The 55861-nt window shown below is 49.8% G+C and carries 62 protein-coding genes (1 of these 62 cut by a window edge); 21 read left to right on the top strand and 41 right to left on the bottom strand.

The window, feature by feature from the left end; translation table 11 throughout:
- The first annotated feature begins 88 nt into the window (after window positions 1–88).
- The 3 genes from EVJ21_RS13945 to EVJ21_RS13935 all read left to right on the top strand — a co-directional run bounded on the left by EVJ21_RS13945 (window position 89) and on the right by EVJ21_RS13935 (window position 2593).
- A complete protein-coding gene (locus EVJ21_RS13945) occupies window positions 89–766 on the top strand; it encodes a hypothetical protein (protein ID WP_131490741.1) in 678 nt (225 codons plus the stop codon).
- A gap of 62 nt (window positions 767–828) precedes the next feature.
- Complete coding sequence (locus tag EVJ21_RS13940; protein ID WP_131466572.1) at window positions 829–1032, top strand: hypothetical protein; 204 nt, start codon at window positions 829–831, stop codon at window positions 1030–1032.
- Window positions 1033–1264: 232 nt separating this feature from the next.
- Window positions 1265–2593 (top strand): N-acetylmuramoyl-L-alanine amidase family protein, encoded by a 1329-nt coding sequence (locus tag EVJ21_RS13935; protein ID WP_236633571.1) that lies wholly within the window; start codon window positions 1265–1267, stop codon window positions 2591–2593.
- Between the two features lie 35 nt (window positions 2594–2628).
- Here the strand turns inward: EVJ21_RS13935 and EVJ21_RS13930 are convergent, their stop codons facing one another.
- On the bottom strand, window positions 2629–3159 hold the full coding sequence (locus tag EVJ21_RS13930; RefSeq protein ID WP_236633537.1) for a GNAT family N-acetyltransferase: 531 nt from the start codon (window positions 3157–3159) through the stop codon (window positions 2629–2631).
- Window positions 3160–3175: 16 nt separating this feature from the next.
- Complete coding sequence (locus EVJ21_RS13925; protein ID WP_131490739.1) at window positions 3176–4027, bottom strand: CPBP family intramembrane glutamic endopeptidase; 852 nt, start codon at window positions 4025–4027, stop codon at window positions 3176–3178.
- Window positions 4028–4189: 162 nt separating this feature from the next.
- Here EVJ21_RS13925 and EVJ21_RS13920 point away from each other — a divergent pair, with 162 nt between their 5' ends.
- Window positions 4190–6544, top strand: a complete 2355-nt coding sequence (locus EVJ21_RS13920) for a bifunctional diguanylate cyclase/phosphodiesterase (RefSeq protein WP_236633538.1) — start codon at window positions 4190–4192, stop codon at window positions 6542–6544.
- Between the two features lie 248 nt (window positions 6545–6792).
- Here EVJ21_RS13920 and EVJ21_RS13915 read toward each other — a convergent pair whose 3' ends face one another.
- A complete protein-coding gene (locus EVJ21_RS13915) occupies window positions 6793–7284 on the bottom strand; it encodes a DUF2798 domain-containing protein (protein WP_070329097.1) in 492 nt (163 codons plus the stop codon).
- Window positions 7285–7638: 354 nt separating this feature from the next.
- Between EVJ21_RS13915 and EVJ21_RS13910 the strand changes: the two genes are divergently transcribed.
- On the top strand, window positions 7639–7974 hold the full coding sequence (locus EVJ21_RS13910) for a hypothetical protein (protein WP_131490738.1): 336 nt from the start codon (window positions 7639–7641) through the stop codon (window positions 7972–7974).
- Window positions 7975–8009: 35 nt separating this feature from the next.
- Here the strand turns inward: EVJ21_RS13910 and EVJ21_RS13905 are convergent, their stop codons facing one another.
- Genes EVJ21_RS13905 through EVJ21_RS13875 form a run of 7 tightly spaced genes read right to left on the bottom strand, consistent with a single transcriptional unit; the run spans window position 8010 to window position 11625 of the window.
- On the bottom strand, window positions 8010–8768 hold the full coding sequence (locus EVJ21_RS13905; protein ID WP_131490737.1) for an endonuclease/exonuclease/phosphatase family protein: 759 nt from the start codon (window positions 8766–8768) through the stop codon (window positions 8010–8012).
- Window positions 8765–9310: a P-loop nucleotide/nucleoside kinase family protein gene (locus EVJ21_RS13900; protein ID WP_131490736.1), complete on the bottom strand. Its 546-nt coding sequence runs from the start codon at window positions 9308–9310 to the stop codon at window positions 8765–8767. Before EVJ21_RS13900 ends, EVJ21_RS13905 begins: the two co-directional genes overlap by 4 nt.
- A gap of 35 nt (window positions 9311–9345) precedes the next feature.
- A complete protein-coding gene (locus tag EVJ21_RS13895; protein ID WP_131490735.1) occupies window positions 9346–9816 on the bottom strand; it encodes a hypothetical protein in 471 nt (156 codons plus the stop codon).
- Complete coding sequence (locus tag EVJ21_RS13890; protein ID WP_131490734.1) at window positions 9809–10318, bottom strand: hypothetical protein; 510 nt, start codon at window positions 10316–10318, stop codon at window positions 9809–9811. The genes EVJ21_RS13895 and EVJ21_RS13890 overlap by 8 nt, the downstream gene beginning before the upstream one ends.
- Window positions 10318–10764 carry a hypothetical protein gene (locus EVJ21_RS13885; RefSeq protein WP_131490733.1) on the bottom strand — a complete coding sequence of 149 codons (447 nt, stop codon included), beginning with the start codon at window positions 10762–10764 and terminating at the stop codon, window positions 10318–10320. Before EVJ21_RS13885 ends, EVJ21_RS13890 begins: the two co-directional genes overlap by 1 nt.
- A gap of 4 nt (window positions 10765–10768) precedes the next feature.
- A complete protein-coding gene (locus EVJ21_RS13880; RefSeq protein WP_131490732.1) occupies window positions 10769–11197 on the bottom strand; it encodes a hypothetical protein in 429 nt (142 codons plus the stop codon).
- Window positions 11194–11625, bottom strand: a complete 432-nt coding sequence (locus EVJ21_RS13875) for a hypothetical protein (protein WP_131490731.1) — start codon at window positions 11623–11625, stop codon at window positions 11194–11196. The genes EVJ21_RS13880 and EVJ21_RS13875 overlap by 4 nt, the downstream gene beginning before the upstream one ends.
- A 194-nt stretch (window positions 11626–11819) precedes the next feature.
- Between EVJ21_RS13875 and EVJ21_RS13870 the strand changes: the two genes are divergently transcribed.
- The 8 genes from EVJ21_RS13870 to EVJ21_RS13835 all read left to right on the top strand — a co-directional run bounded on the left by EVJ21_RS13870 (window position 11820) and on the right by EVJ21_RS13835 (window position 18470).
- A complete protein-coding gene (locus EVJ21_RS13870; RefSeq protein WP_070329090.1) occupies window positions 11820–12530 on the top strand; it encodes a GntR family transcriptional regulator in 711 nt (236 codons plus the stop codon).
- A gap of 152 nt (window positions 12531–12682) precedes the next feature.
- The gene (locus EVJ21_RS13865; RefSeq protein WP_016510548.1) at window positions 12683–13030 is read left to right on the top strand and encodes a PTS lactose/cellobiose transporter subunit IIA; all 348 of its coding nucleotides are present in this window, start codon (window positions 12683–12685) and stop codon (window positions 13028–13030) included.
- Complete coding sequence (locus EVJ21_RS13860; protein WP_070329088.1) at window positions 13027–13335, top strand: PTS sugar transporter subunit IIB; 309 nt, start codon at window positions 13027–13029, stop codon at window positions 13333–13335. The genes EVJ21_RS13865 and EVJ21_RS13860 overlap by 4 nt, the downstream gene beginning before the upstream one ends.
- Before the next feature lie 15 nt (window positions 13336–13350).
- Window positions 13351–14757: a GH1 family beta-glucosidase gene (locus EVJ21_RS13855; RefSeq protein WP_070329087.1), complete on the top strand. Its 1407-nt coding sequence runs from the start codon at window positions 13351–13353 to the stop codon at window positions 14755–14757.
- Between the two features lie 11 nt (window positions 14758–14768).
- The gene (locus EVJ21_RS13850) at window positions 14769–16097 is read left to right on the top strand and encodes a PTS sugar transporter subunit IIC (RefSeq protein WP_131466240.1); all 1329 of its coding nucleotides are present in this window, start codon (window positions 14769–14771) and stop codon (window positions 16095–16097) included.
- A gap of 615 nt (window positions 16098–16712) precedes the next feature.
- Complete coding sequence (locus tag EVJ21_RS13845) at window positions 16713–17351, top strand: hypothetical protein (protein WP_131466242.1); 639 nt, start codon at window positions 16713–16715, stop codon at window positions 17349–17351.
- A gap of 253 nt (window positions 17352–17604) precedes the next feature.
- Entirely contained in the window at window positions 17605–17925 is a 321-nt protein-coding gene (locus tag EVJ21_RS13840) for a hypothetical protein (RefSeq protein WP_071398938.1), read from the top strand.
- Window positions 17922–18470: a hypothetical protein gene (locus tag EVJ21_RS13835; protein ID WP_071398939.1), complete on the top strand. Its 549-nt coding sequence runs from the start codon at window positions 17922–17924 to the stop codon at window positions 18468–18470. Before EVJ21_RS13840 ends, EVJ21_RS13835 begins: the two co-directional genes overlap by 4 nt.
- A gap of 107 nt (window positions 18471–18577) precedes the next feature.
- Here the strand turns inward: EVJ21_RS13835 and EVJ21_RS13830 are convergent, their stop codons facing one another.
- From EVJ21_RS13830 to EVJ21_RS13795, 8 genes are all read right to left on the bottom strand, one after another.
- Window positions 18578–19033 (bottom strand): WapI family immunity protein, encoded by a 456-nt coding sequence (locus tag EVJ21_RS13830; RefSeq protein WP_071398940.1) that lies wholly within the window; start codon window positions 19031–19033, stop codon window positions 18578–18580.
- A gap of 2 nt (window positions 19034–19035) precedes the next feature.
- Window positions 19036–19296, bottom strand: a complete 261-nt coding sequence (locus EVJ21_RS13825; protein ID WP_071398941.1) for a hypothetical protein — start codon at window positions 19294–19296, stop codon at window positions 19036–19038.
- A gap of 91 nt (window positions 19297–19387) precedes the next feature.
- The gene (locus tag EVJ21_RS13820) at window positions 19388–20740 is read right to left on the bottom strand and encodes a GH1 family beta-glucosidase (RefSeq protein ID WP_131490730.1); all 1353 of its coding nucleotides are present in this window, start codon (window positions 20738–20740) and stop codon (window positions 19388–19390) included.
- 24 nt (window positions 20741–20764) lie between these two features.
- Window positions 20765–21691 carry a carbohydrate ABC transporter permease gene (locus tag EVJ21_RS13815; protein WP_173647386.1) on the bottom strand — a complete coding sequence of 309 codons (927 nt, stop codon included), beginning with the start codon at window positions 21689–21691 and terminating at the stop codon, window positions 20765–20767.
- A 3-nt stretch (window positions 21692–21694) separates the two neighbouring features.
- Window positions 21695–22594: a carbohydrate ABC transporter permease gene (locus EVJ21_RS13810; RefSeq protein WP_016510553.1), complete on the bottom strand. Its 900-nt coding sequence runs from the start codon at window positions 22592–22594 to the stop codon at window positions 21695–21697.
- 62 nt (window positions 22595–22656) lie between these two features.
- A complete protein-coding gene (locus tag EVJ21_RS13805; protein ID WP_236633539.1) occupies window positions 22657–23970 on the bottom strand; it encodes an ABC transporter substrate-binding protein in 1314 nt (437 codons plus the stop codon).
- A gap of 198 nt (window positions 23971–24168) precedes the next feature.
- Window positions 24169–25182 (bottom strand): LacI family DNA-binding transcriptional regulator, encoded by a 1014-nt coding sequence (locus tag EVJ21_RS13800; protein ID WP_131490729.1) that lies wholly within the window; start codon window positions 25180–25182, stop codon window positions 24169–24171.
- 146 nt (window positions 25183–25328) lie between these two features.
- Window positions 25329–26201, bottom strand: coding sequence for a TetR/AcrR family transcriptional regulator (locus tag EVJ21_RS13795; protein WP_131466250.1), 873 nt, complete (start codon window positions 26199–26201; stop codon window positions 25329–25331).
- A 154-nt stretch (window positions 26202–26355) separates the two neighbouring features.
- Here EVJ21_RS13795 and EVJ21_RS13790 point away from each other — a divergent pair, with 154 nt between their 5' ends.
- On the top strand, window positions 26356–27849 hold the full coding sequence (locus EVJ21_RS13790) for a DHA2 family efflux MFS transporter permease subunit (RefSeq protein ID WP_131466252.1): 1494 nt from the start codon (window positions 26356–26358) through the stop codon (window positions 27847–27849).
- A gap of 47 nt (window positions 27850–27896) precedes the next feature.
- On the opposite strand, the gene EVJ21_RS13785 is transcribed toward EVJ21_RS13790, so the two are convergent.
- Window positions 27897–28343, bottom strand: a complete 447-nt coding sequence (locus EVJ21_RS13785) for a hypothetical protein (RefSeq protein ID WP_131466254.1) — start codon at window positions 28341–28343, stop codon at window positions 27897–27899.
- A 133-nt stretch (window positions 28344–28476) separates the two neighbouring features.
- Here EVJ21_RS13785 and EVJ21_RS13780 point away from each other — a divergent pair, with 133 nt between their 5' ends.
- Both EVJ21_RS13780 and EVJ21_RS13775 read left to right on the top strand, forming a co-directional pair.
- Complete coding sequence (locus EVJ21_RS13780; protein WP_131490728.1) at window positions 28477–29094, top strand: glucosaminidase domain-containing protein; 618 nt, start codon at window positions 28477–28479, stop codon at window positions 29092–29094.
- A 213-nt stretch (window positions 29095–29307) separates the two neighbouring features.
- Window positions 29308–29928, top strand: coding sequence for an SAM-dependent methyltransferase (locus EVJ21_RS13775; protein WP_131490727.1), 621 nt, complete (start codon window positions 29308–29310; stop codon window positions 29926–29928).
- A 28-nt stretch (window positions 29929–29956) separates the two neighbouring features.
- Here the strand turns inward: EVJ21_RS13775 and EVJ21_RS13770 are convergent, their stop codons facing one another.
- A complete protein-coding gene (locus EVJ21_RS13770) occupies window positions 29957–31030 on the bottom strand; it encodes a HAMP domain-containing sensor histidine kinase (protein ID WP_161568959.1) in 1074 nt (357 codons plus the stop codon).
- Window positions 31027–31719: a response regulator transcription factor gene (locus EVJ21_RS13765; RefSeq protein ID WP_071398959.1), complete on the bottom strand. Its 693-nt coding sequence runs from the start codon at window positions 31717–31719 to the stop codon at window positions 31027–31029. The genes EVJ21_RS13770 and EVJ21_RS13765 overlap by 4 nt, the downstream gene beginning before the upstream one ends.
- A 269-nt stretch (window positions 31720–31988) precedes the next feature.
- Between EVJ21_RS13765 and EVJ21_RS13760 the strand changes: the two genes are divergently transcribed.
- Entirely contained in the window at window positions 31989–32468 is a 480-nt protein-coding gene (locus tag EVJ21_RS13760) for a DedA family protein (protein WP_131466262.1), read from the top strand.
- 210 nt (window positions 32469–32678) lie between these two features.
- Window positions 32679–34178 carry a phytoene desaturase family protein gene (locus tag EVJ21_RS13755; protein WP_071398961.1) on the top strand — a complete coding sequence of 500 codons (1500 nt, stop codon included), beginning with the start codon at window positions 32679–32681 and terminating at the stop codon, window positions 34176–34178.
- A gap of 38 nt (window positions 34179–34216) precedes the next feature.
- Here EVJ21_RS13755 and EVJ21_RS13750 read toward each other — a convergent pair whose 3' ends face one another.
- Both EVJ21_RS13750 and EVJ21_RS13745 read right to left on the bottom strand, forming a co-directional pair.
- On the bottom strand, window positions 34217–35230 hold the full coding sequence (locus tag EVJ21_RS13750; protein ID WP_131490725.1) for an ABC transporter permease: 1014 nt from the start codon (window positions 35228–35230) through the stop codon (window positions 34217–34219).
- A complete protein-coding gene (locus EVJ21_RS13745) occupies window positions 35223–35951 on the bottom strand; it encodes an ABC transporter ATP-binding protein (RefSeq protein ID WP_131490724.1) in 729 nt (242 codons plus the stop codon). The genes EVJ21_RS13750 and EVJ21_RS13745 overlap by 8 nt, the downstream gene beginning before the upstream one ends.
- 169 nt (window positions 35952–36120) lie before the next feature.
- Between EVJ21_RS13745 and EVJ21_RS13740 the strand changes: the two genes are divergently transcribed.
- Window positions 36121–36738 carry a TetR/AcrR family transcriptional regulator gene (locus EVJ21_RS13740; protein ID WP_131468174.1) on the top strand — a complete coding sequence of 206 codons (618 nt, stop codon included), beginning with the start codon at window positions 36121–36123 and terminating at the stop codon, window positions 36736–36738.
- Between the two features lie 3 nt (window positions 36739–36741).
- Here EVJ21_RS13740 and EVJ21_RS13735 read toward each other — a convergent pair whose 3' ends face one another.
- Genes EVJ21_RS13735 through EVJ21_RS13715 form a run of 5 tightly spaced genes read right to left on the bottom strand, consistent with a single transcriptional unit; the run spans window position 36742 to window position 41208 of the window.
- The gene (locus EVJ21_RS13735) at window positions 36742–38049 is read right to left on the bottom strand and encodes a HAMP domain-containing sensor histidine kinase (RefSeq protein WP_131490722.1); all 1308 of its coding nucleotides are present in this window, start codon (window positions 38047–38049) and stop codon (window positions 36742–36744) included.
- Window positions 38046–38720: a response regulator transcription factor gene (locus EVJ21_RS13730; protein ID WP_131490721.1), complete on the bottom strand. Its 675-nt coding sequence runs from the start codon at window positions 38718–38720 to the stop codon at window positions 38046–38048. The genes EVJ21_RS13735 and EVJ21_RS13730 overlap by 4 nt, the downstream gene beginning before the upstream one ends.
- A gap of 18 nt (window positions 38721–38738) precedes the next feature.
- The gene (locus EVJ21_RS13725) at window positions 38739–39890 is read right to left on the bottom strand and encodes an ABC transporter permease (protein WP_236636429.1); all 1152 of its coding nucleotides are present in this window, start codon (window positions 39888–39890) and stop codon (window positions 38739–38741) included.
- Complete coding sequence (locus EVJ21_RS13720) at window positions 39887–40570, bottom strand: ABC transporter ATP-binding protein (protein ID WP_131458961.1); 684 nt, start codon at window positions 40568–40570, stop codon at window positions 39887–39889. Before EVJ21_RS13720 ends, EVJ21_RS13725 begins: the two co-directional genes overlap by 4 nt.
- Complete coding sequence (locus EVJ21_RS13715) at window positions 40567–41208, bottom strand: efflux RND transporter periplasmic adaptor subunit (protein ID WP_071398966.1); 642 nt, start codon at window positions 41206–41208, stop codon at window positions 40567–40569. The genes EVJ21_RS13720 and EVJ21_RS13715 overlap by 4 nt, the downstream gene beginning before the upstream one ends.
- 144 nt (window positions 41209–41352) lie before the next feature.
- On the opposite strand from EVJ21_RS13715, the gene EVJ21_RS13710 reads away from it, so the two are divergent.
- Together EVJ21_RS13710 and EVJ21_RS13705 are read left to right on the top strand one after the other, a co-directional pair.
- On the top strand, window positions 41353–42078 hold the full coding sequence (locus tag EVJ21_RS13710; RefSeq protein ID WP_131490720.1) for a hypothetical protein: 726 nt from the start codon (window positions 41353–41355) through the stop codon (window positions 42076–42078).
- A gap of 9 nt (window positions 42079–42087) precedes the next feature.
- Complete coding sequence (locus EVJ21_RS13705; protein WP_131490719.1) at window positions 42088–42816, top strand: ATP-binding cassette domain-containing protein; 729 nt, start codon at window positions 42088–42090, stop codon at window positions 42814–42816.
- 237 nt (window positions 42817–43053) lie between these two features.
- Here EVJ21_RS13705 and EVJ21_RS13700 read toward each other — a convergent pair whose 3' ends face one another.
- From EVJ21_RS13700 to EVJ21_RS13640, 13 genes are all read right to left on the bottom strand, one after another.
- Window positions 43054–43539 (bottom strand): hypothetical protein, encoded by a 486-nt coding sequence (locus EVJ21_RS13700; protein WP_131490718.1) that lies wholly within the window; start codon window positions 43537–43539, stop codon window positions 43054–43056.
- A gap of 13 nt (window positions 43540–43552) precedes the next feature.
- Window positions 43553–44032, bottom strand: a complete 480-nt coding sequence (locus tag EVJ21_RS13695) for a hypothetical protein (protein WP_131490717.1) — start codon at window positions 44030–44032, stop codon at window positions 43553–43555.
- Window positions 44033–44114: 82 nt separating this feature from the next.
- Window positions 44115–44612 (bottom strand): hypothetical protein, encoded by a 498-nt coding sequence (locus tag EVJ21_RS13690; RefSeq protein ID WP_131490716.1) that lies wholly within the window; start codon window positions 44610–44612, stop codon window positions 44115–44117.
- A 285-nt stretch (window positions 44613–44897) separates the two neighbouring features.
- A complete protein-coding gene (locus tag EVJ21_RS13685; protein WP_070329049.1) occupies window positions 44898–45371 on the bottom strand; it encodes a DMT family transporter in 474 nt (157 codons plus the stop codon).
- A gap of 12 nt (window positions 45372–45383) precedes the next feature.
- Window positions 45384–46043, bottom strand: coding sequence for a Crp/Fnr family transcriptional regulator (locus tag EVJ21_RS13680; RefSeq protein ID WP_131490715.1), 660 nt, complete (start codon window positions 46041–46043; stop codon window positions 45384–45386).
- 11 nt (window positions 46044–46054) lie between these two features.
- Complete coding sequence (locus EVJ21_RS13675) at window positions 46055–46480, bottom strand: DMT family transporter (protein ID WP_016510013.1); 426 nt, start codon at window positions 46478–46480, stop codon at window positions 46055–46057.
- Window positions 46481–46498: 18 nt separating this feature from the next.
- Window positions 46499–47437 carry a DMT family transporter gene (locus EVJ21_RS13670; RefSeq protein ID WP_131490714.1) on the bottom strand — a complete coding sequence of 313 codons (939 nt, stop codon included), beginning with the start codon at window positions 47435–47437 and terminating at the stop codon, window positions 46499–46501.
- 121 nt (window positions 47438–47558) lie between these two features.
- Window positions 47559–48452: a carbohydrate ABC transporter permease gene (locus EVJ21_RS13665; RefSeq protein WP_131466293.1), complete on the bottom strand. Its 894-nt coding sequence runs from the start codon at window positions 48450–48452 to the stop codon at window positions 47559–47561.
- Window positions 48453–48464: 12 nt separating this feature from the next.
- Complete coding sequence (locus EVJ21_RS13660; protein WP_131466295.1) at window positions 48465–49352, bottom strand: carbohydrate ABC transporter permease; 888 nt, start codon at window positions 49350–49352, stop codon at window positions 48465–48467.
- Between the two features lie 43 nt (window positions 49353–49395).
- A complete protein-coding gene (locus tag EVJ21_RS13655) occupies window positions 49396–50637 on the bottom strand; it encodes a sugar ABC transporter substrate-binding protein (protein WP_131466297.1) in 1242 nt (413 codons plus the stop codon).
- A 146-nt stretch (window positions 50638–50783) separates the two neighbouring features.
- Window positions 50784–51758 (bottom strand): LacI family DNA-binding transcriptional regulator, encoded by a 975-nt coding sequence (locus EVJ21_RS13650; protein ID WP_131466299.1) that lies wholly within the window; start codon window positions 51756–51758, stop codon window positions 50784–50786.
- A 17-nt stretch (window positions 51759–51775) separates the two neighbouring features.
- Window positions 51776–53308 carry an alpha-glucosidase gene (locus tag EVJ21_RS13645; RefSeq protein ID WP_131490713.1) on the bottom strand — a complete coding sequence of 511 codons (1533 nt, stop codon included), beginning with the start codon at window positions 53306–53308 and terminating at the stop codon, window positions 51776–51778.
- 35 nt (window positions 53309–53343) lie between these two features.
- Window positions 53344–55861: the 3' portion of a GH36-type glycosyl hydrolase domain-containing protein gene (locus EVJ21_RS13640; RefSeq protein WP_131490712.1), read on the bottom strand. It continues 701 nt past the right edge of the window; 2518 of the gene's 3219 nt are visible here — the last part of the coding sequence; the start codon falls outside the window, past its right edge; it ends in the stop codon at window positions 53344–53346.

The following is a 55861-nucleotide window of genomic DNA, read 5'->3' as shown; positions in this document are numbered from 1 at the left end:
AAAAGAAGTAACGATTTCTTTATTAGGTAAATCGATTCAAATTAAAAATAATAAAAGGTAATTCAAAATTCGGAGGTGAATAGAACGAATGGGTAAATTAAACTTTCTACTCGCAGAAGATTATATTAAACCTAGAATTTACTTCCATCCGAAGCAAACGTCTTCTTTTAAGGTATCTTATTCCTATGCTGACACTAATCAGTTTGAGGGATTAGAGCATTTGACCCAATTGTTACGTTCATCTAAAGGCTTCATCCTCAACGCGTTTCAAATTGATTACTATCAGGCTTTACCAAAACTGATTGCTAGAACGCTTCAAGAAAATCGTTCTCATAAAAAGCTATACATTCTTGGGCCTGAACTGTCTCTCTCTATTCTAAAGCGCAGTTCAAAAACAGTCTATGAGAAACATTTTCACGAGTTCGGCTATATCAACATTGAACAGGATCAACAAAGTGTTGTTAGCCAGTGTCTGTCTTTATTGAAAGAAGGACACATCTTATATATTCTCCCAGAAGCATCAATCTGTTGGAGACCAGAACCACTCCAACAGTTTGAAAATCAATTTCCTCCTCTTTGCAGCACACTGCTCAGTCAAGAAGCCCATGTTCCAATTTTGTCATCTGCTACGACAGAAGAGTCTGACAAAGTTACGCTCTATGAACCGAACATGCCACAACAATTCATCGGAGATTTTGAATCACGGATTGAACAACAATCTGAAGCAATCTACACATTGCTAGAATCGCCATTCTCTGACTACTGAGCAACATCACACTAGGGATCATAGCTTATCCACATAAACCAACACATCGGAGGAATTCAATCATGAAAAAAGTAACTGGTATCTTCTTTATCGCAGCAGCAATTCTCCTTTTAGGAAGCTCATTTAAACCAATGGCTGAAGACTTTCCTCGTCTCGGTAAAATTGAACCTATCATTAAACCAATGGCCGAAGACTTCCCACGTCTAGGAAAAATTAATGAACCTGTTCTCAAACCAATGGCCGAAGACTTCCCACGTCTAGGTTGAAAATAAAAATCGAGTATAGATTTATTGAACTCCTATCACTTTCTTGAGAGACGCCTCTGTGCGTCTCTTTTTTTACTCCGGGTGCGACTATCGTTCTATTTTTTAAAAAAAGATAAACAATTTACATATTAATCTCCATTTTTTTCTTGTTTACTTATATAATAGCGAAGACATGAAGACGATTTCATTTCATCGTTATTTCAAAGATTCAAGAAAAAGGAGCGAATCACGATTGAACATAGAAAAAACACCTTGGCATTTAAAACTCTTACTTAGCACATCCCTCGTCTTCACTGGCGCAGCAGTCATCCCGCTCGAGCTTTCACAGACCGGATTTGAATCAACTCGTGTCGAAGCGGCCACTACATATAAAACAACAGCTAATTTAAATCTTCGCCTTAGTGCAGCGACTTGGAGCAAAGTCCTTCTGACAATCCCAGCAGGCGCGACGATCAAATACATAAGCAAGTACGGCTCGTGGTATAAAGTCTCTTACGGTGGCAAGACGGGGTACGTCGCTTCACAGTATGTGAAGCAGACAACCGCTTCGACGATGACGACTAGTTCAACGAAAGCCTATACGACAACCGTCAACTTAAATTTACGGAAAAGCGCCTCGACGAAAGGTACGATTCTATTGACGATTCCAACAGGGAAACGAGTGACTTATGTCAGCACATACGGTTCATGGTACAAAGTGACGTATGGCGGACAGACCGGTTACGTCTCCTCACAATATTTAAAAGCTTCAAGTCCATCGACAACGACAAGCTCGACAAAAGCTTATACGACGACTGTCAACTTGAACTTGCGGAAGAGTGCCTCGACGACCGGAACGGTATTGCTTACCATCCCGTCTGGCCGCAATGTGACTTACCGGGGGACGTATGGCTCGTGGTATAAAGTTTCTTACGGTGGGAAGACCGGCTACGTCGCAGCGCGCTATTTGAAAGCGGGCACAACGACGACACCCACTACTTCAACCGGATCAGGACGCACCGTCGTCATCGATGCCGGTCATGGCGGGAACGATCCGGGTGCGGTTTACGGATCTGTCCAAGAGAAAGTCATTGCACTCGACATCGCTAAGCGCTTGGCGAACACACTATCGAGCACGTACAACTATAACGTCAAAATGACTCGTGCAAACGATGGCTACTTATCCCTCGCCCAGCGCGTCTCGTTGACAAAGTCATATAAAGGGAGCGCTTTTGTAAGCGTCCATGCCAACTCGGCACCGAGTACGGCCTACCACGGCCATGAAGTGCTCGTCCCAACGACGGAGAGCTACACGACAAACCCTTACGTCTCCGCAAGTCGCAATTTAGGCGCGGCCATCAACCGTGAACTCGGCGTACGCATCCCAACGATTCGTAACCGTGGCGTGAAGTATCAAAACGTGTATGTCATTGGAAAGAATACCGTCCCGTCGACGCTCGTCGAATACGGATTTATTGGCAATGCGAACGATCGCGCTCATCTGACGAGTACGACATATCGTCAACGGATGGCTGATGCGACTGCTTCCGGCATTCATCAATTCATGCGTTCATCGAACTAATTCAAAGAGACCTGGCTGAATGTTCAGCCAGGTCTCTATTTGTATTGCGTCACATCGCACCGCCAGATTTTATGAGGGGCACCGAGTCCCCAATAATGGTCGATCGTGAGTACAGGTGGACCCATCCGTTTTTCCCAGTACGTTTGCGCGGTCGGAAACCCCGCATCGAGATAAAAAATCGGCTGTCCCCTGATCAACAGCTCGTCCATCACGTTTTTAAGCAAGAAATGACCGACCCCTTGCCGCTGCTCGCTCGGCGTCACATAGATGCATCCGACTTCCGGTACGTCCGGCTCGACATCGAGATGTGCCGTGATAATCTCGTTCGGAGGAAGGATAGCCGCTGTTCCAACGATGACGTCGTCTTTTAGCACAACAAACAATTGGACAGTCTCGTCATCCAAACTATCTTGAACGGTCGTATTCAAGCGCGCCACTTCCTCGTCCAACAAATCAGCGTCTTCAAACTGTTCCCGGCGGATCAAATCGCTCAGACTCTCCATAAACAAACGCTGGAGCGGTTTGACATCATCTCGTTCAAGCGGACGAAAGTTCAATATTTCCACTTCCCTCTATCCATAATCATACGTTTCCTTCTTTACCCGTGTCTCTGCCTAACGTAACGTTCGGTTGATGCGACCCTTCCACCGCCTCGAGCTGTTCGAGATGGTCATACCCGAGATACCCGTGCGTCTTCCAGACAAGCACGATTGCCGTCGTGAACAACAAGAGCGTCAAATAAAGAAAACCGATTGAGACCTGCCCCGGCTCGATCAAGGGGACGAGGGCATACGAGACGTTAAACGTCGTATGCAGTAAAAAGGCCGCCCATAAGTTCATCGTCGTGACGTTATATAACCACGAGATGATCAACGTAAACGATAGAATGGCGACGGCGTAAGCCCAAAACGGGAGGGATGCCTGTCCGGTGCCCGTCATCAAGAAGAGGGGAATATGCCAAACCGCCCACACCACGCCGACGAACAGGCTCGCCTGGAGCGGCGTCTTGTTGAGTTGCAGCGCGTCGAGTAAATACCCGCGCCAACCATACTCTTGTTGAACCGTTCCCCCGAGAAATAACATGTAGAGGAAGTACGGGATGACGAGCCAAGGTTCGTTCAGCAGTAACGCACCGCTCGCATCGGTCAGCCAGTACGCGAGGACAAATAAGAACGGGATGAGCAACAGGCCGAACGCATAGTACTTACCGGCCATCCGCCACTCGAAGCCTCGCTTCAACAGTGTCTGCACCCCGCTCCATCCGTTTTCTCGAAACGCCATATAACTGCCGGCCACGCTCGGTCCGAACGAACCGATCAAGACGGTCGCTAAAATCGGCAAGCTTGTCCACGTATAGAGCCCCCACCAGCTTAACCATGAGAACGCGAACGCGATGACGATAAACGTTATGACTTCTTTTCGTGTCGGGATCATGCGCTCCGCCTCCTTTTATATGTAGTTTACCCACTCTAGAAGCGACTTGCCTACTTCACCGGCAAAATATTTTTAACATATGAAGCAAAATGATAGGTCGGCTACTATTTGCCGAGGTATAATCAGAGTTACAATAAAATCACATTTACTAGCGAGGTACACATGGAACCAGTAGTCGAACACTCGATGAGTCACAATTACTTTCTCGTGATTCTTTCTTATATTATCGCCGCTGTTTCCGCTTATGCTGCCATCGAACTGGCACGCCGCGTGAACGCGACGAATCGCTCCACTCAAAATATGTGGATTTTGGCGGGCGGCGCCACCCTCGGACTCGGGATTTGGTCGATGCATTTCATCGCCATGCTCGCTCACGAGGCGTTGCGCCCCGTCACGTATTCGATCCCGCTCGTCTTGCTGTCTGTCATCATTGCGATGGCCGGCTGTATCTTCGGCTTCTTGATCGTCTCGCGCCGGACGACTCATCCCGCCTTGATCGGTGCGGGACTGTTGATGGGAACCAGTATCGCCAGCATGCATTACGTCGGCATGGACGCGATTCAAGGCGTCGCGATTTCGTATGATCCATGGTTGGCCATGTTGTCGATCATCATCGCCATCGCGGCCTCACTTATCGCCTTATGGATCGGCTTCTACTCGAAGTACGCCAAACAAAAGATCGACCTCGAGCTGAAAGTGTTCTTTTCACTGCTCATGGGCGTCGCCATCTTCGGGATGCACTTTGTCGGTATGGCCGCGTCATCGTTCGCGTTCATCGAAGCGAACGGCCCGTTCGCCAATGCCGTCGAACCGTCGCTTCTCGCCTGGCTCGTCACGGCGATCACGGTCATCTTGTTTGCCATCTTCTTCTTGTCGCTCACGCTCGACCGTCACCTCAAGAAACGTGAACTCATCCAAGCGACGATTCTCGATTCGACGACGGATGCGGTCGTCACGACGACGAAAGATGGCATGATCCAGTACGCCAACACCGCGTTTTATCGTTTGTTCGACAAAACGGACGATACTTTTTTCCAAGACTACCACTCGTCCTTGACGATCAATCAACAGTTCTATGACCCAAGACGGGTCGAGATCGACGATAAGACGATTGAAGTGACGAGCTACCCGCTCAAAGGTGAAGCGATGGACCAAGTGCTCTGGTTTTTACGGGACGTCTCGGAGGCGATCGCCTCACAACGTCTCGTCGAACATATGGCGTATCACGATACGCTCACTGATCTGCCGAACCGTCACAAGCTCGAACGCATCCTTGCGGAACATATTCAAATCGAAGACCCGGTCGCTTGTCTTTACATCGACATCGACCGCTGGCGTTTCTTGAGTGATATGCTCGGACATCACGGCACGGACGAATTGACGATGCAAATCGCCGAACGTCTTCGCGTCACGATTCATCCAGATGACATTTTGACACGAGTCGGTGCTTCGGAATTCATTATCTTACTGTTCGATAAGCGCAGCACACTCGCCAAACAAAAAGCGGAGAAATGTATTAAAGCGATCTCACAACCGTTCGATATCGACGGGACGACCGTCGAACTCACGATGAGCGCCGGCGTCAGCCATTATCCGAAAGACACGACGTCCGCGGACGAACTCGTCCAATACGCGCGACTCACCGTCCACGAATCAAAACGGATCGGGAAAAACCAAATCAAAGAGTTCGAAGACGAATCGAAGCATCAAATTTTACGCACGGTTGAGATCGAGAAAGCGCTCATTCACGCACTGGATCGTCACGAGTTCACGCTCGTCTATCAACCGAAAGTATCGCTCACGAAAAATCGACTCGAAGGCGTCGAGGCGCTCTTGCGTTGGAATCATTTCGAACTCGGCGATGTCACACCGACCGAATTCATCCCGATCGCAGAAAACACCGGACTGATCCACCAGATCGGCAACTGGGTCATGCGCGAGTCGTGTCTCGCTTGGGTACGGTGGAACAAGTCCGGCGTCAAGCCGTTCACGCTCTCGGTCAACGTGTCACCGCTCCAGTTCGCGCGTGAAGACTTCGTCGAGACGCTCCAAACCATCTTACAAGAGACCGGCATGGACCCGATGTTCCTCGAACTTGAAGTGACGGAATCATCGATGCTATCGTACGAGGCATCGACGCGCGATAAGCTCACCCAACTTCATCAGTACGGGATTTTGATCTCGCTCGATGATTTCGGGACTGGTTACTCGTCGTTCCGCCAACTGCGCGAACTTCCGGTCCAAGTGCTCAAGATTGACCGCTCGTTCATCGTCAACTTGTTCACAGACCGCAACCAAGAAGCGATCGTCCGGTCGATGATCCAACTCGGCCATAACCTCGGCATGAAAGTATTGATGGAAGGCGTCGAAACGTCTGACCAACTCGAATGGTTGCTCAATGAGCAGTGCGACTATGTCCAAGGCTTTTACTTCAGCCGTCCGCTTCGCGAGAAAGACGTCGTGAAGCACGTCAAATCGGTCACGACCTATATCGAGTTCGGGAAGACCCGGGCTTAAAACCAATAAGAGGTGACTCATCCGTATCGGATCAGAGTCACCTCTTTTGTTGGTGCTGAGTGATTGGTTACCCGTCGATTTCACCCTCAAACGATAAATTAAGTGGTTCATCCTGTAAGGCCGTTGCTTATCTTTATCTAACCATACGATTGGACCGCTTACTTCACCTACTATTTTGCTCTTTGTCAAAATCATCGGCAAACAGTAAGACGCACCTCTCCTCAATCGGAAAGATGCTGTGTCTAAAGTTAAGCGGTCTTCAGGCGTTTTCGTGTATGAATCGACTTCATGACGGCTCGAGCAATTGGCTGAGCGAACAACAACTCTATCCAAAACGCGATGCCGAAATTGCGGAACCACGTCGGGAAGAAGTGATGCAACGTTTCGAAGTTGATCTCGCCCATACCGATCCATGGTCCGATAATCGTCATGACAAACGAGATCATCGAGACGTTTAAGACGATGTTCAACAAGATACGGGCGTTGAAGCCGTCCGTCTGACCGGCAAGCCGGTTAAATAGTATACCGGCTAGCGGCTTCACAATGAAACGGATCAACACGATGAGCGCAATCCAAGCGAACGGGATGATTTTGAGCGTATCGACGTAATGGGCGACACTAAAGCCTCGCTCCATGCCGACGATGATCGGGGCAATCGTGTTCACGGATAAAATCGAGATAATCAACATGAACAAAACGCCTTCTTTTGGGTTTTGAGGTAACCGGTCTTCTAAGTGCATAATAAAGCCTCCGTACACATATGATTTCAGATGGTAGACGTATCTTGCGACATATATTTTCGGTACGAAACCGATATCTCTACAAACTGATTTTCATAGTGTAGCAAATTGGAGGCCTGCTTCGTAAGCATTATTTTTTTGTTTTTTATTCGACCGTTTTTTTTCAGATACAGTCTCATGCTAGTCCGTTTCGAATGGCAAAACTAGTCGCCTGAACAAACTTCGTGCTGTCGACTTTTTACCGTTCACGTAAAAGTCACCACTTTCACTAACAAGCCATTTTTTTGGAGGCTTGTCCGCCTGACGCGGTTCGTGCATGATAATAGTATATAGAGATGAAACGGAGGAACGGATATGAGCGGGCTCTTTCTCGTCATCGGCATCATCTTATCGATTCTCTCGAAATGGCTGCAGTTTAACGGACAGGATGCGCGCGGAGATGTGCTCGTATTTCCGGCTGCATTCTTTCTCGGCTTGGCGCTGTTGTTCAGCTTGCCGTTCTTTAAAGAGTGGTGGGAGGAACCATCAAAGCGACCGAAAGCGCTCCGCTTCGCTGGGCTCGCGGCCGGTGGCATTCTATCGTTCCAGTTGTTCGCCTGGCTCGTCTTCGGACAAGATCAGTGGCTCGGTGCACTGTTCTTGCTCCCTTTCCTCACTTGCCTTTACTTCATTATCCGTACGTTCAAATGAAAACGGTGAAGCGCTCATCATGTGCCTCACCGTTTTTAGGGAATGTCGAGGTCGAATAGAACCCCATAATGATCACTCGGTAGAATATTAGTTTTGCTAACGGGTGCATGTCCGAACACGTCTACGCTTTTAATAACTAGAGAGTTCACTTTAGCGTGACGCAATAAAATCCAATCATAGCGCGAGGATTGTTTCGATAAGGAATCCTGTTGCAAATATGGATTATCTGTATAGTCCAATGTCGGTTGCGCTCCTCCTTCATCATACTTGGCGACATCGACCCACCGGTGTTCGGTCAAATAGTGATGGTTCTCTGACTGCGGGTCATCATTGAAGTCCCCGCATAAAATTTCGTACCGTTCCCCCTCGCCGATCCATTCGTGGACCGCCTTCATTTGTGCTTCCCGTATGTCCGACGACCTCCAATTTAAATGGACGTTCGTCAATCCGAACACGTGGCCTCCTACTTGGAACGTTACCCTCATCGCACAGTAGTTTGCTTCTTCTACCTCGTAGTGCCAAATCGCATCATTCGTATCGAGCGGAACTTTACTTAAAACGGAGAGTCCTTCATCCGGTGAATCGGGATAAGGATGAAACACACAAAACGGATATCCCGTCTGATTCGCGATATATGTTGCGACATCGATTCCTGTTTCGCCGTCTATGTATGTTTTAACTTCCTGAAGCGCAAGCATGTCAGGGGCAACACGTTTTACTTCCTCACAGATGGCCTCGATTCGCTCGTTCCATAAGGTTGGATTGTTCCAAATGTTAAAGGTTGCAATCCTCATTCTATGCCTCCATTTCGATGGTTCTGTTTCAACAAAAATTGTGCGCTATTTTGAATCAGTTCAATCGTCCGGGTCAACTCTTCTGTCGTGTTATCAAGATAATAGGGACCAGGTGCACCCGAGTCCAGAAACTCGTTCCGTAAAATGATGACACGTTCCCCCATCTGTGAATCCGCCGGCCTGTGCTGATCGCGTTGGAAATGAACGTCTTGCTCTTCCCATAAGATGACGTATCGCACTTCAATCCCTTGTTCAATCCAATGTGACGTATATGTCTGTACATCGTTCCAAAATACGATCCAGTCCACGATGACGTCATAATCGGCCTCAAGAAAGTTATTGCTCAAGGCAACGATGTTTTTCCAAACAAGTTCATTCGCCTGCTCGGACTCCCATGGTTTTTCGCGACCGGAGACTGCCATATGACTAATTTCATCGCCTGAAATGTATGCACTTTTCTTCATCTGTCGAGCGAGCTGTTTTGCGGTTGTCGATTTCCCGACGCCCGCCGGACCTGAAACGATCACGATTTTCCCCTTCATCCGCTCTTCCTCCTCGAAAATTTAAGAGGAAGCGCTCAAGCGCTCCCCCATTTTCGTTCTTCTCGCAGTTCATCTTCCGTGACGTAGTTGTTGTCGAGGTTGACCATGTGGCGCTCGTACCACTTTCCTCCTGGAAATGAAAAAAGAAAAGAGGCTGCCCCAATAAGGAAAAATGTCGAAATTGAAATCAAATCTGTAAGAACAGCGTATACCCACAGTAAAATGAATGGATACATAAGTAGACCACTTATCGAATTGAAATGAATAAGTCGTTTCGCTTCTCGAGAGATCAAGTACTTCTTTTTGATTGCTTCACGCTTCCTTGCTTTATAAAAGTCTGGCAGACTGACGATTGCACCGATAAAAAAGACCGTCACTGGTGATAACCATTTATACTCAACCATGAAAAACAGGACGAAAAAGAATACCCATGATAGTAGTAAAATCGATGGCTTCTTCGCATTATCAAACGCCATCAGTTCCCGCATTTGAGTGCGCTTATCCATATCGTTCTTCCTTTTCAATTTCCCGCGCTTCTTTAATTGCTTTGATATCTTGATTCGTCAAATAGTTCCCATCATGTTTTTGAATGATACGGTCGAGCCATTTCCCGAAGAACGTCGCGCCCCAGAAAAAGGCTTGTGATAAGAGAAACGCTTGGAACGATTGTGGTTGCTGTGTTTGATTGAACGCGACGATGCCATAAAAACCAAGAGCGACAAGTCCAAATAACGAAGCTGTATACCGTAGCGTCAACAGCTTTCGCGCCTTCTCATTCTTCACAAAGCGGCGCCACATCCGGAAACGCATCATCTCCGTAGTGATGACGAGACTAAATATTGAGAATATGAATATTAGGAAAAACGAATCCGGCATCTCCCAATACGACGCATAAGTCAGCATGCCGATGATTGCTGCGACCACAAAGATCCCAACGCCCCAGCTTGTCCATTTATCCATTCGCAACACCGTATCAATCTGTTGTTTTGTTTGCGGTGAAAGTTCCATTATGGTTTCATCCTTTCAATCACTTGGTCGTATGTCGGCATGTCAGGGTCGTACGCTTTCAATTTCCGGACAATCAATCGTTTTCGATATGATTCGGTTAGTCCCCAGATGCCAAACACGCCGCCAATTAAGAAACCAAACGATTCAGTCGTCAGTAGCGTCGTCATAAAGGTTCCCATTAAGATTGCGCTAATCCACGTATCAGCATATTCGATTTTCAGCCACTGCAAACCCTTTGGTCGCGTTGAGAATTGGCGCAGGATGCGATATTGCTGATGTCCCATCACGACAAGAAACACCGCGACAGTCCACATCAAGGGAATTAACAACATCCGTTCAAAGAAAAGGGAAACAACCAATGAAGTCACATAAACAACGAGCAACGGAACACCGAAGCGTTGGATTCGCTTCACCCACAGAATTTCTTTCTGCAATTGTTTACCCATCCCCTCACCTCCCTATTTCTTTATATGTAGAACGCCACACGTCTTCCTGCTTCATCCGCTTATCAATCCTCATCGTCATCCATCCAGCTAACACAATCACGAGCAAACCGACTGTATAGAAAACTTTCGTCTCCAACAATTCATTGCCGTTCAATGCGAGAAAGAAGGCAACCGTATTCAACACGTCACTCCCCAACTGTTGGCGATAGCGATGCGTCAATTTCGGATTCAACCGTTGTCGCATCTGATAGCGACGTACATACATCACATTGACGGGAACGAGCACGAGGGCCATGTAGACGATGCCCCAAAACAGACTGTCCGTCCACCACACGATTGGAAGAATGACGACTAGAAACACCCCTACAATCCCAAACATGAGTTGTTGAAACGAACGGACCCACGCCCGTTCCTGTTCGACTCGTTCCCTCATCGCACTTCCTCCAGCTCGAGGGCGCATAATATCGGATCATGTTGATTTAAACGGCGTGACACCGTTTCTGTCAACGTCCCCCAAATGAACACCCCGAACGCCCAATACAGGTCGTCTTGATTGAAGACCAACAGGCCACTCACTAAAACGAGTAAACCGATCGAGCTCACGATATCGTACACGAGATGCCACCTTAGCACCTTCCGCGTAGCAAGATCGACTAAAAACGTACGTCTCATCTGATATTTTTGCACGTCTAACATGAGCATTCTGACCCCAACGAGAGTGAGAGGAATGATGAGCCACAGTTGCTTCCCAAAGAAGGATAAGACGATGGCCAATACCACGACGCTTAAAAAGATGTATCCGACCCGTGTCTGTTGCTTCTTCCAAGCCGTCTCTTGTTCAATTCGTATCGGTTGATTCATGACTTCCCCTCCCTACTATTCTCTTATTGTATACGGAAATGAAACGGTGGGGTTTCAAGTTATCCAAATATTCCCTCAATAATCATTCGACGTTTTTCAACAATTGGCGAATGATTTACGACCGTTGCAAATTATTTCTGCTATAATGATAGCGTATTCATTCCTACAAATTGATGTGAAAGGTGCAAACAGTCATGGCCCCAAAGTATAAGCAAGTAGCTGAACAGATTGAGACGGATATCGTCAATCACGTCTATCAGCATACGAACAAACTCCTCACGGAAGACGAATATGCTACGAAATACGCCGTCAGCCGCAACACGGTCCGGAAAGCGATCGAGATTCTCGTCAACAAAGGCTACGCCTATCAAGTCCAAGGGAGCGGCGTCTTCGTCCGTGACCATTACGACAGCGATTATGTGAACCTCGAAAAACTCCAAGGTCTCACGAGCGACTTCAGTGGACGAAAAGTCGAGACACACGTCCTCGCCTTTGAGGAGACGACGGCAAACGAAGAAGTGGCGGAACGGATGAAGTGTCCGGTCGGGACGCCTGTTTATTACGTCAAGCGGCTGCGTCTCGTCGACGACCACCCGTTCTCGGTCGAAGATTCGTACTTCCGCAAAAATCTCGTCGTCTATCTCGACCGAAACATCACCGAGAAGTCGATTTATAACTACTTCCGTAACGACCAAAAGCTCGCCATCGGTTTTGCCGACCGCGTCATTTACGCCGATTTCTTGAACGCCGATGATGCCGTTTTACTCGGGTTGAACGAGAACGATCCGGCCCTTCTCGTCGACAACACCGTTTATTTAACGAACGGTCAAATCTTCGACGTATCGCGCTCGACACATCATTTCCGCCATGTTAAGATGCTGAAAGTCTCTAACATCAAGTCTTAAACGCACTCGAGAGGTTGATCTCGCGTGCGTTTTTTTCGTTCACATTTTATTCAAAAAGAAAGGGTTTACATGTAAGCGGTGTCGTGCTAGTATCAAACTATAGAATTTGTACCTACGAATCTTAGTTATCCATACAAAAAAGGAGAGATATTATGGTTTCTGAAACAATCGAAATTACACCCGAAGACATCTTCGGTTTAATCGCCCTCTCAGGTGACGCGAAAGCAAGTTACCACCACGCAATGCTCCTCATGCAAGAAGGCAAACCAGAGGAAGCGGCTGAAGCGGTCAAGGCTGGAGACGCGACGTTGAAAGAAGCACACGCTATCCAAACGAAATTCGTCACGCTCGAAGCACAAGGGAAAACGGCGACAGTCGGCGTCCTCATGGTGCACGCGCAAGACCACTTGATGAACACGATCCTCGTAAAAGAGATGCTCGGCTACATGATGAACATGCAAAACGAAATCAACCAATTGAAAGGAATGGATCAAAAATGATGAAAATCGGACTCTTCTGCGCAGCAGGTATGTCAACAAGTATGTTAGTAGAAAAAATGAAAGCGGTTGCCGCTGAACGTGGCCTCGAGGCAGAAATTGCAGCCTACCCAGAATCAGAAATGGAAACGTACGTGAACGACCTCGACGTCGCTCTTCTCGGACCACAAGTGAAGTACTTGCTTTCAAAAGGCAAACAGATCTGTGAGCCAAAAGGCGTTCCAATCGACGTCATCAACACAGTCGACTACGGCATGATGAACGGAACGAAAGTATTAGACCACGCACTTAAGCTTGTAAATAAATAAACTGAGGTGACCACTTTGAAAATGCCAAAAGATTTCTTGTTCGGCGCTGCTTCGGCTTCTTACCAAGTCGAAGGCGCATGGAACGAGGACGGGAAAGGACTCTCAAACTGGGACGTCTTCTCGAAAATTCCTGGAAAAACATTTGAAGATACGAACGGCGACGTCGCAGTCGACCATTACCATCGTTATAAAGAAGACATCGCGCTCATGGCCGAAATGGGACTCGAATCATATCGCTTCTCAATCTCATGGCCGCGTATCTTCCCGAACGGCACAGGGGAAGTAAACGAAAAAGGACTTGAGTTTTACAACAACTTGATCGACGAGTGCTTGAAGCACAACATCGTCCCGTTCGTGACACTCTACCACTGGGACCTCCCGCAAGCGCTTGAAGAAACAGGCGGCTGGAAAAATCCAGCTACGGTTGACGCGTTCGTACGTTTCGCCGATACTTGTTTCCAATCGTTTGGCGACCGTGTCCGTCACTGGATCACGTTCAATGAAGCGGTCATCTTCTGCTCGCTCGGCTACTTGACTGGGGCACACCCACCAGGTATTGAAGGCGATGTCAAAGGTTACTTCCAAACGACACACCACGTTTTCGTCGCACACGCCCGTGCCGTCGAGTTGTTCAAACAAAACGGTTACGAAGGTGAAATCGGCATCACGCACGTATTCAACCCGGCCTTCAGCATCGATGAAGCCGAGGAGAACAAATTTGCGGAAATGCACGCGAACGCTTATGCGACGCACTGGTTCTATGACCCGATCTTGAAAGGCGAATATCCAGAATACGTCGTGAAAGGACTTGAAGAGCAAGGTCTTCTCCCTGAAATGACAGCTGAAGAGCTCGAGCTTCTCAAGCGTACAGCGCCGATGAACGACTTCATCGGTCTCAACTACTACAGCCCGCAACGCGTCATGAAAAATGACTCAGCGCTCGTTATGGCCGGTGGTCGTGAGAACTCGACAGGCCGCCCAGGTAACCCATCGTTCGACGGCGTCTACAAGACAGTCATGATGGATGACAAGGTATATACGAAATGGGCATGGGAAATCTCACCGGAAGCGTTCCTTGACGGCATGCACATGTTGAAGGAGCGTTACGGCAACGTGAAAATCTATATCACCGAGAACGGTCTCGGCGACGTCGATCCAATCGTTGACGGCGAAATCCTCGACGACCCACGTATCGAATACATCGAAGGCCACTTACGCGCTGTGAAACACGCCGTTGAACAAGGTGTCAACGTCGCAGGTTACTACGCTTGGTCGGCAATCGACCTTCTCAGCTGGCTCAACGGATATAAGAAGCAGTATGGCTTCATCTACGTTGATCACGCGAACGGTCTCGCTCGCAAGAAGAAAAAATCGTTCCACTGGTACAAAGACATCATCGCCACGCGCGCTGAAAACCTATAAGGAGGTTCCCCATGAGCCGCTTAGAAAGAGTATTTGAAAAGTTCACACCAGGTTTCGTTCGATTTGCGAACGCAAAGCCCGTCCTTGCAATTAAGGACGGGTTCATCCTGACAATGCCGATGACGATCATCGGTTCGCTGTTCCTACTGATCTTGGCGTTACCGATTCCAGGTTGGGCCGAGTTCATGTCAGGATTGTTCGGAGCCGATTGGACGCTCCCACTCACGCAAGTCGTCGGTGCGACGTTTGACATCCTCGCTTTGATCGGGGTATTCGGAATCGCCTACTCGTACGTCAAAAACGAAAAAATCGAAGGCGTACCAGCTGGTATCCTCGGAATCATCTCGTTCTTGATCATCACACAAGCATCTGTCCTCTCTGAATCAGGAGAAGCAGTCAACGGAGTCATCCCGAAAGTATGGACAGGTGGACAAGGTGTCCTCGCTGCCATCGTCGTCGGTTTAGTCGTCGGATTCATTTATTCGCAATTCATCAAACGCGGGATCAGCATTAAAATGCCTGACGGTGTCCCACCTGGTGTTTCGAACTCATTCTCGGCACTCGTTCCTGGTCTTGCGATCATCGCACTTGCTGCTGTGACGTTCGCTGTCTTCCAAGCGGTTGCAGAGCGTACGTTCACAGAAGTCGTCTATGACGTGCTTCAAGCACCACTTCAAAACCTGACAGACACGCTCGCAGGAGCAGTCATCATCATGGTTCTCATGTCAGTCATGTGGTGGTGTGGAATTCACGGTGCCGCAATCATCATGGGTATCATGGGGCCACTCCTTACAGCAAACGCGCTTCAAAACCAAGCGCTCATCGACTCAGGCCAAACACTTGTTGCCGGTGAGAACGCAAAAATCGTTACAATCCAGTTCCTCGACGTCTTCACGAAGCTCGGTGGTTCAGGAATCACGATCGGATTCATCATCGCTACGCTTATGGTCGCCCGTTCGGCTCACTTGAAACAGCTCGGTAAGCTCTCGCTTGCACCAAGTTTGTTCAACATTAACGAGCCGGTCATCTTCGGGATGCCGATCGTGTTCAACCCGATCATGTTCGTACCGTTCGTCATCGTACCTGCAATCGCATCGTTCATGGTGTACTTCTCAATCCTTTGGGGCTGGGTCGATCCGTTCAACGCACTTCAGGTGCCGTGGACGACACCACCGATTATCTCTGGTTTCTTAATCGGCGGATGGCGTGCAGCGCTCTTGCAGATCGTCACGATCGCAATGGCCGTAGCCATCTACCTCCCGTTCGTCCGCATGCAAGATCGCGTCTCGTACGGTGAAGAGTTGAAAGCACAAGAAGAATCAGACCAAGCATCAGCCTAAGTAAAAAACGACAGCCCTTCTCAACGATGAGAAGGGCTGTTATATTTAGGAAAATGTCTATGAACGTTGAGCGTCCTTGCAACGTCTCGAACTCAAAATCAAGCTCCTCCGTTTCGTCAATGGTCATCTACGAATCGAATACCAATTTAGTAATTTCATTCTACACCAGGCTATCGCTATTAGCGTTTTGTATTCACTTCGGAGTGTTCTACTTAATTTATAGTTCATTAAAACAAAATCAGAATAGGTTATAAATCTCAATATAAGCCCATATTCTATTCTTATTGAAAGTCATTCGCAGTAAATATTCTTTTAACAAATTTGATTAATCCCATTTTTGGTGTTCAGATTGAGATTTTTTATAAGTATATAGCAACTGAGCCAAAAACATAATTAATAATAAAAGCGGTACTAATATTTTTTCAAGAGGCGAGGTTACTGTCAAAAAAATGAACAAAGTAAGAAAGATAAGAATAGGTAACCCTGCATACAATGTTCTCTTAAATTTTTGTGTATAAGTGAGTTTGTGGTACATTTTCACTTAAATCCCTCCTTTATTCCATTTAATATTTATTATATACTTAATTTAACACTAAAAGGGGGTAACGTAAACTTATGAAAAAGTTTTATAAGCAATTTACACTTGTAATGAGTACTCTATTACTTTTGTTTGGTTCTTTTTCACTTTCAGTTAATGCCGCTGAACATTCTGGGGCTACAAATCAGCATTTAAACTTGAATGACATCAAGAATCATGAACAAATTTTTGAGTTGATTCATCAAGATCCCAATGACATTATCTCTTCTTATTGGTTAGATGAAAGTGTCAAATCTGGTGTAATTAACATATTCAATTCATCAGAAAATAAATATTATAACTTGTACGTTGAAAAAGATCACATCACTTACTACAGTATTCAATATTATGTGAGTCATGATTCAAAAGATGCGAAATTCGAACTATATTCTATCGACTCATTTAATAATTCTCACCATGAATTCACTTCGCAAGTTGCAAACGAGACTGGCAAGGTCTCACATCAAATAAATGCAAAAAGTAATAGTAATACAGCTTACAAATGGGCCTGTATTTTCTCTAGCTATGTTGCTTGTGCAGCAGCGGCCGGTACAATAGGATTCGGAGTGGCTGGTCCATTTGGAGCAGGCGCAGCTGCTCTTGCCTGCAGATACGTTTTCCAAACGCTTGTCGAAAAATATGGTAGTAAAAAAGCAGCTTGTAAAATTTTTAGCTAACTTCCGTTGTAGGGAGGTAATCTTACTTTCCTACATCTTTTTTCCTTATTCTCCTTCTTTTTAACTCATGAGTATAAATTAAATACTTAATTTCTTTTCTACATAATACGTAAATTGAGAAACATAATTTCTTGCTTTAATAAGTCCGCTTTATATACTTAAACCAAGTATCGACCTGTAACAAAAACGACAGCCCTTCTCATCACAGAGAAGGGCTGTTATATTTAGGGAAAAAAGTAAAGGAGTTGGAAAAGTGGAAGTGTACTATCCTGCCCTATTTGCTGTTCTCGCTGGCGTGTCCGGATTAGTCGGGTTAGCACTACAGTCTGTCTATCCCATCTTGTTAGTACCTGTCTGTTTACTCGTCGCGGGATACTTTACAGTCTCTAAAAAGAAGCAAGCGGAAACACGCAATTATACGCCGAGCTTCATGATCTTATCGAGCGCCGCACTCGCATTCGGTCTCGGCTTTAAATCCATCGTCCCATACGCCATGCTCATCGGAATTGCGTTGCATATGGTCTGTATCGTATGCGCGTTCATTGCACTTGGCCGATATCAGTCGCAATCATGAAATCATTCTTACAGTCAGGAGGGATCGTCGGAGGACTTCTTGTCCTCCTCGTCCTTCCTTTGCTTTTACTTGATATCGGACTCATCTGGCTGCTCGAAAGGAGCTTGCCCGCACCGCTCTCCCTTTTGATCGCATTATGTTGCTTTTATAGCATATCTTTTGGCTTCGGACTCCTCATCGACGGTTTCGGCGCTGTCCTCGCGTCACTTCGTTACACTCGAGCATTGCCGTTCCTACGCGCCGTCGGTCATCTTGCGACAAGTGCCGGTAGTTTATATAGCGTGACCTGGTTATTCCCGAATGTCGCGTTGTCACCACTGACGATGAGCGTGATTGTTTTCGTGCATTGGCTTGGGGCACATCTTTGGCTTCGGAACGATTCACCGGGCAAAGCGGGAACTGCACCGAACGATTCCCTCGATCATCAAATTGTTCAGATGTTACGGACCGCGACCGTACCCGACTGTGTCGAGACCATCCAACAACAGTATCCAAACGTATCGAAACTCGAGATTTTGCGTCGGGTTCGTCGTATTAGCCGCTAAATCGAGCCATTTGTTGTTTACAAACTTTTTTAATCGTTTAAATTTTATTTTAGCGATTAAAAAACGAACGCATAAAAATATCCATCTGTCGTCTAGACAGATGGATTTTACTTGATTGGCCCCCGTACTGGAAAATCAGTTGCGATGTCCCGTAATCCTTTTAAGAAGTTGTCCACATTCGTTATGGACGTCTCAAATTCAAAATCAATCTCCTCTGCCTCGTCCTCGAGCGGATGTTCCAAGATACCTCGTACGCTCACTTCATCCCCATCCGCGTCCCGTCTCGTCAACGTCACGCTGATGAACGGTTCTGTCGGCGCGAACACGACTTCCTGCACGTCGCCCGCTACAAACGACTCGAACACAGATATGTAGTGCGCCACGAGCAAACTGTCGAGCATAATGTCGTCGAATGTGATGCGATGGTCAGGCGTATGGAGCCCGACCCAATTCCGATGCCACGACGCGTCATGCATGTTGTCGGCGTCTGAATAGGCGTACGCGTAACTCTCGATTGTCACATCCATCGTCTCGTCACGCGACATCAATTTCGCAATCGGCATCGTTATCCGTCCTTTCGCAGTGAATAGCCGTCAATCTCCTGTAGACGCATCCGTTTCTGATCGACGGCCGCATGCACGATGACCGTCACCCCCGGATTGAGCTCCATCATCTTCTTGATTTTCGTCAAGTCGTCGCCTTTAATCTCGACCGGTAAGACGAACTCGCCTTCCTTCAAGTGAATGAACTTGATTTTCCCTTTATCGTCGTAACCTGTCACTTCGTATGTCGCATACTCGCGTTTCATCTGAACCGCCCCTTTCATTCGTTGTCCTCTTCTATACGTTCCCCCCTTGAATAAGTTCCACACAAAAACAGCCAATCCCCGTATCGGCAGGGACTGGCTGTTTTGTTGGTTACGCTTCGACGCTGTCGGCGTGACCTGCTTTATGCTGTTCGATGACGCCGGCGTACCATTTCGCACTATCTTTCCAGACGCGCTCTTGCGTCTCGAAGTCGATGTAGAGAATGCCGAAGCGCTTCTCGTAACCGAAGCTCCATTCGAAGTTATCCATGAGCGACCAGAGGTAATATCCGGCGATGTTCATGCCTTCGTCGTTCAAGTCAGATACGGCTGTGAGGTGCTTTTTGACGTAGTCGATCCGTTTATCGTCATGGACTTCGCCGTTCTCAAGCACGTCGTCATACGCTGCGCCGTTCTCTGTGATGATGATTGGAAGATCTGTGTACTCGTTACGTAAGCGACGGATCAGGTCTTTGAATTCGTTCGGGGCGATATCCCAGCCCATGCCCGTCTTGTCGTAATCGGAGTAAGCGGCGACTGTCATGAAGTCGTTCGCTGCGCTGAACTCGACGAGTCCGCGACTGTAGAAGTTGATGCCAAAGAAATCGCACTCTGTCGAGATTGTCTCCATGTCACCTGGTTTGATGAAGTCGTACGAGTGAACGTATTTCGAGAACAAGTTCATCATGTCGACCGGATACTGGCCTTTGAAGACCGGATCGAGGAACCAACGATTCGAGTACCCGTCCGAGTTGTTCTGAGCGAGTTTGTCGTTCGCCGAGTCCGTCTTCGCGTAGACCGGTGATAAGTTGAGCGTGATGCCGATCGGTGTCGTCGACTTCATGTCGTTCTTGAGCAATTCAACTGCTTTACCGTGTGACAGCAACATGTGGTGCACGGCGCGGACCGCTTCGTTCATGTCACGATGTCCCGGTGCGTGAACACCGACATGGTAGCCGAGGAAGCCGGCACACCATGGTTCGTTGTGCGTGATCCATGAGTCGACGATACCGTCGAGCTCATCGAAACACACTTTCGCGTACTCGAGGAACCAGTCGACCGAGTCGCGGTTCACCCAGCCACCTGCTTCATGGGCCCACATCGGGAGGTCCCAATGGTAGAGCGTGACAGCCGGCTTGATGCCTTCTTCACGGAGACGCGTCGCAAGCGTCTTGTAGAATTCCATACCGGCCGGATTGAACTCACCTTTGGCCGGGAAGATGCGTGGCCAGGCGATCGAGAAGCGATATGTGTCAACGCCGAGCTTTTTGATGTGCTGAATGTCTTCTTCATAACGATGGTAATGGTCGCAAGCGACGTCACCGTTATGCTTTTCGAACACACGTCCGTCGATGTCGCAGAACATGTCCCAGATCGACGGCGTACGCCCACCTTCGTTTTGGGCGCCTTCGATTTGATAAGACGAAGTTGCCGTTCCGAAGACAAAGTCTTTGTTAAACTGCATAGTCAATTCCTCTTTTCTGTCTAGTTATTCTTTGACCGCACCAGCCGAGATACTGCTGACGATGTATTTCGACAAGAACAAGAAGGCGATCATGATCGGCACGACTGAAATCGCGATACCGAGGTAAAGGGCGCCGAGGTTTTCGGCGACTTGCGAACCTTTCAAGAAGCCCATGAGTACCGGCAACGTGTACTTCTCTGGTGAGAACAAGAGCACGAGCGGCATCAAGTAGTTGTTCCACGAGCCGATGAACGTGAAGATCGACATCGTCGCAACAGCTGGCATCATCATCGGAAGCGCGATCGTATGGAAGATGCGAAGCTCGCTCGCTCCATCGATCCGCGCTGCTTCGATCATACTGACGTGCAGCGTCGCTTGCGTGTACTGGCGGATGAAGAAGACGACGAACGGACTCGCGATCGACGGGATGATGAGCGGGATGAACGAATCGAGAATCCCGAGCGTCTTGCTGATCTCGTAGAAACCGATAAGTCCGAGTTGTCCCGGGACCATCATCATGACGAGCATGAAGATGAACATCACATTTTTTCCTTTGAATTCATAGAACGAAAATCCGAACGCAGTCATAGCCGAGAAGTAACCCGAGAGTAACGTCACGAGCACTGCAACAATCAAACTGTTTTTAAATCCGGTCCAAATGTTGATGTAGTCGCTCAAAATCGCATAGTTATCGAGTAGTGATGTCCCTGGGATGAGCGAGAAACCGGTCATGATTTCTCCGTTCGTCCGTGTCGCGTTGACGAGCATCATGAGGAACGGGATGAAACAGATAATCGTCAAGATGACCAAGCCTGTATAGATCAAGCCACGGCTAAACCGTTTCTTTTTGACCTTATTTTTTGGCGGCTCCACGCGGAGAGGTTTCTCCTCGCGCGGCGGCTGTACTTCGCTGTCGGCGAGCATACGCCGTGATTCTGCATTTTGTTCCATTGGTTATGCTCCCTTCTGCGCAGCGCGCTCTTTACGGAACATGCCTTTGAAGACGACCGCCGAGAAGACGAGCGTGATCAAGAACAAGCCGTAAGCAACCGCTGATGCATAGCCGTAGTTGTTATACTTGAATGCTTGGTTGTACAAGTAAAGCACCATCGTGTTCAGTGATCCATCTGGCGCACCGACTCCATCCGTCAACAAGAGCGGAAGGTCGAACAGTTGAAGGCCACCGATGAGCGATGTGATCATGATATACAAGAGAATCGGTTTAAGCAGTGGCACCGTGACGTTCGTGAACATCTGCCAACGGTTCGCGCCATCGATATGGGCAGCTTCGAAGAAGTCTTGCGAAATCCCCGACACACCGGCCATGACGATGATGAACGAGTGACCGAACCACATCCATGTCAAAATGAGTGAGACGGACAGTTGTGCCGTCACCGGTTGCGATAACCAATTGATTGGGTCTGAGATAATGCCGAGTTTCAAGAGCATCATGTTGAGTGATCCGTGCTGCCAGTCAAGCAAGATTCCAAACAAGAGTGCGACCGAACTGATCGTGATCAAGTTAGGAAGATAGAAGAATGAACGGAAGAACGCGAGGCCCTTCAATTTCAAACGAAGATCTGAGAACAAGAGCGCGAGAGCCAGTGCGAGACCGATTTGCAAGACAAAGTTTATTCCCCAAATCTTAATCGTATTGACGAACGCCTCGATGAAGTATGTGTCTGTCAACAAACGCGCGTAGTTCGCGAAACCGACGACCTCTTCACCCGGGCTGCCGGTATAGTTGGTGAAACTGTAGTACAGGGTCAAGAAGACCGGGTAGATACTGAATGTCAAAAAGACGACCCAAAATGGGGCAATAAACGCATAGCCGTAACGGTCAAGTTTTTTCACGTCGTGTTACTCCTTCCATAGCAACCCTTTAGGGGGGAATCCCCCCCACGGGTTAGCTTGCTTCAGTCAACTGTAATGTCTGGGTAAGCGTTTTTCGCTTGTTTTTTGAACTCTGCGATTGCTTCGTCTTTCGACTTCTTGCCTTCAACGTATTGGAGGACAGACGCGCCGTAGAGTGTGTCGAGCTGCTGGTCGTATTTCGTTACGATCCCTGGTGTAATTTTATCAGCTTGGTCGAGGAAGAATTCATAGTTGTTCTGTCCGCCGAGGAACTCGTCGCTGAAATCGTCTTTGATCTTATCTGTGACCGGTTTGTAAGAAAGAACGTCACCAGTCTCTTCAGCCCAACCTGTCAAGAACTCTTCGTCTTGCGTCATGAGTTTAACGAAGTCGTATGCTGCTTCTTTGTTTTTCGATCCTTCGTAAACTCCGAGCCATGTGCCGCCCCAGAAGTACGGGCTTGGACCGTTCGTGACTGCCCAGTCACCGGCTGAATCTTTCGCGCTGTCTTTCAAGACGCTGTGGAGACCCCATGTTGGGAGGACGTACGAAAAGACTTGTGTTTCGACTTCTTTGCCGCCTTCTTTAACTTTGATTGGTTTAGACATACCTTCGAACCAAGATGGTGACCATTCTGGAGCGAGTGCCGTGTATTGTTTCTCACGAAGCTCTTTCGCGTAGTCCATGTAGTCAATCTTGTCTTGTGTCAAGACGAGTTCGTTCTTGTCGTTTACCCATGCTTCAGGGTTTGCGCCTTGTGAGAACCAACGGATCGCGCCTTCATCTGGGAACATGCGATAGCCTTTTTGTTTCATCTTCTCAGCAACTTCGAAGACGCCGTCCATCGAGCTCATCATGTTTCCGATTTCAGTCGGGTCATCTGTGCCGAGCACTTCTTTCGCTAGGCTACGTTTGTAGTAGACACCACCTGGAGTCGTCTGCCATGAGAGGGCACGCACATCGCCTTCTTTGTCTTTACCGAGGTCAAAGACGTACGGGATGTAGTCGTCCGCGATTTCATTGACGTTGTACGGCTCTTCCGAAAGGTTTTCCCAGTAGCCTGCGTCAACCCATTGCTTAAGGAACGCGATCTCCCCAGTGAATACGTCTGGTGCCCCAACGCCACTTTCAAGTGCTGGCTTGAGTTTTGTCGGATAGTCGGCGATTGGAACGATTGTCAATTCGACTTTGACGCCGTTGCGCTCTTCGTACGTTTTGATTGGCTCTTTGAGCTCATCTGTGAACGACCAAACTTTTAGAACGTCGTCTTTAGAACCTGATTCAGAACCTGAAGTTCCTTCGTCGTTTGAGCACGCGCCCAAGACGCCGACTGATAGTGCTCCGATTGAAAGTAAGCTGACTAATTTTTTACGCATGTGTGAACCCATCCTTTTAATGTTTTTTTAGAAAGCGTTTGCAAGAAGAGGTAATAATTTGTCGAAAGCGCTTTCGGAAATGTCGAAATAAAATATCGAAAGCGATTTCGATTTTTTGGGAATGACTTTCGAAATCGCGCTCTTCCCTCTATCCGGTTAAAGGGGAGAGAGCGACTTCGAAATATCATCGGGACTACTTTAGTTTTTGACCGGTGCGCATGACAAGCGTTCGATCAATTTGACCGGAATGACTCGACGTTCTGTGAGTCGTTCTTTAGCGGTCATCTGTTCAATCAACAACTCGGCCGCTGCTTCGCCGATCTCGTCCGTATCTTGACGAATCGTCGTCAGCTTCGGCGTGATGTACTTGATCATGTCGATGTCATCGTAACCGATGATCGAGATGTCTTCCGGTACCCGGAGACCGTGCTCATGGACGGCTTCAATCGCACCAATCGCCATCTGGTCACCCGCGACGAATACTGCGGTCGGAGGGGTTTCGAGCTTTAGAAGCTTCTCCATCGCTTGTTTACCTTCTTCGACTGAAAAGAATCCGGCGTTGATCAGATAACCTGGCTCAATTGGAAGATCGAGTGCCTGCATGGCGAGCTCGTACCCTTTGATTCGGGCCGCACCGGCGTCAATCGTTCTGTCACCGGCGATATGTGCGATCTTGCGATGACCGAGTTCGTACAAGTGGTTCACGGCTAAACGTGCACCCGCGATATTGTCTGAATAGACGACGCTACAATCCGCGCTGTCCATATCGACGACGACGATCGGGATGTCGCTTTGCATGAGTTCTTGAACTTGCTCATCCATCCGGTCCGAGCAGATGACGACGATACCGTCAACAGCGCGGTGTTTGAAGTGTTCGAGATAACTCATGTCACGCTGGCGGAGGTTCCTTGAGGCAAAGATCAAATCATAGCCTTGTTCCTCTGTCGCGTGACGAAAACTTTCAATGATTCCGTTAAAAAATGGATGTTTCATTCCGACTTCGTTCGCTTCCGAGAACATGACTCCGATCGCCCACGATTTCTTCGTCGATAACGACTGGGCGTGTGCGTTTGGAAGATAATCCATCTCGGCGGCAGCTTTTAAAATTTTGGCTCTCGTCTTGTCGCTCACGTCCTTGTAGTTGTTCAACGCTTTAGAGACGGTCGTAATCGAAAAGCCGGTTTTCTTTGCTAAATCATAGATCGTACCCATGTCAGTCTCCTCTTCCCGAAAGCGCTTTCGGTAACTTGATTGTAGCGCATGAATTTGTAGGAATCAATTCTTTTTCGTGGAATATTTTGAGATTTATTTTTATGACGTCTTTCTTCTATATAACAGTAACAGGAAAGTTTTTGTCGTCAATGTGTCCGTGTGTACAACCAGACAAGATTCGTAAATTTTTGTACCTCGGTCTCGCCGGTCACGCCTTTAAATAGACGTTGAAATGGTTTAAGCAACTGTTCAAGAACAATCTTCCGAAGCCGATCTTGATCTAGTTCATACGTGATCGCCTCAAATAAATCCCCTTGTTCTTCCGTCATCACAACATGCTTTTGGATCCGCTCTGCCATCTCGACCAACTCTTCTTTCGTGACCAAGTTTTTATCCGTCGTCCCCCGCATTTGATCGACCGTGACCGGGTTCAAAATATGTTCACCGGTCTCGACCATCCGTGCTGCCATCAGCTCGACGTACTCGTACAAGTTACGGATAAGTTTCTGGATCGAGTAAGCCGTGTTCGTGATGCGCAGCGTGAACAGCACGTGTTGCAACATTCCGTTGAATAGAATCGTCAATTCGATCGAATACGGACGAATCGGTTCGCCGATGATTTCCGTCAGTCGCATCGCGAGCCACTCGATCTCGTAGACGCGATGCTGCAAGACGAGTTTTTTCAATTCAGGCTCGTTCGCCGACATGATCGACTCGAACAAGGCGTACAGATTACGTTCCTCATTTAACTGAATGAGAATCGAGATCTGCTCGATAAAGACATCTTTATCGCGCTTGTCCCGTCCCATCTGCATCTCGATACGACGCTGGCCGGCGTCATAACGCAAGTTTTCAAGGATGTTGGCGACGCAGTCCGTCTTCGAGGCGAAGTAGTTGTAGAACGTGCCTTTTGAGATATTGGCTCGCTCGATGATTTCTTGAACCGATGTCTGTTGTACCCCGTTTTCGATGAACAACGTCATGGCAACATCGGCGACTTTTCGTTTCTTATCTTTCATATACTGATTACTCCGTTCTGTTTGGTTTGTACCCTAAGTATAGCATTTTGAACTACCGGTACAAAATTGTTGATTTATTTATACGATGGGTATAAAATCATCACATCGACACTTACTAGTATATAACTATTTAGAAAATAAAGGAGCAACTCGTATGAAACCAGAATTCCAAAAGAAACCGCCGTACCTCATGCTTGCGGTTTTGTTCGTCGGGGCGTTCATCGCCTTCTTGAACAACTCATTACTTAACGTCGCGCTTCCATCGATCATGGTCGATTTGGACATCGCCGACTATTCGACCGTCCAATGGCTCGCGACCGGCTTTATGCTTGTTACGGGCGTCCTCGTCCCAGCATCGGCCTACTTGATCACCCGCTTCTCAAACCGGGCGCTCTTCATCACCTCGATGGCGATTTTCGCCCTCGGGACGGCGATTGCCGCCTTCTCGCCAACGTTCGGCTGGTTGCTCTCAGGGCGGATGATTCAAGCGGTCGGTGCCTCGACGATGGGACCGCTCTTGATGAACGTCATGCTCGTCAGTTTCCCGCGTGAGAAGCGCGGAACGGCGATGGGAATCTTCGGGCTCGTCATGATCACGGCACCGGCGATCGGTCCGACACTGTCGGGCTATATCGTCGAGTATTATGACTGGCGTGTCTTGTTTGAGATGATTCTCCCGCTCGCCATCATCGGGCTTGGACTTGCCGTTTGGAAAGCCGAGAACGTCATGGTTCAAAACAAAGACCAATCGCTCGACTACTTGTCGCTCGTCTTGTCGACGCTCGGCTTTGGCGGAATTTTATACGGCGTCAGTTCGGCCAGTTCGGACGGTTGGGACAACCCGATCGTCTTGACGACGATGATCGTCGGTCTCGTCGCGTTGATCGCGTTCGTCGTCCGCCAGCTCAACATGGAAAAACCGCTCCTCGACTTACGGGCGTATAAATATCCGATGTTCGCACTCGCATCGATCATCGCGATGGTCAACGCGGTCGCCATGTTCTCCGGGATGATTTTGACACCGGCCTACGTCCAAAGCGTCCGCGGCATCTCGCCGCTCGATTCAGGACTGATGCTGTTGCCAGGTGCCATCATCATGGGGATCATGTCACCGATCACGGGGAAACTGTTCGATAAGTTCGGACCGAAGTTACTCTCCATCACAGGTCTCACCATCACCGCGATCTCGACGTATATGCTCGCCAACGTCCAGCTAGACTCGACGTATACGTACATCGTCACGACGTACACGCTTCGCATGTTCGGGATGTCGATGGTCATGATGCCCATCATGACGAACGGTCTCAACCAGTTGCCGACACACCTTAACCCGCACGGCACGGCCATCAACAACACGGCACAACAAGTGTCCGGTGCGATTGGAACGGCTATTTTGGTGACAATTATGAACTCGGTGACACGGACTGAAGCCGAGTCACTTATGACCGGCGTCGATCCGTCGACACTCACTGAAAGCGCAATGGGTGCGATGACGCAACAAGCGCTACTGTCAGGGATTCAAGTGTCGTTCTACGTCGCATTAGGGATGAACATCCTAGCGCTCATCTTGGCGTTCTTTGTGAAACGGGTTGATGTTCGAAACCTTGATTTCAAAGAAGAAGAGCAAGCGCTCAAAAAAGCGAATTAGCGTATACGAAAAGCCGTCCTGTGAGAACAGGGCGGCTTTTCTGTCGTTCAAACTTTCGCAAATCGCATATCCTCCCGACTCGGCTGCTCCGGATCGAGCTTTCGGATTTTTCGCTCATAGTATTGAGCTGTCAAAGACTGCATCCCAACGACTATTCCGAAGACGACCAACATATAAAGCGGCAAGTCGTTTTGAAATAAAAAATAGATAGCGAGCGCGCCAAGCATCGACTGCACACTTCGCATGACGTATGGTCTTGGGATGAGTCGTTTCACTGTACGATGTTTCGTCAAGCTCTGCAAATAACGACTCTCTCTCCACTCCATATACGTCAACGCTGAAAGTGCCACGAAAAAGCCAATCAAGTAACCGAGCGAGTCGTTCATCAAAAACAGCCCGAATGATAGCCCGACAAACAGGGCGATGGATACGTGTAACGGCATCCATTTCTTTTGATACATTTGAATCTTTTCAATTCGTTGTTGTTTATCCATTTACCTCACCTCAATTCTAATCTACGACGCAAATTTGGATTTTGTTCCCTTTTTAGCTAAAATTAATGATTGCGCCTCTGAATAATATGGTATTATCTGTATAGTTTATTCAATCGAATCGGAGGATGTCTTGATGAAAAAAGTGCTCGCTTTTGGCTTAGCTATGATCTTGATTTTAACTTCATGCTTCACCTTCGAAACATCGGCCGAAGCCGCGCCAAAGAAAGAGAATCGTGCTATTATGGGAGCATCGACTTTAACTCCTCAACAGATGGCAGACTACGTGAAAGCGAAAAATCCTAGAACCGTCCGCCTTCATGGCGTGACAGTCGAAGAGCTCGCCAAACTGTTCGTCATCATCGGCGCAAAAGAAGGCGTCCGCGGGGACGTCGCCTTTGCCCAAGCATTGAAAGAGACAGGTTACTTCCGCTACGGCGGGGATGTCCTTCCGAAGCAGCACAATTACTCAGGGATCGGTACAGTCGGCAAAGGGGTCAAAGGCCATTTCTTCCGCTCCCCGCACCAAGGCGTGACGGCACAGATTCAACATTTGAAAGCCTATGCTTCTAAAGAAGCGTTAAACTCGACCCGCGTCGACCCGCGCTTCCATTATGTGAAACGAGGCTCTGCGACGACATGGCCGGCCTTGCATCGCAAATGGGCGATGCAGCCAAAAGGCAACTACGGCACCGAGATTCTCTCTATCTATAAAGAGATGGGACGGACCCAAATCCGGGCCGCCAAAAAATGAACGAACGATCATGACTTATAGGGGTGAACGATAGTGACTTGCAATCAAGTACGGTTATTCAGCGGACTCACGCTTCTCGTAACGGGCGTCGTCTTGCTACTTAAACGCTAACAAGCATTCAGAGCATCTGCTCGGATGCTTTTTTTGTTCATCGAGTAAAATGAAGAGACGAGATCGCATGCCGGCTCGACCGTCGATAAGGAGGAACATCACATGTCAACTTGGGATCAACGTTTTGATACAGATGAGTATGTCTATGGAGAAGAACCCAATGAGTTCGTGAAGCAACAAGCGCACTTGTTCAAAAAAGGAATGACCGTTCTCGCGATCGCCGAAGGAGAAGGCAGAAACGCCGTTTGGCTCGCGGAGCAAGGACTCCACGTCGAAATGTGGGACTATTCGCAAGTCGGGTTAGACAAAGCCACACGGTTGGCCGAACGTCGCGGCGTGACGCTGCAGACCCGTCTCGTCGATTTGGCTGAAGCGAACTGGCCTGAACAGGCTTACGATGCCGTTTTATGTATATACGGTCATTTCCCGAAAGAAGTGAAAACGGCCGTCTTTACCGGGATCACGCGGGCATTGAAGCCAGGAGGCTACTTCGTGACAGAAGTGTATAGTGAAGAGCAACTCGCTTATGGGACGGGCGGACCAAAAGAAAAGACTCTCTTATACACAGCGCATGATTTCTCTACCTTCACTGGCTCACTCAACACGTGCCGCTTGTTTGAAGGTGTTGTGGAACGACACGAAGGAATACTTCATCAAGGGACATCTGCAATCATTCAATACATCGGTCAAAAACGCACAAACATCGAATCAAGCGAAAGCTGATTCGATGTTTGTGTCTATCGACAACTGTTTACATACGAAGCGCAAAGCGCGCCCGAAAACAAATACACCCTGCTTCCGGTGAATACACCGTGAGCGTCCCCTCATGAAGCAACATGATTTGACGTGCGATCGATAACCCGAGCCCATCTCCTGGTGTCTCACCTCGTGATGCATCGACACGGTATGTCCGGTCGAACAATTGATCCATCGCATCGATCGTCTGTTGTGACGTCCCGTTACAGAGTCGCCACTCAACCACTGACCCCTGTTGGATCAGTGTCAGTTCAATCGGATTTTCATCCATCGCATATTTTAACGCATTCGACATCAAATTCTGAAAGACACGGATGAGCTGCTCTTGGTCAGCTTCCACGTAGACTTCCGGTTGGATGTTCACGATTAAACGGTATCCCTTTTCAGCAAACAACGGTTGTAGTTCGTGCACCAATTGGCTCGTCAACAAGCTGATATTCAAGCGACGTTTCGATAACGTCACTTGTGCGGAATACAACCGATTCACATCCATCAGTTGATCGAGAAGATGTTCGAGCTGTGCCGTTTTTTCATGTAATACGTTGAAGTGACTTTGCTCTTGATCTGTCCATTCCCGTTCAGTTTGGAGTAGCTGAACATAGCCGCGAACGCTCGTCAACGGGGTACGTAAATCATGGGACAAGTTAGAGAACAGTTGATTTCGTTCTTCCTCATGCGACCGTTCTTTCTCGAACAATTGATGCAACTGCCTCGACATTTGGTTGACGCTCTCTGCAAGTGTAGCGAGTTCATCTCGCCCCGTCACTTCAACGGTTCGTCCAAGATCTCCGTTTGCGATTTGTTCAATCTCGTTTGATAAATCCGTGATTTTTTGCAGCGTCTTTCGCGTCATCAATGAAAAGCCAATCACAAAAATGATAATTGTAATAAATGTCACGCTTAAGAAAGCAAGATTATAAATCAACGGATCAGGTGTGGTCTCGTTCTGAATATAATACAAGCTAATCAAATAGCCCATAATTAGAAACGCAATCGTGGCGATGAGGGCGTTGATTAGGATAATCCCGATTAATTTAACGAGTAACCGGTCCCACTGTCGCTTTTTCATAGGCGGTACCCCACGCCCCATACCGTTTTAATGTACGAAGGTTTCCGCGGCGTCTCTTCAATCTTCTCGCGAATTTTCGTGATATGGACCATGACCGTATTGTCGACTTCAAACGCGTCTTCTCCCCAAACCGCCTCATAAATCTGTTCGACCGTCAGCACTTGGTTCGGATGGCGCATGAAGTAGGCGAGGATATCAAACTCTTTCGGTGTCAGCCGAATCGAGGTGTCCCCTTTCGTGCATTGTCTTGTTTGAATATCGAGTGTGACGTCATCAAAAATGAGCACGCCGGACTGGGCCGACTGGTCAGCACCGTAGTCCCGGTAGCGTCGAAGTAGCGACTTCACGCGAAGTGTCACCTCAAGCGGATTGAATGGCTTCTTCATGTAATCGTCCGCACCAATCGAGATGCCTTGCATCAGATCCAAATCGCTTGTCTTTGCTGTCAGCATGAGGATTGGCATGAACTGCGTCTTGCGAATTTCAATACAGGCCTCGATGCCGTCCATGACGGGCATCATCCAATCAAGGATGAGTAAATCGATGGCTTCGTGTGCGACGACGTCAAGCACTTCTTGACCCGTCTTTGCAAATCGCAAGGCGTATCCTTCATTTTTTAAATAAATGGCGAGCAACTCGCGGATCGCCTCATCGTCATCGGCAATCAGAATTGTCGGTTGTGGACGCATTCTCTCCCCCCTCACTTCGTGCACTACGTGTTGACAGACGAACTTTGAATTCATCTTGTTCAACTAGCGTAGCATCTTTTACATTTCCCATACACTTTCGCCTGTGAAACGGCAAAAACATGCAGATTCACGTTTTAGTTATATACCTATATGAAGTGTACCGAGCGCATCACAACGCATTCTGTTGAACTTCTTAACATTTCTTAAGACTCTGCTAAACACTTCTTATGCTTATCGCTCCATACTAGACGTTAGAAGGAGTGACTCGATTGGAAACAATACTTACACAATACGTGGTGCTCGCAATCGGTATCATGTTTACACCGTTGTCCGATGACGTCTTGATGGTCACCCATTTGACGATTACAGCCGTGACGACAGTTCCCGAATGGATCGTGTTCATATCCACTTGGATGGTCTTCACGTTTGCCTTTAGTTGGTTTTATTTGATTGGCCGCGGATTGAATCGATTCATCCCAACTTCAAAACGTGATTCGCGTTATTTAAAACGAGCCGAGGCGCTGTATGCACGATACGGAGCACGCGTCATTCTTGTCTCCTACTTTATTCCTGGTTTGCGCCACCCGATCCACTATGTCGCCGGATTCACCTCGTTGTCGTTTCGAACGTATACGTTCTATAACGTCTTATCCGCGCTTGGTTATACCGGTGCGTGGTTCACCGTGATTCAGTTAGCTGAACGCGTCCCGATTTTCCATCAAACGAAAGATTGGATTCTTTCCCTTTAACGGCCGCCACTCACTTCATACATTCAGATTCCAAACGTATCCAAACGGGTATGTATACGGAGAAGAATCGAATGCCAACGGTTTATATGTTGAATGTGCAGAATTGCATCTTCCCCTCCTCGTCAAGGCAGGGAATCTGTCGACCGACGGCAAAGTACTTAAAAGCTGAATGTATGCAAAATAGATGTTGGAAGGAAGGCGACACGGTATATGAACAACGTGAACAAGTCTGTGATTGTGATCGGGGGAGGACTTGGCGGCTTGTCAGCGGCCATTTCTCTCGCTCAACAAGGGTATGAGGTTTCCTTATATGAAAAGAACGGCCATATCGGCGGGAAAGTGAATCGGCTCGAGCAAAACGGGTTCGGCTTCGACCTCGGTCCGTCGATTTTAACGATGCCGCAAATCTTTGAAAAGTTATTCACGGGTAGCGGCAAGCGGATGGCGGACTACGTGCCAATCAAACGTCTCGATCTCGAGTGGCGCTCGTTCTTCCCGGATGGCACGGTATTAGATTTATATCACGACCTCGACGTGATGGAGCGCGCCAATCCGACGCTGTCACATAAAGACATGGAAGAGTATCGGGCACTATTGGACTATGCCGAGCGCATCTACCATACGACCGAGAAGAGTTACTTGAAGGAAGGGTTTGAATCACCGCTAGAAGCGGTGGCGAAGACCGGCCTGTTTTCGACGTTGTTCGGATTTGACTTGACGTCGACGATGTACGATGGGATCTCGAAACGAATCAACAACCCGCATTTACGGACGATGCTCTCCTACTATGTCAAATACGTCGGTTCGTCGCCTTACAGCGCCCCGGCCGTGCTCAACATGATGATTTATATGCAGTACGCTCAAGGTTGCTGGTACGTCGAAGGCGGTACGCACAAATTGGCCGAAGGATTGACGAAACTCGCCGAGGAGATCGGCGTCCAAATCCATACGGGGCAAGGTGTCGTCCGCGCCCATACGATCAACGAGAAGATCACCGCCATCGAGCTCGAGGACGGCCGACTCCGGTCAGCCGATTACTTCGTCTCCAACATGGAAGTCATCCCGTTCTATCAAAAGATGGTCGATGCGGATGAAGACTATGTCGACAAGCTCGTGAAAAAGTATGAACCGGCGAGTTCTGGCTTCGTGATTCATCTCGGCGTCAAAAAAGAGTATCCGGCCTTAGGACACCACAACTTCTTCTTCTCCGAGAACTTGCACGAACAGATGGATAAGATCTTCGAGAAACACGAGCTACCGGACGACCCGACCATCTATTTGGTGAACGTCAATAAGACCGACCCGACACAGGCGCCGGCAGGACATGAGAACATTAAAATTCTGCCGCACATCCCGTACATCCAAGACGAACCGTTCACACCAGAAGAGTATGCGGCGTTTGAAGAACGCGTCCTCGATAAGCTCGAACGCATGGGCTTGGACGGGTTACGAGACAACACGGTGACGCGCGACGTCTGGACGCCTCATGACATCGAACGCACGTATGGATCGGACCGGGGCGCGATTTACGGCACCGTCGCGGATAAAAAACGGAACGGCGGCTTCAAGCATAAGAAGCAAAGCGAGCTGTACAACAATCTGTATTTCGTCGGCGGCACCGTGAACCCTGGCGGTGGCATGCCGATGGTGACACTGAGCGGTCAACAAGTGAGCGACAAGATCGCGAAGCGTGACGGCGTTAAAAACTGATCATAAAAAGGATTCGAGCCCACGCTCGAATCCTTTTTTTAGTGACCGCGATACTTCCCGAGCGCCCGCATATTCAATAAATAAAGCACACCTGCGTAAACGATTAAACCGAGCACATACCCCCAGATCCCGGCGAAACCGCTCCCGTACACCATCACTTCTTTGATCGCCGTCGCTCCGTAGAAGATCGGCATGGCGTAGCTCAAATTGCCGAGCCCGTACGGAATCAAGTCGAGCGGGATCAGTCCTGAGAAGAACACTTGCGGGATGATCGTGAACGGGATCATTTGGACGACTTGGAGCTCCGAACGGGCGAACACCGAAATCGTCGCCCCGAACAAAACGGCCGTCCCGGCCATTAAAATCATCACAAGAAATACCCAACCGATGTTCCCGAGCGACGTCAGCCCGAGCACGTAAATCGTATAGAGCACGATGAAGACGGACTGCACGACCGCGAAGACGCCATAGCCGAGCGTATACCCTAAAATGACTTGTCCGCGTTTGATCGGGGTCATGAGCAAGCGCTCGAGCGTGCCCCCGCTCCGCTCTTTGACGAGCGCCATCGCCGACAGGATGAAGACGAAGAAGAATGAGAACAGTGACAAGAACACGTAGCCGAATGAATCGAACGTCGACTGTCCTTCTTCTCCATATACGTAATTCATCTCGATGTCGGCCGCCGGATTGAGCGCCGACAACGCCGCTTGGATCTCACGCACCGCTTTCGACGATTTCGTCGACGGTTCGCGCAACGTGATCATGGTACCCGCCTGTCCCGCTTCGAAGACGGCATCGACGTCTTTATTGTCTTCTAAATAAGCAACCGGCTCCTCGACCGTATCGAGTCGCACGTCGAGCGTCTCGGCTTCGAACGCGTCGATAAGCTGCTGCTGGGCGGCCTCGTCGAGCACGACGACCGGCACGTAATCCGAGTCGCCGAGCAAGAAGTAGACGAGCGTGAGGATGAGGAGCGGGGCGATCAAAATCAAGGCGACGCTCCGCTTGTCGTTCAACGTCTGAAAGATGACCCGTTTCGCCAAGTTACGCATCGTGCTTCGCCTCCTCTCGTCCGGCAATGAGGAACAGTTCCTCGACACGGCCGTTCTCGGTCTGCTCGAGCAAGTGCGTCACCGTGTCATAGGCGATCAAGCGCCCGTTGTAGATGAGCGCGGCCCGGTCACATTCGAGCACCTCGTCCATGACGTGGGTCGAGACGATGATCGTCGTCCCGCTGGCTCGAATCATTTGAAACTGATCCCAAATCTGGCGGCGCAAAATCGGGTCGATCCCGACCGTCGGCTCGTCTAAAAACAAGACGTCCGGTTGATGAAGGATGGCGATGGCGAGCGACAGCCGCTTCTTCATCCCGCCCGAATAATTACGGACGAGCTTTCTCCGGTCAGCCGACAAGTCGACGAGGGCGAGCACGTCGTCGATGCGCTGTTTGAGCGCCGCCTTGCCGAGTTTATAAATCGAGCCGAAAAACTCGAGGTTCGCCTCACCCGACAAATCGTCGTACAGTCCATCGTTTTGCGGCATGAACCCAATCTTATGAAGCATGTTCATGTTCGGCATCACCGTCTCACCGACTCGAATCGATCCTTTGTCTGCCGCCAATGCGCCGATCATCAAACGGATGAGCGTCGTCTTCCCCGACCCCGAAGGACCGAGCAGACAACAGATATCGCCCGAGTTGATCGTGAAGCCGATATGATCGATGGCCAGTTGGTCACCGAACGATTTACTGACGTCGTTCAGTTGAATATTCATATTGGACTCCCTCCCGATGTCTGCCTCGTGTACACTGAACTAAAAGACACCGTGTTGGTTTATACGTTCAGTATAGTCCGCGCTCGAACGGCCAACAATCATCAATCTCGGTCACAGTGTCGGTTTTCCGACAGACGGCGACAATGTGTTGGATAAAGGAGAAAAAAATATGGAACAGACAGACTTACGGGTCGTCCGGACGAAGCAGTTGATCAAACAGGCGTTGCTCGAATTGATCGAAGAACAAGGATTTGAAGCGGTCACGGTGAAGGCACTCACCGAACGCGCCGGCATCAACCGGGGGACGTTTTACAGCCACTATGTGGATAAGTACGATCTCATGGAGAAATCGATTGAAGCGATCTTTCATGAGGCCGAAACAAAGCTCATCAAAAATTTGCCGAACGTCTTTGGCAATCAGCAAGGCTCCGCTCCCCATCAGTTACTCGTCCCGTTCATCCGGTTCATCGAACAAAATAAGATTTTGATGAAACCGCTCCTCGGTCCGAACGGCGACCCGCAGTTTCAGGCGAGACTCCGCGCCTACATGTACACGGCGCTGTTCCACCGTTCCCCGACCGTTTTGTTTGACGAGACGCAGTCGCTCGTCCCGCCCGATTATTTAGTCTCCTATATCTCGTCGGCACATATGGGCGTCATTTATGAATGGCTCTATAATGACCGAACTGAAACGGTAGAAGATATCGCACGCATCATTTATACGATCACGTTTGAAGGACCGCTCGTCGCGGGCGGGTTGAAGCCGGACAGACAAAAAGACAGGTAGCAGCTACCTGTCTTTTTGATTGGGAAGCGTCACACGCACCGTCGTCCCTGACTTCAATTCGCTCGTGACGTCTACATGACCACCGTGCAACGTGACGATTTTTTGAACGATCGCCATACCGAGTCCTGACCCGCCTTGATGTCTCGAAGGGTCGGCCTGATAGAATCGCTCGTACATACGGCTCACTTGTTCCGGGGTCATGCCCTCCCCGTCATCCGTGATCTCGCAAACAATCGATTCCGCCGTTTGCATGAGCTTGATGCGGATCGTGCCGCCGTCATAAGAGTGGGTCATCGCATTTTGGATCAGGTTGATCCACACTTGGTGCAGCAGTCCGGCATCGCCGACCATCTCGACTTCATCAAGCTCAGCGATCAGGTTCAACCGTTTGCGACTCGACTCTCGTTCAAACGATAAGATACTTTCCCGCATCTGTTCACTGAGCGAGAAGCGGCTGACGTCTAATCCGACGACCGAGTGATCCAACTTGGCAAGGCGCAGCAAGTCACGTGACAACCGCGACAGCCGCTTGCCTTCCTGTTCGATCATTGTCGCATAGTTGACTCGTTTTTCCGTCGGTACGTCAGCCCGTTTCAATAGCGTCGCGTAGCCGAGGATCGAGGCGACCGGCGTCTTGAATTCATGCGCCATAATCGCCGTCAATTCCTCGTTTTTAGACTCATTCGTCGCCAACGTCTCGGTCATCTGATTGAACTGACTCGCCAGCTTGCCGATCTCATCGTCCCCGCCGTCATGTACCCGTACCGTCAAATCACCAGAAGCGACTTTACTTGCCGCCTCGGTCACCCGGTCGATCCGTCTCGTCATGAGCCGGACCGCGAACAAGACAAGCACGCTCGAGACGAGCGCCGTGAGCAACAACGTCTGAAACGATAGATCGCGGAAAATCGTGACCGGGTTCTCGTCCGCGTTCGGGGACAACGTCACGACAGTCCGATCGATTAAAAGCGTGACGGCAGGCAATCGCTCGTCGCTTACGGTCAGCACGTCGCCTCGTTCAAGACGCGCGCGCTCCGCGACCGACCAACTTGCGGCCGCGTAGCGGTCCGTCTCGACAATAAGCGTCCGTTCGGAAAACAAGTCGATGACCTCATCGGCTCCTAATTCATAACGCTCAGAAGCCGTCAGCATGCTCTCGGCCCGTTCAACGAGCATCGTCTCGACTTGCGACGTCAACGCATTCATTTGGAACGTCAAGAAGAGCGTCAGCGTCAGTAAGATCGGGATGAGCAACAGCCCGAAGAAGATGGTCAGGAAACGTCCGTAAATCGAACTGAAGAAGGACTTCATGACTTCAACTCCAAGCGGTACCCAAGTCCCCAGACGGTACTGATTTGAAATGCGTCGACATGCTTCAAGCGGCTCCGGAGACGGTTTACATGGACGTCAATCGTTCGGACGTCACTTTCCGTTTCATAGCCCCAAATGCGATCGAGCAACTGTTGTCGCGTGAACACTTGATTGAGATGCGTCGCCAAATGATACAGCAACTCAAACTCTTTCTTCGGCACCTCGATTGTCTCGACCGGGGTGATCACCGTCAGTGACGTTTCGTCTAACACGCAATCGTGCAGTTGAATCTGGTGGTCTCGATATATATTGGCTCGTCGTAGCATCGCCTCGATGCGGAGCTCGAGTTCTTCTAGATCGACCGGCTTGACGAGATAGTCGTCGGCCCCGGCCCGGAATCCTTTCTTCTTATCAAGCAACGTCTCGAGCGCGGTCAACATTAAGATTGGGAGCGTGTAACCGGCGTCCCGCAGTTGCTCGGTCAACGCTCGACCATCGAGACGCGGCATCATAATGTCGGTCACGATGACGTCGATCGGTTGCTGATCGAGCAGATCGAGCGCCTCCTCTCCGTCAACGGCCCACAGCACGCGGTAGCCCGCTGTCGTCAAATATTCAAACAGAAGACCTCCGAGTGCCGGATCATCTTCGACAAGCAATAGCGTGACCATACGAGATTCCTTCTTTCTTTATGCGTTTCGTAACGCTTCAATCGGCTGCAAGGCGGACGCCTTACGGGCCGGGATATATCCAAAGATGACACCGATCACGACTGAAAACCCTAGTGCCAAGCCGACGGTCGAACTAGCCAACGTGAACGGTACACCCATGACGACGGTCAAACCGAAGGCAAGGAGTGCGCCGACCACTACACCGACCAACCCACCGAGGACGGACAAGAGCACCGATTCAAACAAGAACTGCTGGCGAATTTTCGCCGGTGTCGCGCCTAATGCTTTTCGTAAGCCGATTTCACTCGTCCGCTCCGTCACCGAGACGAGCATCATGTTCATGATGCCGATACCGCCAACGAGTAGCGAGATGGACGCGATGCCGATGAGCAGCATGCTGAGCAAGGAGTTGATTTGGTCGATTGACGCGAGGGCGTCTTCAAAGCTCGTGACGGTAAACGCGTCCCGACCGTTAAATGCGGTCGTCAACTGCTGCGTCAATTCATCACTTACTGTCTCAGATTGTCCTGATTCCGTGTACAGGTCAAACGTCGAAATCGTATTCACATGAAACTGGTGAAGCGCGGTCGTCACCGGAATGACAATCGTCTCGTCCGTCGACATCGAAAACTCTGAAGACGGGGCGAGCGTGCCGACGACGATGTAACGGATCCCGCCAATAGTGATCGTCTCACCGATTGGCGACGTGGTCGGGAACGATTCCTTCACAATCGTATCGCCGATTACGGCGACGCGCGTCCGCTCCGAGATGTCCACTGGCGTGATGCCACGCCCGGAAGCGAGTGTCGAATCCGAGAAGAACGCGTCACTCTTCCCAAGGACGCTCTGTTCGGTCGTTTGACCGCCCAAATAGACGCCTGCTTGATGACTTGTCGTAGGCGATAACGACTCGACGCCGTCAATCGCTTCGAGACGTTCTACTTCGATTACGCTGATGCCATTCTTCGTCGCATCTTCGATTTGGACACTCATCCGGTCCGCCCCGAACGTCGCGACTTCTTCATTGATTGAGGACGTGACACCTGAGATGACCGTCATGAGTGTGATGATGGACGCCGTCCCGATGACAATTCCAAGAATCGTCAAGAAAGAGCGCATCTTATGACTGATCACCGTCAGCCAAGCCATACGTATATTTTCTCGAATCATCGTCGTTCCTCCTTCTCGATACGGCCATCCCGAACGTAGACGATGCGCGTCGCTTCTTTGGCGATGTCGAGGTCATGTGTGATCATGATGATCGTCTTCCCTTCCGCATGCAATTCATGAAATAAGTTCAGAATTTGACGTCCGTTCGTCTGATCGAGCGCCCCGGTCGGCTCATCGGCGAGCAGTAGAGACGGATTTGTCACGAGCGCCCGAGCGATGGCGACACGTTGTTGTTGCCCGCCCGACAGTTGGTTCGGGTAATGGTTCTGTTTATCGCCGAGCCCGACGCGCGTCAACATTTGGTGCGTCCGGTCTTTTCGTTCCGACTTCGACAGCCGTTGATAGATGAGCGGTAACTCGACGTTTTCGCTTGCCGTCAATCGCGGCAGTAAGTTGAACTGTTGAAAGATGAACCCGATCTGCTGATTGCGGAACGCCGACAATTCGGTCTCGGATAACCCGGTCACGTCACGGTCGCCAAAGCTGTAGCGACCGCTCGTGTATCCGTCCAGACAACCGAGAATGTTCATAAGCGTTGATTTTCCCGAACCAGACGGCCCGAGGATGGCGACGAACTCGCCGTCGTGAACCGTCAAATCGATCCCGTTCAACACGATTTGTTCGTTTCCACCCGCCCCGTACGCTTTCGTCAAATCGGTGACTTCAATGAGTGCGCTCATTGTCCTCCTCCGATCTGTGGTGGCATGATACCCCCAGCTGTCGCCTCATCCATTAAGAGGACGCTATCTTCGTCTAATCCGTCTTTAATCTCAACGCGGCTGCCGTCGCTGATGCCGAGCTCGACTTGCCGTTTCACCGGACCATCCGTGCCCTCGACGTACACGTAGGCGTCGCCTTCTTCAAACGTGATGCTGTCGAGTGATAGCGTCTCTGCTTCTTCGACACGTTCGACGACAATCGAGCCTTCGAGCGTCATCCCGTTTCGTAATCCGTCCGTTTCAGGCAACGTGACGTTCATCGCATAACGTGCTGACGAGCCCGGAGTCGTCAATGCTTCCGCTTCATCGGCAATCGATTCGACCGTTCCTTCGAGTTCAGTGTCCAATGCGTTCGCATAGATCGTCAGCGCATCACCTTCCTCGACTTTCCCTAAATCCCGCTCGTCGATCAACAGTCGTCCGGTCGCATCTTCTCCGACAGTCGTCACCTGACCGGCAAACGTATAGACGTTCTCAATCGTCTCCGTCGCCACTTGCTCTGACTTATATTCGACCGATTGCGGCATCAAGAAAATGCCAGCTCCTAACGCGATGGCCAGGGCACCGCCACCTAATCCCCACTTCAGTTTTTTGTTCATCTGTCAATTCCTCCTTTTGGTTGTACCTCAAGGATAAACAGAAGTTATAAACAAAGTATGAACGGATAAATTTACAAATAATTGAAACTATCATGCTAGTAAATGCGTATATCGAATTAATCCATATCAACCTCGGAGGTATATATGCATCAAATCACGAGTTATTTCTTTCTGTACGCAAAAATCGTCCTTGCGGATAAAGTTCCATTTCTTTTAACGATGGGACTCCCGCTCGGTGTCGCCCTCCTGTACAGTCCACCAAATATCGGTACGATGACGTCTGCCGAATACGCCACGTATTTGTCGTACTTTTGGGTGTACATCATCTTGGCGACTTATTTGAACGGGATTGCGCTCGAACTCGCACGAATGCGCGAATACGGTCTCATGAAGACGTACGTCATGATCTCCGGCAACAAATATACATACATGTTGGCCATCTTATTGGCCCAGCTCTTGTTTGCCGCAATCAGTCTCCTACTGTTCACAGTTGTCGTCACGCTCGTCCACGGTCATTTCACTTTCGGTTTGCTCGCGAGCCCAATACTGCTATTACTCGCCAGCTTCCCGTTCGCGCTCGGGAGTGTCGTCTTGACGCTTCTGCCGGTGAAAGTATCGAGCTTGATGAAATTTGCGAACATTCTCACCTATCCGCTGTTCCTTTTAGCCGTCAAACAGCCAGATGTCTGGTTCGGTTATGCCAATCCGTTTTATGCCCTACTTCAACTGTCGCTTGCCGTCGTTCATGGTGTCACGCAAGTCGACGTCTCGTTTAACCTGATTACGACAATTCTCTCTCTTGTCGGTTACGTCATCGTCGGCCTGTTCGCGATGAATCGCTTCAACCTCGTCTCATCCGTCACACGCTAGGAGGAAATGATGAACATTCAAAACTTGACCTACTCTTATCCGAAAGCAACACGTCCCGTGCTCGACGACGTCTCATTCACGCTACATCCGAATAAACTGAACGTCTTGATTGGCCTGAACGGGGCCGGGAAGACGACGTTGTTTGATTGTATGACAAGGACGCTCCCAGTCGACCGGGCCTCGCTACAGCTCGTGCCATCGTCTGACATGCTGTATTTAACGCAACAGATTTTGTATCACAACGAATTAACAGGAAAAGATCTCACGTACTTCATCGGACGGCTCACAAAGCGGCCTGACTTCAAGCGACTAGCGACTTATGTCAACGGACTCACGACCGCCCGGGAACAAGAGCTGTTCGAGCATCTGTGGAAGATGAAGCTCGGCAAAATGTCGGTCGGAGAACGCAAGTGGCTATTCGTGACATTGCTCGCCTCGGTCAAACGATCGCTCTACTTGTTCGACGAACCGACGAGCGGCGTCGATCCGGCGTCACGCATCAACATCATGCGCCATTTACAGCGACTCGTAAAAGACGGTCGGACGTGCCTCATCTCGACGCACCAACTGCATGACTTATCCCAGCTGGAGTCCCATGTCATCTTCCTCCATGAAGGTCGTGTCCTGTATGAAGGAGATTTCCGAGACTGGTTGCGCGCGTCCGGGACGACCGACCCCGACGAGGCGTTCGTGAAGATGGTCGAAGGCATTCAAGATGATGTGGCGGTGACAACGTGAATGACTCGTTTTGGGAAAAACACCGCTTCAAGTTTTATACAGCTGGTATGGTCATCTGTGGCTGTTTAGTCGGTATGTTTTCATAAGAAAACCCAGCCTCTGACGAATCAGAAGCTGGGTTTTAGTCTTCCATCCAGCGATAGACAACCATAAAACCAATCCACGTTGCACAAAACGTCAGAACGATGTTAATCAGTTGCCACATTCCATCTGTGAGGTGCATTTATTTATCTCCTTCTAGTTAAACCGATTCTTCGACGCATCGCGATGCGCCGTCCGCAACTCATGGTTCGTCACATGCTCCGGGTCAATCAGTTCAAGCTTCCGGTTCACCCAGACCGATAAGAAAATGAACGGGATGAACAAGGCGAGAAGCATTCCCGCGAAGACGAGGAGTGAGCCTTCGATCGACCAGGCGATGGCGATAAAGATACCGAGCAAGATGACATTGGCGAGCACGATGCCGAATTCGAGACGGACGAACTTTTGATAGCGCGCCTCGTCGCTAAAGGTGAGTAGTAAGTTCATCCGGTGCCAGGCCCGATATAAACTCGGCAACTGGGTCGCCATGATGATGACGGCGAACGTCGCCACTTTAATGTCTTGCGTGAAGATGAAGTAAAAGGCGATCCCTAAAATCGCGAACGTGAGCAAAAGCGCCGTCCGGTTCACGTTGCGGTCGTTCTCGACCATTCGTTTCAGTCGTTCCTGCTTTTCAATCATATTTTATCCTCCATTATGATGTCTTTCGTGTGCGGCGCTCGAGTTGCGCTTTACTAAGTTCAGTCCCCGTCACATGCTCTGGGTCAATCGTTTTCAACTCACGGTCGATTCGGAACCCCAACGTCATGAACGTGATGAGTCCGACAATAATGACGATGATGAATGTAAGCAATGTGATCCATCCAAGCATCGAACTCGTAATCAATAGCAGGAGAAACACGAGATTCCCGACGGCCAAACCAAATTCGGACCGTACTTTTTGTTGATAACGGACATCGTCGTTGAAAGTAAGCAACAACTTCATGCGGTGCCAGCCCTTATAGAGCATCGGGAACTGTCCGACCAAGATCATTGGCAACAGCAACAAAATCTCCTTCGTCATGAAATAAACGATGAACAGTGCAATGAACCCGAATGTCGGATACAGCGTCTGTTTTTGTCGCTTTCGGTCGTTCTCAATCATGCGTTCAAGTCTTACCGTATGGTCAACCATCAAATCCTCCTAGCCAAATCGTCTTTGTTTGCGTAACTCCCGATTCGTCACATATCCTGAATTGATTTCTTGTAATCGACCATCACTTCTCGTCCCATTTCCGTTTCATCTGCTCCCGCTTCGTCAGCCCGAACAGACTGTCGACGACGTGCTCGTCATCGATGCGGAGCAATCGTTTGTCGATCAACGTCGCAGCCAATAAATGGACGACCAATATGCTGGCAAGCATGCTGCTGAGCATCGATAGTTCAAAGAAGTTTAATTCATGTCCTATCATTAAACCGAACATGCCCCATAATATTGCGATGTCCCCAATCCCTTTTACTCGAATCAATCCTTGATACGCACGATTGTCATTGAACGACAGCTGCGTGCGCGTCTTTCTCCAGGACATATAGCTAAACGGCACCGCAATAGTCGTGACAAACAGAAACATCGCACTATGAGTTAGCGAAAAACTCCCATAAAACCATAGTCCTGCGGCTAAACCAATCAGACCGATTCGAAGCGCCGTGCCCATGCTAGACTGCTTTTCAGCCAATCCATATAGTTCTTCAGTCCGTTCTTTCCGTGTAATCATCCAATCTCCCCCTTTGAAACCAAATCCATCCATGACGCGTATATACAACTAGCATACCAATTATTAGGAGGGATTTCGATGGATATCCTCATTTTAGCTGTCTTGCTCGGCATCGTCGGTTTTATTGTGACTCGTTCCTATACTTTATATCCGTCATCGTTCGAGGAACGCTCACTCATTCAAGCAAATGTCTCTCACACGACAAAATGCCCGCATTGCCAAACCGTCGTGAGACGGCAGGAACACGGGCAAACTTGTATGAATTGCCATAAATCATTCTGAAGATCAACCTACTTGTTTTACCTGCTGGCGCGCGGTCATTTTCTTCCCACTCAACTGGAACAACAGCACCCCGCCGACGATCAAGACGATGCCAAGCGCCGTCTTCCACGTGAACGGAATCGCCTCAAGTCCGAACCAGCCGAGCGTATCCCACAGCAAGGCGAACAAGATTTGCGACACCATCACAATCGAGATGGCGTAACTCGGACCGAGCTGCTGGACGCTTTGCGTCACGCTCATGACGACACCGACACCGATGATGCCGCTGAACCAGTACCATGTCTCCATGTCACGTAAATCAAACAAACCGCCGCCTTCACTGATCAATCCGATGAAGAGAGAGGCGAGAAAACCAAGTGCGAGGACGAGCGTCGTCGTCGCCCAGGCCCCGACCCGTTGTTTCACGTTGGCGTTGAACGTATTCTGTACACAGACGAGCATGCCGCCCATGACCGCGAGCATCATTCCAAGTGCCATTGTCGTTCCCCCTCACTCATAAATACTCTCCCCTGCGACAGCGATCAACCCGGCGCGATTGATGATTGCGATCGACCGACGATCCCGTTCGATCAATCCTTGCTCGACGAAGCGTTTGAGCGTCCGATTGACGTGGCGATAACTCGTCCCGATCAAGTCGGCGATATCGGTCAACTCATCGACCGTCGACCCGAGCGCACGCTCGTCCGGCGTCATCGACAGCAAGTAGCTCGCGAGACGGACGTCGACCGGGTAAAACAAGTTGAAACTCATCGATTGCGATTTCAACTCGAACTTTCTCGTAATCTCTTCTAACAGATAATGGAGCCATGCCACATCGTCCGCCGCGTGTCGGGCCAAATCGTCGAACCGGATGACGAGCATCTCGACCGACGTGACCGCCTCAACCGTATTTAAGTACGGAGTCCGGCGCACGTATTCGATGTCACCGATCAAATCGAATGGACGTTTGAACGACAGTACGAGGCGTTTACCCGTTGCCGACGTATGCGCCACGCGAATCTTGCCTTTGACGAGAAAATGAAGGTGGTGCGCGTCGTCACCTTGGGCGCAAATCGTCGCGCCCGGCTCGTAACGGACGAGCGTGAAGTGTTCGTGTGTCGCTTTTGGCAAGACCTGCAACTCCAGTTGCGTCAAATAGTGTTCTAGCATCCGGTCCCCTCCTACCATTTCAACAAGATGATGCCGGCGACCATCATGGCGACACCGAGCAATTGTGACACGTTCAACTCTCGGCGTACCATCCCGAACCAGCCGCGCCAATCGATGACGAGCGCGAGGGCGAGCTGCGCAATCAGAAACAAGGAGATTGTCAACGTGACACCGAGCTGATGGACGGCTGTCATGTTGCTGAACAAGATGAGGGCTGCGAACGCGCCACCCGACAAATAGAGCGGGTGCACGTGTCGCATCTGTTTATACGTCCGGTCACGCACAGCCAGCATGACGAGAAGCGCCACAATGAAGCCGGTCATCTGCGTCAATGTCGCGGCCTGCCACGTGCCGATCTGTGAACTGATTCGTGCGTTGGCGACGCTTTGCAACGTTAAAAAGAAACCGCCGCTGATGGCGAACAAGACTCCGCGCATCGTATCCCCTCCTTTATATTATGACAAGCGGATCATCATGATGCCGAGCACCATGATGATCAAACTGACGAGTTGAATCCCGGTCACCGGATTTTTGGCTGCACCGAACCAACCGAACCGGTCGATCAGCAAACTTCCGCATAGTAAACCGACAATGACGATGACGACGGCGATGCCGGTCCCGACCATCGGGACAATCAAGACGTTCCCGCCGATAAAGAGCGCGCCGATGATCCCGCCAAGCCAAATCCACCACGGTTGTCCCGATAGCCCGCGCCATTCAACGCTCGGCCGGAGGATGAGTAAGATGAGGAGAAGTGCGACGATTCCGACGACAAACGAGACGAGCGCGCCTTTTAGTGCAGACTCGAGCACAGTCCCTAAATAGCCGTTGATGGCGGTCTGCATCGCACTCATCATCCCGGTCCCGATTCCGAGTAAACGCCAGACGTTCAAGTTACCGGTCTCCACCCGGTTCGCGATGACAAATTTTCCACGCCGACGATTGATCCAGTCTGTGAGTGCGACCGTCCCGACGACCCCTAGTAAAACAAGCAAGGCCCCAAACACGCGCCACGGTGTGAGGACGCTCGCGGTCGAATTGAACCAACCGAAGTGATCGATTAACAGCCCCATCACGATCTGTCCAAAGATTGGCATGATGACCGTCTGGACGCTGCCGAGCCGTGGGAACAAGAGGATGTTCCCCGTTAAAAAAATGACCCCTAACAAGCCACCCGACCACATCCAGATTGGCTGTTGCTGAAAGATTGACGAATCGAACCCGAATCCTTGTCCAGAGACAAGCAGGATGAGCGATAAAAAGGTCGTCCCGACCGCGAATGATAGGAACGAAGCGACAAACGGTGACCCGACGATCGAACGCAGACGCGAGTTCACGCTCGTCTGTATCGGTAGTAAGATGCCGATCACGAGTCCAATAACAATGGCTAACATATTTCGTTTCCTCGATTCTATGATGTAGTGCAAGTTATTATCTCAATGTACATCTCACTCATCCAAAGTATAAAGGACCGATGTCCTGAGTATAAAAAAAGAACCTTACATGGCGTAAGGTTCACTTCATCCCAGATATATTGTACCCTTCGATGATGTACTTTTGGAAAATCATGAAGATGATGATGATCGGCACGACCATAAATGTGGCCCCGGCCATCTGTAACGCATAGTTCCCACCGTGCTGCCCTTGGAGGAGCGCAAGTCCGACAGACAGCGTGTAAAGCGCTTCGTCGTTAGCGATAATAAGCGGCCATAAGAAGCTGTTCCAGGCCCCGATGAACGTTAAGATCCCTTGTACAGCCAAAATCGGTTTTGACATCGGCAAGACGATTGAGAAGAAAATCCGAAACTCACTCGCTCCATCCAAGCGGGCCGCTTCTAACATTTCTTCTGGAATCGTCGTCATGAACTGCCGGAACAAGAAGACCCCGAACGCCCCGACGAGACCGGGGAGGACAATCCCCGTCATCGTGTTCGTAAGACCCATTTGATTGAGCATCAAATAAACTGGAATCATCGTAACCTGACCCGGGATCATCATTGTCGCCAAGACACCGATGAACAGGACGTTACTTCCCTTAAATTTATGCTTCGCAAACGCATAACCGGCCATTGCTGTGAGCAATAAACCGAAAAATGATGCAAGCACGATTAACAACGTATTCTTCAAATACGTCAAAAAGTTTAAATTTACGAATAAATCGATGTAATGCTCGAACGTCACGTTTTCCGGTAAGATTGTCAACGGTAGCGACAAGATTTCCGCATCCGTTTTAAAGGACGAGATCACCATCCAGAAGAACGGCAACATGAAGGCGATGCCAAGGACGGTCAAAACGAGCGCGACGAACAACTGCGACAGCTTGGCTTTTCGTTTATGGTTTAAGTCGGGAAGTGGCGAGAATTTCTCCCGCTTCACATTCACGGCAACCGGTTTTTCGTTTGGAATCATGAATGTCCCTCCTTAATAGTTATTCTCGCTCTTTTGAAGACGGAACTGAATGAGTGTCACCGTGATGATCAAAATGAACAGTACGACGGACCCGGCAGCCGCATAACCGAAGTTACTAAGCTGGAAACCGTTGTTGTAAATGAAGAGTGCGAGCGACGTCGTCGAATTGAGCGGTCCACCCTCGGTCATGATGAGCGGTTCTTCGAAGAACTGGATCCAGCCGATCAGCGTCGTGACCGTCACGAAGAAAATCGCGTAACGGAGCAACGGGATTGTGATCTTGAACATTTGCTGGAACGTACTCGCTCCATCTAACGCTGCCGCTTCATAGTACGTGCGTGGAATCCCTTGAAGCGCCGCTAGGAAAATAATCATGTTGATTCCGACTGCACGCCATACAGCGAGCATGATCAACGATAGCTTAGCGATAAACGGGTCTTGGAGCCAAGGTACGTCTGGAAGGCCGACTGTGTTTAATAGGAAGTTGAAGAGGCCGTACTGCGGATTAAACAAGAAGCCCCAGACGACGGCGACCGCAACGACGTTCGTGATCGACGGCATATAAAAGACGACACGGAACCATTCGAAGACTTTGCCAGTCCCGAAATTGATCGACATCGCAATCGCGAGCGAGAGACCGATGACAATCGGTACCCCAATGACGACATAAACGACCGTATTCAATAGCGCTTGAATGAACACTTCATCTTTGAAGATTTCGATGTAGTTGGTGAGCCCGATCCATTCGATGTTTGCCCAGTTCGCAATCCCCGCCAAATCCATGTCTGTAAAACTCATGAAAAACGCGATGAATAACGGCATGATTGAGAACATGAGTAACAAGAGAACGGTCGGAGCGACGAGCAAATATGGCGCTCGATCATTAAGAAATTGTTTCATAAGGTTCTCCTTTAATAAAACGAGAGGGGGTGTACCCCTCCGTTTATTTTAAAATCGACTTCGCTTTTTCTTGGAACACCTTAGCTTCATCTTCTACAGTAGCCGCACCGCGATACATCTTCTCAAAACTCTGCAAGTACGTTTGCGCTACTTTTTCCCACGTTGTCATCATCGGCATCGGCTCTGCTGCTTCCATTTGCTCACCGAACGTTTTGAGTTTCTCATCGTTTTTGAGCGTCTCATTCTCTGCCCATGTCGCTTTCGTCGATGGAAGTGACTTCGTCATCTCCATCCACTCTGTCTGTGTTTCTGGTTTACTCATATAGGCGATGAATTTCGCAGCTTCGTCTTTCTTCTCACTGCTCTCAAAAATACTCAAGTTCGATCCACCAAGGAACGAGATATTGTTTTCTTTCGCTGGAAGGACGGCTGTACCCCACTTATCTTCAATGTCAGGCATTTGGTCATTGATGATGTTGATCATCCACGGTCCACTGATGAACATCGGCACGTTCGGTTCCTCGGCCCCAAACGCTTGAACGACATCAAGCCCTAAATCGATTGGCGCATATCCTTCTGTGAAGTAATTAGTTAAGTACTCTGCGCTTTCAATGAATTCCGGTTGATCAAAGAGCGGTTCTTGATCTTCTGTCAACAGCTCTGAACCGTTTTGACGAGCGAACATGAACGATAGCATTTGGTCGTTCGTGTCCAACGTGATCCCGTACATGTCTTCCCCGTCACGAGCCGCCAGTTTTTTCGAAGCGTCTTCTAATTCATCCCATGTTTTCGGTGCTTCCGGGTAACCTACTTTTTCAAGCGCGTCTTTCCGGTAATAAAGAACGCGTGTGTCGACATACCACGGTGCTCCGTAAAGGCCGTCCTCGAATTGAACCGTTTCAACCGATCCTTCATAGAAGTTCGATGGATCGAGCTCCGGGTAATCTTTTACAAGGTCTTTCATATCTGCGAGTGCTCCCGCTTCTACGAATTCAGGCATCCAAGACGTTCCCATTTGAACGACATCCGGACCATTTTTCGAAGCGACCGCAGTCAACAGTTTATCGTGCGCCGTGTCCCAAGGGATCGCCTGTACTTTGACGTTGACACCTTCATTCTCTTTTTCATACTGTTCTGCTAGTTTCGGTAAAGCTTTTCCTTCTTCGCCCATCGCCCAGACCGTGATTGTATTCGCGTCATCGCCGCTCGATCCAGAAGAACATCCCGCCAACACACCTGAAATGATTACCGTGCCCGCTACCGCTGCTAACCCTAATTTCTTCATCTGAATTCCTCCGTTTCTCGATAATCGAAACGTTTCGATTATCATGTAAAAAAATAATGTTTATACAAAGGTTTACTGCAAAATCAACAGGTTAAACGTTTCTATAAACATTATAGTTCACAATGTATCCGCTTACAATACGTATTTTATTTTTTATTATTTTTTTTTCGGATTGAAGCGTCTTTAATGAATTTTGAAGGGATTGTCTGTTTTGAATTTTCCTTCGCTTCAATCAAATGGAGCAACGCACGAGCCGCCTTCTTGCCCCAGTCCGGCTTCGAGTAGCTGACACTCGCGATTCGAGGTTGAGTATAGTTGGTGATTTCAAGTTTATCAAAGCCAACGAGCGAGATATCTTCCCCGATCCGGAGAGAAAAGTTTTGCAAGACGTCATAAACCCCGAGTGCCATATCGTCGTTCAAACAAATAATGGCGTCGCCTTCTTGAATCACTTCAAGCAATTCACTCGCTGCCCGGATACCTGAACGTTTCGTAAACTCGCCGTTCCATTCTCGAACAGCGACTCCGGCTGCGTTTGCGCGATCAACGACGACTTTCCGTCGTTCGACAGCATCATGGTTGCCGACCGGACCGTTCACAAGATGAATCTGATTAGGGTTCGTTTCCAAGATGGCGTCCATCTCTTGATTCATTCCGATTTGATTATCGAGTAGCACACAACTGATGTTCGGATGTTCAATCTCACGGTCGAGCATCGTCAGCGGATGGCCTCGATCCGCGAACTCTAAAATTTGTTCTTGGGTGAAGCGATGCCCTAAGATGAGCGCCCCGTCTACCATGCGCTCAGTCATCAGACGATGTGATTCGGGACCGTTACAAACGATCAACTCATAGCCGGTATCAGCCAGCTCTTGGTTGATCCCTTTTAGTAACTCCCCGTAGAACGATCCGGAGTAGTCCCCGAGAAACGCTCCGATGATATGCGTTTTTCTTGTCTTTAGCGTACGCGCCGCGGCGTTTGGCACGTAGTTCAACTCTTCGGCGATTTTAATGATGCGTTGCCTCGTTTTTTCTGTCACTTTCGGACTACCGTTTAGCGCATACGAAACGGTCGATATCGAAACGCCCGCCTCTTTTGCGATGTCTTTGATTCCTGCCATTTCCTCACTTCCTTCTGTCAAAAATTATAACATATGAACGCTTCATACGGCCGTAGCATTGGTGACTCGACCTGCTCTGTGGCAATCAATCGGTCCCCGCATTCAACCGGTATCGGTACCGTGTCCGGAGACAGATTCACGACGACAAGGAGTGGTGTCTCCTCCGCGAGGAAGCGGCGATAGACGTACAGATGATCTTCGGTCGGAACGAGTTCATACGCCCCGTCACGTAGCACTCGATTCGTCCGACGCAGTGCAATCAGTTCTCGGTACAAGTGAAGCAGACTCGTTTCATCCAAGCGCATCGTCGAGACGTCCCTACCTTCGTCGTGGTGAAGCGACCGAAGCCACGGTGTTCCCGTGCTGAACGTGTCCGCTCCTTCGCCCCATTCCATCGGAAGCCGGGCGTGATCACGTCCTTTCATTCGGACGGCATCAAGCGTCCCGCCCGTCCGTAAGTAATTCACCGTCTCGATATCCTGATAATCCTCTGGCGCGATCATACCGTTCGTCATGCCGACTTCTTCCCCTTGGTAGAGGAACGGGATCCCTTTCAACCCGTATAAGAGGACCGCGAGCATTTTCGCCGCCCGCTCGTCACCGTCATACCATCTTGAAATGGCACGAGGTTGATCGTGGTTGTTCCAAAACAGGCTATTGCGTCCCTCGACCGCGAACGCCCGTTGCCACGTGTCGAGCGTGGCTTTCAGCCGCGACGGCTCGAACGGGGCGAGCTTCCATTTACCCTGCCCCGCTTGTTCGTCGAGGGCACAGACTTCAAAGTTAAAGACGACGTCTAGCGAACCGTCCCGTTGCAAAGCTAGAATTTCGTCCGGGGTCAATCCGCCCGCTTCACCGACAAGAAGCAAAGAAGAGGTGTCGACTTGCGCCACTAAATCTTTTAAGTAGCGGCGCATCAACGGAAAGTCGAGCCATCGTTTGCGGTCGACATCTTTCCCGATCAAATCGATGACGTCAAAACGAAAACCAGTCACCCCGCGCTCGGCCCAAAACGCCAAGACGCCCGCCATCTCCGTCCGTACTTGCTCATTCCCCCAATTCAAATCCGGTTGCTCCGGGGCGAACGCATGGAAATAGTACTGGCCCCGGATCGGTGAGTACGTCCACGTCCCGCCCCCAAAGAACGAGCTCCATTCGTTCGGCGTATCTCGCCAAATGTAGAAGTCGCCGTATGCTCCTTCCGGGTCACGCTCGGACTGGAGGAACCAATCATGCTGATGCGACGTGTGGTTGGCGACGATGTCCATCATGATGCCGATCCCTCTATCTTTCGCTTTTCGGATCAACTCGTCCATATCTTCCATCGACCCAAACATCGGGTCGATCCGCGCATAGTCCGCGACGTCATAACCGTTATCGTAACCGGGCGAGACGTATACCGGATTCAGCCAGACCATGTCGACCCCAAGCCAGCTTAAATAGTCAAGGCGACTGACCACTCCTTGTAAATCACCGACCCCGTCACCGTCGCTGTCTTGAAAGCTCTTCGGATACACTTGATAGACCGTGTTCATTTGTTTTGCGTCCATATGCTCCTCCTATTAAGAAAAGGGTGACGAATTCGTCACCCTTTCACCGTAATCACTAACTCATTCTTTTCCTTGGCGTAGCGTAAAAATTCATCTTTTCCGATGCGTTGTCCTGCCTCTCGGTAAGGGTTCGACAGAGCGTGACCAGTCAATTTCTGACCGTTCAATGTCACGCTCGGGTCACCCTTACGGAACTGGATCGTCGTATCCGCACCGAAGAGGCGGAGCTGGACATGCATATCGGCATCCACGATCGGATCGAGCTCGACATGGTTTGTCCCGAGACGAATCCCGAGGTAGTTCGAGACGAGCTGGTTGAACCAGATTCCCGGTCCACTCGAATAGATGCGCCATCCCGCTTTCACGGGTACTGTCCCATCTTTCAAGCGGTCGAATTGCGACTCCGCTGCGTAGCGGTCAGCGAAGTCCCCGTCCGAGCTACTGAAGTATGCGTTCCGTTGCCGTGGTGCGGCATTTTTCACTTCGTCCATCCGGACCGGGTTGATCATGTTGAAGGCCGGGCGAATCTTCTCACGATGTCCTGCTTTCGCGAGCGCCTCGATGTAACGGATATGGGCGTGCACGTATTGCAGTCCGATCTCCCGACCGAAGTTTGCCGCCTGCTCGGCCCGCATAAAGTGACGGCTGACGCCGCCGCGGTATTCAGCCGGCCGGTTCATGAGACGAACCCCGTCCGGGAACGTCAAATGCGTGGCGATCAAATCAAAGTTACGTGTCATCTGGTCTTGATCGACAAGTTCCGCGATGACACTGCGCGTCATCGGCAACAAGCGGTAGCGCATCGGCAGCGTTTCATCGGACGGATGGAGCATTGCCTCGAACCGTCCATCGACTTCTTTCAAGAACCCTGCGATCACACCGTCACGGATCATCTCCTCAGTGAACTGTTTGCGGATGATTTGGCTCAACTCGCCTAGACGTTCTGCCAAAGCAGACGTTGGCAACTGTTCATGCAACTGACGGAACGCTTGGTATGTCAAGGTGACCGTCCATGAACTGATCAAGTGACGTTTCAAGTCCTCATCGGCCGGTTGCAGCGTATCGTCCCAATCTCCCCCGCCATAGGCGGAGAAGACCGAGCCGTCGACGAAATGCTCTTCAATGAATCCGAGAGCGCGTTCGACGTGTGCATAAAGTGTAGCGTTCGCCTCCGCTTTACCGTCCCGGTCGCGGAACGGAATCGTTTCATCGAGGCACGTCACGTCCTCGGTCCGGCTCAAATAGTCCGAGAGCGCCTTGAGAGGCCAGACGATGACGTCACCATGGCTATCTTCTTGTTGGATGCCCGCATATTCATCGAACATGAACCATTGCGGCCAATCCCCATCCTTGAATTGATGGCTGAAAATCACGAGGAGGAGTTTACGCGCTTCGTCAAAGTGACCGGTCGAAAGCAAGAACTCCATCGGTCCTTGCGACACGTCCCGGGTCCCCCAGGCGGCTCCGCCATATTGCTCAAGACCGTGCGGTGACTGGTAGTGGACCCGCATGTTTTGGACGTACCATAGCGCCTGAATATTCAACGCCTCGATGTCCGGTGTCTCACCTTCAAGTGTGAGCCCGTTCATATAGCTGTCCATCCATGTACGGTAAGCGTGTAGCTCCTGCTTTTCATCTAGCTCGAACGGAGTGTGCGTCGCCAGACCAAGGTGCATCGTCACACGCTCACTCGGCTCGTAAGCCATCCATACGAGATCGTCCTCGAACGGTTGGTCGAACCAATCCGATGTTTTGAGGAGTTGGAACGGCTGATCGCTCTCGATTGCGTACGTCAGATCAGGTCGTATCGCGGCACTGTCTGCCGCCTCGTCCGCCTTGAATACGAGCCGGTTGTCCGTCTGCTCCATGTGGAACGGGGCGACGTACTCTTGCGTGTTCATCGCGATCTGGTTACTCATGACGAAGCGTCGCGGTTGCGACGATTCGACGGTCGTCTTGATGACCGGAGCATCCGAAGCGATGAACGTACGGACGACGATCGTCTCCCCGTCTAGCTCGTAGCGCCACACTGCCTCGTTCAGCCGCATCTCGAACAGACTCGGCATCGTCAACAAACGGTATGCCCCGTCCATCTCGACATAGATGCGCTGCCCTGAAGTTTTCGGGACGTTGAGCGGGTTGCGGACGTTAGTCGTCCATTTGTTGAAGTTTGTGTTGCCGTAAACGATGTGCGAGTTGAAGACGCCGTTCATGAACACGGTCGTCGCGAGCTTCGACTCGTCCGGCATCAGGCTGCCGGCGTTCAATAAGATGTTGCCGTGACTCCGCTCAACGAGGTGCTCTTTCGCCGCCAACACGACGTGCGCGCCCTCTTCTGTGAAGAAGGACAAGAGCTGTCCGTCTTCCGTCTCCTCGAGTCGGCGCACCGGATAGAGGCGCTCGACTTCGGTCATCGTGAGCCCGGCTCCGCTGATTGATTGGAACGGTTGGCGAAGACGCGGACGCGGACGGACTGTTTGTTCGATAGGCGCTCCCGCTTCGATCGTTGCGAAACGCTCGACCGATTGCTCTGTCAGTGCCTCTGGATGATCT

This window comes from Exiguobacterium sp. SH0S2 (genome assembly GCF_004337185.1).
Lineage (GTDB): Bacteria > Bacillota > Bacilli > Exiguobacteriales > Exiguobacteriaceae > Exiguobacterium > Exiguobacterium aurantiacum_A.
The sequence above is the reverse complement of the archived record's forward strand: the minus strand, read 5'-3'. Positions and strand labels throughout refer to the sequence as shown.

Bases quoted from the DNA above. Each gene is read 5' to 3' on its own strand.
- EVJ21_RS13945 (WP_131490741.1), top strand. From the start codon at position 89: ATGGGTAAATTAAACTTTCTACTCGCAGAAGATTATATTAAACCTAGA.
- EVJ21_RS13940 (WP_131466572.1), top strand. From the start codon at position 829: ATGAAAAAAGTAACTGGTATCTTCTTTATCGCAGCAGCAATTCTCCTT.
- EVJ21_RS13925 (WP_131490739.1), bottom strand. From the start codon at position 4,027: ATGATCCCGACACGAAAAGAAGTCATAACGTTTATCGTCATCGCGTTC.
- EVJ21_RS13920 (WP_236633538.1), top strand. From the start codon at position 4,190: ATGGAACCAGTAGTCGAACACTCGATGAGTCACAATTACTTTCTCGTG.
- EVJ21_RS13915 (WP_070329097.1), bottom strand. From the start codon at position 7,284: ATGCACTTAGAAGACCGGTTACCTCAAAACCCAAAAGAAGGCGTTTTG.
- EVJ21_RS13910 (WP_131490738.1), top strand. From the start codon at position 7,639: ATGAGCGGGCTCTTTCTCGTCATCGGCATCATCTTATCGATTCTCTCG.
- EVJ21_RS13905 (WP_131490737.1), bottom strand. From the start codon at position 8,768: ATGAGGATTGCAACCTTTAACATTTGGAACAATCCAACCTTATGGAAC.
- EVJ21_RS13900 (WP_131490736.1), bottom strand. From the start codon at position 9,310: ATGAAGGGGAAAATCGTGATCGTTTCAGGTCCGGCGGGCGTCGGGAAA.
- EVJ21_RS13895 (WP_131490735.1), bottom strand. From the start codon at position 9,816: ATGGATAAGCGCACTCAAATGCGGGAACTGATGGCGTTTGATAATGCG.
- EVJ21_RS13890 (WP_131490734.1), bottom strand. From the start codon at position 10,318: ATGGAACTTTCACCGCAAACAAAACAACAGATTGATACGGTGTTGCGA.
- EVJ21_RS13885 (WP_131490733.1), bottom strand. From the start codon at position 10,764: ATGGGTAAACAATTGCAGAAAGAAATTCTGTGGGTGAAGCGAATCCAA.
- EVJ21_RS13880 (WP_131490732.1), bottom strand. From the start codon at position 11,197: ATGAGGGAACGAGTCGAACAGGAACGGGCGTGGGTCCGTTCGTTTCAA.
- EVJ21_RS13875 (WP_131490731.1), bottom strand. From the start codon at position 11,625: ATGAATCAACCGATACGAATTGAACAAGAGACGGCTTGGAAGAAGCAA.
- EVJ21_RS13870 (WP_070329090.1), top strand. From the start codon at position 11,820: ATGGCCCCAAAGTATAAGCAAGTAGCTGAACAGATTGAGACGGATATC.
- EVJ21_RS13865 (WP_016510548.1), top strand. From the start codon at position 12,683: ATGGTTTCTGAAACAATCGAAATTACACCCGAAGACATCTTCGGTTTA.
- EVJ21_RS13860 (WP_070329088.1), top strand. From the start codon at position 13,027: ATGATGAAAATCGGACTCTTCTGCGCAGCAGGTATGTCAACAAGTATG.
- EVJ21_RS13850 (WP_131466240.1), top strand. From the start codon at position 14,769: ATGAGCCGCTTAGAAAGAGTATTTGAAAAGTTCACACCAGGTTTCGTT.
- EVJ21_RS13845 (WP_131466242.1), top strand. From the start codon at position 16,713: ATGAAAAAGTTTTATAAGCAATTTACACTTGTAATGAGTACTCTATTA.
- EVJ21_RS13835 (WP_071398939.1), top strand. From the start codon at position 17,922: ATGAAATCATTCTTACAGTCAGGAGGGATCGTCGGAGGACTTCTTGTC.
- EVJ21_RS13830 (WP_071398940.1), bottom strand. From the start codon at position 19,033: ATGCCGATTGCGAAATTGATGTCGCGTGACGAGACGATGGATGTGACA.
- EVJ21_RS13825 (WP_071398941.1), bottom strand. From the start codon at position 19,296: ATGAAAGGGGCGGTTCAGATGAAACGCGAGTATGCGACATACGAAGTG.
- EVJ21_RS13820 (WP_131490730.1), bottom strand. From the start codon at position 20,740: ATGCAGTTTAACAAAGACTTTGTCTTCGGAACGGCAACTTCGTCTTAT.
- EVJ21_RS13815 (WP_173647386.1), bottom strand. From the start codon at position 21,691: ATGGAACAAAATGCAGAATCACGGCGTATGCTCGCCGACAGCGAAGTA.
- EVJ21_RS13805 (WP_236633539.1), bottom strand. From the start codon at position 23,970: ATGCGTAAAAAATTAGTCAGCTTACTTTCAATCGGAGCACTATCAGTC.
- EVJ21_RS13800 (WP_131490729.1), bottom strand. From the start codon at position 25,182: ATGGGTACGATCTATGATTTAGCAAAGAAAACCGGCTTTTCGATTACG.
- EVJ21_RS13795 (WP_131466250.1), bottom strand. From the start codon at position 26,201: ATGAAAGATAAGAAACGAAAAGTCGCCGATGTTGCCATGACGTTGTTC.
- EVJ21_RS13790 (WP_131466252.1), top strand. From the start codon at position 26,356: ATGAAACCAGAATTCCAAAAGAAACCGCCGTACCTCATGCTTGCGGTT.
- EVJ21_RS13785 (WP_131466254.1), bottom strand. From the start codon at position 28,343: ATGGATAAACAACAACGAATTGAAAAGATTCAAATGTATCAAAAGAAA.
- EVJ21_RS13780 (WP_131490728.1), top strand. From the start codon at position 28,477: ATGAAAAAAGTGCTCGCTTTTGGCTTAGCTATGATCTTGATTTTAACT.
- EVJ21_RS13775 (WP_131490727.1), top strand. From the start codon at position 29,308: ATGTCAACTTGGGATCAACGTTTTGATACAGATGAGTATGTCTATGGA.
- EVJ21_RS13770 (WP_161568959.1), bottom strand. From the start codon at position 31,030: ATGAAAAAGCGACAGTGGGACCGGTTACTCGTTAAATTAATCGGGATT.
- EVJ21_RS13765 (WP_071398959.1), bottom strand. From the start codon at position 31,719: ATGCGTCCACAACCGACAATTCTGATTGCCGATGACGATGAGGCGATC.
- EVJ21_RS13755 (WP_071398961.1), top strand. From the start codon at position 32,679: ATGAACAACGTGAACAAGTCTGTGATTGTGATCGGGGGAGGACTTGGC.
- EVJ21_RS13750 (WP_131490725.1), bottom strand. From the start codon at position 35,230: ATGCGTAACTTGGCGAAACGGGTCATCTTTCAGACGTTGAACGACAAG.
- EVJ21_RS13745 (WP_131490724.1), bottom strand. From the start codon at position 35,951: ATGAATATTCAACTGAACGACGTCAGTAAATCGTTCGGTGACCAACTG.
- EVJ21_RS13740 (WP_131468174.1), top strand. From the start codon at position 36,121: ATGGAACAGACAGACTTACGGGTCGTCCGGACGAAGCAGTTGATCAAA.
- EVJ21_RS13735 (WP_131490722.1), bottom strand. From the start codon at position 38,049: ATGAAGTCCTTCTTCAGTTCGATTTACGGACGTTTCCTGACCATCTTC.
- EVJ21_RS13730 (WP_131490721.1), bottom strand. From the start codon at position 38,720: ATGGTCACGCTATTGCTTGTCGAAGATGATCCGGCACTCGGAGGTCTT.
- EVJ21_RS13725 (WP_236636429.1), bottom strand. From the start codon at position 39,890: ATGATTCGAGAAAATATACGTATGGCTTGGCTGACGGTGATCAGTCAT.
- EVJ21_RS13720 (WP_131458961.1), bottom strand. From the start codon at position 40,570: ATGAGCGCACTCATTGAAGTCACCGATTTGACGAAAGCGTACGGGGCG.
- EVJ21_RS13715 (WP_071398966.1), bottom strand. From the start codon at position 41,208: ATGAACAAAAAACTGAAGTGGGGATTAGGTGGCGGTGCCCTGGCCATC.
- EVJ21_RS13710 (WP_131490720.1), top strand. From the start codon at position 41,353: ATGCATCAAATCACGAGTTATTTCTTTCTGTACGCAAAAATCGTCCTT.
- EVJ21_RS13705 (WP_131490719.1), top strand. From the start codon at position 42,088: ATGAACATTCAAAACTTGACCTACTCTTATCCGAAAGCAACACGTCCC.
- EVJ21_RS13700 (WP_131490718.1), bottom strand. From the start codon at position 43,539: ATGATTGAAAAGCAGGAACGACTGAAACGAATGGTCGAGAACGACCGC.
- EVJ21_RS13695 (WP_131490717.1), bottom strand. From the start codon at position 44,032: ATGGTTGACCATACGGTAAGACTTGAACGCATGATTGAGAACGACCGA.
- EVJ21_RS13690 (WP_131490716.1), bottom strand. From the start codon at position 44,612: ATGATTACACGGAAAGAACGGACTGAAGAACTATATGGATTGGCTGAA.
- EVJ21_RS13685 (WP_070329049.1), bottom strand. From the start codon at position 45,371: ATGGCACTTGGAATGATGCTCGCGGTCATGGGCGGCATGCTCGTCTGT.
- EVJ21_RS13680 (WP_131490715.1), bottom strand. From the start codon at position 46,043: ATGCTAGAACACTATTTGACGCAACTGGAGTTGCAGGTCTTGCCAAAA.
- EVJ21_RS13675 (WP_016510013.1), bottom strand. From the start codon at position 46,480: ATGCGCGGAGTCTTGTTCGCCATCAGCGGCGGTTTCTTTTTAACGTTG.
- EVJ21_RS13670 (WP_131490714.1), bottom strand. From the start codon at position 47,437: ATGTTAGCCATTGTTATTGGACTCGTGATCGGCATCTTACTACCGATA.
- EVJ21_RS13665 (WP_131466293.1), bottom strand. From the start codon at position 48,452: ATGATTCCAAACGAAAAACCGGTTGCCGTGAATGTGAAGCGGGAGAAA.
- EVJ21_RS13660 (WP_131466295.1), bottom strand. From the start codon at position 49,352: ATGAAACAATTTCTTAATGATCGAGCGCCATATTTGCTCGTCGCTCCG.
- EVJ21_RS13655 (WP_131466297.1), bottom strand. From the start codon at position 50,637: ATGAAGAAATTAGGGTTAGCAGCGGTAGCGGGCACGGTAATCATTTCA.
- EVJ21_RS13650 (WP_131466299.1), bottom strand. From the start codon at position 51,758: ATGGCAGGAATCAAAGACATCGCAAAAGAGGCGGGCGTTTCGATATCG.
- EVJ21_RS13645 (WP_131490713.1), bottom strand. From the start codon at position 53,308: ATGGACGCAAAACAAATGAACACGGTCTATCAAGTGTATCCGAAGAGC.